Source organism: Bacillus sp. ISL-75 (assembly GCF_018613095.1).
Map to the genome: position 1 here is coordinate 103263 of NZ_JAGGQX010000019.1, position 57671 is coordinate 160933.

The 57671-nt window shown below is 39.9% G+C and carries 55 protein-coding genes and 2 other annotated features (1 of these 57 only partly in view); of the genes, 47 read left to right on the plus strand and 8 right to left on the minus strand.

The genetic code is table 11. The features are described 5' to 3' along the window. The first annotated feature begins 246 nt into the window (after window positions 1-246). The 3 genes from J7E63_RS08745 to clpX all read left to right on the plus strand — a co-directional run bounded on the left by J7E63_RS08745 (window position 247) and on the right by clpX (window position 4390). Window positions 247-1296, plus strand: coding sequence for a tetratricopeptide repeat protein (locus J7E63_RS08745; RefSeq protein WP_215011134.1), 1050 nt, complete (start codon window positions 247-249; stop codon window positions 1294-1296). Window positions 1297-1454: 158 nt separating this feature from the next. Further along, complete coding sequence (tig, locus tag J7E63_RS08750) at window positions 1455-2732, plus strand: trigger factor (RefSeq protein WP_215011136.1); 1278 nt, start codon at window positions 1455-1457, stop codon at window positions 2730-2732. Window positions 2733-3130: 398 nt separating this feature from the next. After that, complete coding sequence (clpX, locus tag J7E63_RS08755; RefSeq protein ID WP_088089168.1) at window positions 3131-4390, plus strand: ATP-dependent protease ATP-binding subunit ClpX; 1260 nt, start codon at window positions 3131-3133, stop codon at window positions 4388-4390. A 106-nt stretch (window positions 4391-4496) separates the two neighbouring features. Here the strand turns inward: clpX and J7E63_RS08760 are convergent, their stop codons facing one another. Then, window positions 4497-4643 (minus strand): hypothetical protein, encoded by a 147-nt coding sequence (locus tag J7E63_RS08760; RefSeq protein WP_215011138.1) that lies wholly within the window; start codon window positions 4641-4643, stop codon window positions 4497-4499. Window positions 4644-4810: 167 nt separating this feature from the next. Between J7E63_RS08760 and lonB the strand changes: the two genes are divergently transcribed. From lonB to yihA, 3 genes are all read left to right on the plus strand, one after another. Continuing rightward, a complete protein-coding gene (gene lonB, locus J7E63_RS08765; protein ID WP_215011140.1) occupies window positions 4811-6478 on the plus strand; it encodes an ATP-dependent protease LonB in 1668 nt (555 codons plus the stop codon). A gap of 227 nt (window positions 6479-6705) precedes the next feature. Then, complete coding sequence (gene lon, locus J7E63_RS08770) at window positions 6706-9051, plus strand: endopeptidase La (protein ID WP_374193716.1); 2346 nt, start codon at window positions 6706-6708, stop codon at window positions 9049-9051. Further along, window positions 9048-9629, plus strand: a complete 582-nt coding sequence (gene yihA / locus J7E63_RS08775) for a ribosome biogenesis GTP-binding protein YihA/YsxC (protein WP_214731804.1) — start codon at window positions 9048-9050, stop codon at window positions 9627-9629. Before lon ends, yihA begins: the two co-directional genes overlap by 4 nt. A 31-nt stretch (window positions 9630-9660) precedes the next feature. On the opposite strand, the gene J7E63_RS08780 is transcribed toward yihA, so the two are convergent. Further along, window positions 9661-10149 carry a LiaI-LiaF-like domain-containing protein gene (locus J7E63_RS08780; RefSeq protein ID WP_215011144.1) on the minus strand — a complete coding sequence of 163 codons (489 nt, stop codon included), beginning with the start codon at window positions 10147-10149 and terminating at the stop codon, window positions 9661-9663. Between the two features lie 277 nt (window positions 10150-10426). Between J7E63_RS08780 and hemA the strand changes: the two genes are divergently transcribed. From hemA to ysxE, 8 genes are all read left to right on the plus strand, one after another. Further along, on the plus strand, window positions 10427-11770 hold the full coding sequence (hemA, locus tag J7E63_RS08785; protein ID WP_215011146.1) for a glutamyl-tRNA reductase: 1344 nt from the start codon (window positions 10427-10429) through the stop codon (window positions 11768-11770). Window positions 11771-11782: 12 nt separating this feature from the next. Further along, window positions 11783-12616 carry a cytochrome C assembly family protein gene (locus J7E63_RS08790; protein WP_215011148.1) on the plus strand — a complete coding sequence of 278 codons (834 nt, stop codon included), beginning with the start codon at window positions 11783-11785 and terminating at the stop codon, window positions 12614-12616. Window positions 12617-12641: 25 nt separating this feature from the next. Continuing rightward, window positions 12642-13577: a hydroxymethylbilane synthase gene (hemC, locus tag J7E63_RS08795; protein ID WP_215011150.1), complete on the plus strand. Its 936-nt coding sequence runs from the start codon at window positions 12642-12644 to the stop codon at window positions 13575-13577. Then, window positions 13574-14356: a uroporphyrinogen-III synthase gene (locus J7E63_RS08800; RefSeq protein WP_215011152.1), complete on the plus strand. Its 783-nt coding sequence runs from the start codon at window positions 13574-13576 to the stop codon at window positions 14354-14356. The genes hemC and J7E63_RS08800 overlap by 4 nt, the downstream gene beginning before the upstream one ends. A gap of 3 nt (window positions 14357-14359) precedes the next feature. Beyond that, a complete protein-coding gene (gene hemB / locus J7E63_RS08805) occupies window positions 14360-15340 on the plus strand; it encodes a porphobilinogen synthase (protein ID WP_215011154.1) in 981 nt (326 codons plus the stop codon). Between the two features lie 19 nt (window positions 15341-15359). Further along, entirely contained in the window at window positions 15360-16646 is a 1287-nt protein-coding gene (gene hemL, locus J7E63_RS08810) for a glutamate-1-semialdehyde 2,1-aminomutase (RefSeq protein ID WP_215011155.1), read from the plus strand. Window positions 16647-17285: 639 nt separating this feature from the next. After that, window positions 17286-18512, plus strand: a complete 1227-nt coding sequence (spoVID, locus tag J7E63_RS08815; RefSeq protein WP_308161927.1) for a stage VI sporulation protein D — start codon at window positions 17286-17288, stop codon at window positions 18510-18512. A gap of 126 nt (window positions 18513-18638) precedes the next feature. Continuing rightward, the gene (gene ysxE, locus J7E63_RS08820) at window positions 18639-19685 is read left to right on the plus strand and encodes a spore coat protein YsxE (protein WP_215011160.1); all 1047 of its coding nucleotides are present in this window, start codon (window positions 18639-18641) and stop codon (window positions 19683-19685) included. A gap of 20 nt (window positions 19686-19705) precedes the next feature. Here ysxE and J7E63_RS08825 read toward each other — a convergent pair whose 3' ends face one another. Continuing rightward, window positions 19706-19897, minus strand: coding sequence for a hypothetical protein (locus tag J7E63_RS08825; protein WP_215011162.1), 192 nt, complete (start codon window positions 19895-19897; stop codon window positions 19706-19708). Window positions 19898-20063: 166 nt separating this feature from the next. Next, window positions 20064-20300 (plus strand) — a binding site (T-box leader). Between the two features lie 51 nt (window positions 20301-20351). On the opposite strand from J7E63_RS08825, the gene J7E63_RS08830 reads away from it, so the two are divergent. The 3 genes from J7E63_RS08830 to J7E63_RS08840 all read left to right on the plus strand — a co-directional run bounded on the left by J7E63_RS08830 (window position 20352) and on the right by J7E63_RS08840 (window position 26364). Then, entirely contained in the window at window positions 20352-22994 is a 2643-nt protein-coding gene (locus J7E63_RS08830) for a valine--tRNA ligase (RefSeq protein ID WP_215011164.1), read from the plus strand. A 272-nt stretch (window positions 22995-23266) separates the two neighbouring features. Further along, a complete protein-coding gene (locus tag J7E63_RS08835) occupies window positions 23267-24589 on the plus strand; it encodes a bifunctional folylpolyglutamate synthase/dihydrofolate synthase (protein WP_215011166.1) in 1323 nt (440 codons plus the stop codon). Window positions 24590-24648: 59 nt separating this feature from the next. Next, entirely contained in the window at window positions 24649-26364 is a 1716-nt protein-coding gene (locus J7E63_RS08840) for a sensor domain-containing diguanylate cyclase (RefSeq protein WP_215011168.1), read from the plus strand. Window positions 26365-26420: 56 nt separating this feature from the next. Here J7E63_RS08840 and J7E63_RS08845 read toward each other — a convergent pair whose 3' ends face one another. The 3 genes from J7E63_RS08845 to J7E63_RS08855 are packed head-to-tail and all read right to left on the minus strand — an operon-like array spanning window position 26421 to window position 28567. Beyond that, on the minus strand, window positions 26421-27635 hold the full coding sequence (locus tag J7E63_RS08845; protein ID WP_215011170.1) for a hypothetical protein: 1215 nt from the start codon (window positions 27633-27635) through the stop codon (window positions 26421-26423). Continuing rightward, on the minus strand, window positions 27632-28099 hold the full coding sequence (locus J7E63_RS08850) for a PulJ/GspJ family protein (protein WP_215011173.1): 468 nt from the start codon (window positions 28097-28099) through the stop codon (window positions 27632-27634). The genes J7E63_RS08845 and J7E63_RS08850 overlap by 4 nt, the downstream gene beginning before the upstream one ends. Window positions 28100-28111: 12 nt before the next feature. Next, window positions 28112-28567, minus strand: coding sequence for a type IV pilus modification PilV family protein (locus J7E63_RS08855; RefSeq protein WP_215011175.1), 456 nt, complete (start codon window positions 28565-28567; stop codon window positions 28112-28114). Between the two features lie 228 nt (window positions 28568-28795). Here J7E63_RS08855 and J7E63_RS08860 point away from each other — a divergent pair, with 228 nt between their 5' ends. From J7E63_RS08860 to pheA, 29 genes are all read left to right on the plus strand, one after another. Continuing rightward, on the plus strand, window positions 28796-29596 hold the full coding sequence (locus J7E63_RS08860; protein ID WP_215011177.1) for a hypothetical protein: 801 nt from the start codon (window positions 28796-28798) through the stop codon (window positions 29594-29596). A 73-nt stretch (window positions 29597-29669) separates the two neighbouring features. Then, window positions 29670-30998: a G5 domain-containing protein gene (locus tag J7E63_RS08865; protein WP_215011180.1), complete on the plus strand. Its 1329-nt coding sequence runs from the start codon at window positions 29670-29672 to the stop codon at window positions 30996-30998. A gap of 15 nt (window positions 30999-31013) precedes the next feature. Next, window positions 31014-32675 (plus strand): GspE/PulE family protein, encoded by a 1662-nt coding sequence (locus tag J7E63_RS08870; RefSeq protein ID WP_215011182.1) that lies wholly within the window; start codon window positions 31014-31016, stop codon window positions 32673-32675. Between the two features lie 12 nt (window positions 32676-32687). After that, window positions 32688-33737, plus strand: a complete 1050-nt coding sequence (locus J7E63_RS08875) for a type IV pilus twitching motility protein PilT (RefSeq protein ID WP_215011184.1) — start codon at window positions 32688-32690, stop codon at window positions 33735-33737. Next, window positions 33730-34947: a type II secretion system F family protein gene (locus J7E63_RS08880; protein ID WP_215011186.1), complete on the plus strand. Its 1218-nt coding sequence runs from the start codon at window positions 33730-33732 to the stop codon at window positions 34945-34947. The genes J7E63_RS08875 and J7E63_RS08880 overlap by 8 nt, the downstream gene beginning before the upstream one ends. A gap of 135 nt (window positions 34948-35082) precedes the next feature. Further along, on the plus strand, window positions 35083-35568 hold the full coding sequence (locus J7E63_RS08885; RefSeq protein ID WP_215011188.1) for a prepilin-type N-terminal cleavage/methylation domain-containing protein: 486 nt from the start codon (window positions 35083-35085) through the stop codon (window positions 35566-35568). 4 nt (window positions 35569-35572) lie between these two features. Next, a complete protein-coding gene (locus J7E63_RS08890) occupies window positions 35573-36337 on the plus strand; it encodes a prepilin peptidase (RefSeq protein ID WP_215011190.1) in 765 nt (254 codons plus the stop codon). Between the two features lie 16 nt (window positions 36338-36353). Next, window positions 36354-37349 (plus strand): type IV pilus biogenesis protein PilM, encoded by a 996-nt coding sequence (pilM, locus tag J7E63_RS08895; protein ID WP_215011192.1) that lies wholly within the window; start codon window positions 36354-36356, stop codon window positions 37347-37349. After that, window positions 37349-38221, plus strand: coding sequence for a PilN domain-containing protein (locus tag J7E63_RS08900; RefSeq protein WP_215011194.1), 873 nt, complete (start codon window positions 37349-37351; stop codon window positions 38219-38221). Before pilM ends, J7E63_RS08900 begins: the two co-directional genes overlap by 1 nt. After that, a complete protein-coding gene (locus J7E63_RS08905; RefSeq protein ID WP_215011196.1) occupies window positions 38218-39000 on the plus strand; it encodes a pilus assembly protein PilO in 783 nt (260 codons plus the stop codon). Before J7E63_RS08900 ends, J7E63_RS08905 begins: the two co-directional genes overlap by 4 nt. A gap of 133 nt (window positions 39001-39133) precedes the next feature. After that, entirely contained in the window at window positions 39134-40207 is a 1074-nt protein-coding gene (locus J7E63_RS30325) for an SPOR domain-containing protein (RefSeq protein WP_215011198.1), read from the plus strand. Between the two features lie 205 nt (window positions 40208-40412). Beyond that, a complete protein-coding gene (locus J7E63_RS08915; RefSeq protein ID WP_215011200.1) occupies window positions 40413-40985 on the plus strand; it encodes a Maf family protein in 573 nt (190 codons plus the stop codon). Between the two features lie 44 nt (window positions 40986-41029). Beyond that, on the plus strand, window positions 41030-41719 hold the full coding sequence (gene radC / locus J7E63_RS08920) for a RadC family protein (protein ID WP_088089148.1): 690 nt from the start codon (window positions 41030-41032) through the stop codon (window positions 41717-41719). Between the two features lie 160 nt (window positions 41720-41879). After that, window positions 41880-42902 carry a rod shape-determining protein gene (locus tag J7E63_RS08925; protein WP_214731769.1) on the plus strand — a complete coding sequence of 341 codons (1023 nt, stop codon included), beginning with the start codon at window positions 41880-41882 and terminating at the stop codon, window positions 42900-42902. A gap of 100 nt (window positions 42903-43002) precedes the next feature. Continuing rightward, window positions 43003-43884, plus strand: coding sequence for a rod shape-determining protein MreC (gene mreC, locus J7E63_RS08930; protein WP_215011202.1), 882 nt, complete (start codon window positions 43003-43005; stop codon window positions 43882-43884). Beyond that, window positions 43881-44399 (plus strand): rod shape-determining protein MreD, encoded by a 519-nt coding sequence (gene mreD, locus J7E63_RS08935; protein ID WP_215011204.1) that lies wholly within the window; start codon window positions 43881-43883, stop codon window positions 44397-44399. The genes mreC and mreD overlap by 4 nt, the downstream gene beginning before the upstream one ends. A gap of 162 nt (window positions 44400-44561) precedes the next feature. After that, window positions 44562-45242, plus strand: a complete 681-nt coding sequence (gene minC, locus J7E63_RS08940) for a septum site-determining protein MinC (protein WP_168245223.1) — start codon at window positions 44562-44564, stop codon at window positions 45240-45242. A gap of 1 nt (window position 45243) precedes the next feature. Continuing rightward, window positions 45244-46047 carry a septum site-determining protein MinD gene (minD, locus tag J7E63_RS08945; RefSeq protein WP_214731762.1) on the plus strand — a complete coding sequence of 268 codons (804 nt, stop codon included), beginning with the start codon at window positions 45244-45246 and terminating at the stop codon, window positions 46045-46047. Between the two features lie 584 nt (window positions 46048-46631). Beyond that, window positions 46632-46790 carry a hypothetical protein gene (locus tag J7E63_RS08950; RefSeq protein WP_215011206.1) on the plus strand — a complete coding sequence of 53 codons (159 nt, stop codon included), beginning with the start codon at window positions 46632-46634 and terminating at the stop codon, window positions 46788-46790. A 362-nt stretch (window positions 46791-47152) separates the two neighbouring features. Continuing rightward, a complete protein-coding gene (locus tag J7E63_RS08955; protein WP_215011208.1) occupies window positions 47153-47941 on the plus strand; it encodes a M23 family metallopeptidase in 789 nt (262 codons plus the stop codon). After that, entirely contained in the window at window positions 47934-48800 is an 867-nt protein-coding gene (locus tag J7E63_RS08960) for a M50 family metallopeptidase (RefSeq protein ID WP_285289920.1), read from the plus strand. Before J7E63_RS08955 ends, J7E63_RS08960 begins: the two co-directional genes overlap by 8 nt. Before the next feature lie 199 nt (window positions 48801-48999). Continuing rightward, complete coding sequence (locus tag J7E63_RS08965; RefSeq protein WP_215011210.1) at window positions 49000-50460, plus strand: Rne/Rng family ribonuclease; 1461 nt, start codon at window positions 49000-49002, stop codon at window positions 50458-50460. A gap of 70 nt (window positions 50461-50530) precedes the next feature. After that, window positions 50531-50614: a sequence feature (ribosomal protein L21 leader region), on the plus strand. Between the two features lie 13 nt (window positions 50615-50627). Then, entirely contained in the window at window positions 50628-50936 is a 309-nt protein-coding gene (gene rplU / locus J7E63_RS08970) for a 50S ribosomal protein L21 (protein ID WP_168245219.1), read from the plus strand. A gap of 15 nt (window positions 50937-50951) precedes the next feature. Further along, window positions 50952-51281, plus strand: a complete 330-nt coding sequence (locus J7E63_RS08975; RefSeq protein WP_168245218.1) for a ribosomal-processing cysteine protease Prp — start codon at window positions 50952-50954, stop codon at window positions 51279-51281. Between the two features lie 12 nt (window positions 51282-51293). Beyond that, window positions 51294-51587, plus strand: coding sequence for a 50S ribosomal protein L27 (rpmA, locus tag J7E63_RS08980; RefSeq protein ID WP_066257887.1), 294 nt, complete (start codon window positions 51294-51296; stop codon window positions 51585-51587). Between the two features lie 210 nt (window positions 51588-51797). Then, window positions 51798-52340: a sporulation initiation phosphotransferase B gene (locus tag J7E63_RS08985; protein WP_215011212.1), complete on the plus strand. Its 543-nt coding sequence runs from the start codon at window positions 51798-51800 to the stop codon at window positions 52338-52340. Between the two features lie 61 nt (window positions 52341-52401). Next, window positions 52402-53694 (plus strand): GTPase ObgE, encoded by a 1293-nt coding sequence (gene obgE / locus J7E63_RS08990; RefSeq protein WP_215011214.1) that lies wholly within the window; start codon window positions 52402-52404, stop codon window positions 53692-53694. Window positions 53695-53733: 39 nt separating this feature from the next. Beyond that, entirely contained in the window at window positions 53734-54183 is a 450-nt protein-coding gene (locus J7E63_RS08995) for an ACT domain-containing protein (protein ID WP_215011216.1), read from the plus strand. A 58-nt stretch (window positions 54184-54241) separates the two neighbouring features. Further along, on the plus strand, window positions 54242-55099 hold the full coding sequence (gene pheA, locus J7E63_RS09000; RefSeq protein WP_215011218.1) for a prephenate dehydratase: 858 nt from the start codon (window positions 54242-54244) through the stop codon (window positions 55097-55099). 54 nt (window positions 55100-55153) lie between these two features. Here the strand turns inward: pheA and J7E63_RS09005 are convergent, their stop codons facing one another. Together J7E63_RS09005 and J7E63_RS09010 are read right to left on the minus strand one after the other, a co-directional pair. After that, complete coding sequence (locus J7E63_RS09005) at window positions 55154-55690, minus strand: transcription repressor NadR (protein ID WP_215011220.1); 537 nt, start codon at window positions 55688-55690, stop codon at window positions 55154-55156. A 54-nt stretch (window positions 55691-55744) separates the two neighbouring features. Next, window positions 55745-56896: an IscS subfamily cysteine desulfurase gene (locus J7E63_RS09010; protein ID WP_308161928.1), complete on the minus strand. Its 1152-nt coding sequence runs from the start codon at window positions 56894-56896 to the stop codon at window positions 55745-55747. 204 nt (window positions 56897-57100) lie between these two features. On the opposite strand from J7E63_RS09010, the gene nadB reads away from it, so the two are divergent. Continuing rightward, a protein-coding gene (gene nadB / locus J7E63_RS09015) for an L-aspartate oxidase (protein ID WP_215011222.1) crosses the window boundary here: on the plus strand, window positions 57101-57671 show its 5' end (the start). Its footprint extends 1013 nt past the window's final position; only the first 571 of its 1584 coding nucleotides appear in the window; its start codon is at window positions 57101-57103; the stop codon falls past the right edge of the window.

Sequence of the window (57671 nt, forward strand, 5' to 3'; positions counted from 1 at the left end):
TGGCAATACGGTCACATAGAACCCCTCTAAGTGACCGATACCTTAGCTCCATGACGATTATGACCATATAGAACTGTTAATTAGTTTTATCAACTTAAACTGGGTCTATTTTTGAAAATGTGGAATTATTTGTTGAGATAAACTATTTTCCTTCCTATAACGGAACCTGTCACCATTGCTGGTGAGTTTTTTTTGCCGTCTATTTATGCTAAACTATGTTCCAAGACTATCATAAGGACGGATTTTATGAAAAAACGGGAACCTGTGAAAAGAATAGATAATGTGATCTTTTTTCCCGGACTTGAAAAAAGATTAACTGACAAAGGTTTGGAAAACCTTGAAAAGAAAAAATTCAACGAAGCCATAAACCTTTTGGAAGAAGCCAGAGAACATGATCCTGACAATGACGAAATATTGATTGGTTTGGTTCTGGCTTATTTTGAAGCATCTTCTTTTCAAAAAGCAAAAGCACTTGCCAAAGAAATGCTTCATAAAGGAATTGGGGACTATCTGCAAATGGTCGATCTCTATTTGACGGTCCTGATCCAGCTTCATGAATACCAGGAAATTGTAGCAACAATAGAAGTCTTATTAGAAGAAAAAGAGATTCCGCCTGAAAAACATGACCACTTTTTAACCATCCTGCAATTCAGCCGGAGAATGGCAGAAAACCGTCAACCAGACCCAGACCCAGACACAGAATCAAATACATATGACATCACCCCAGAGGAAACAAACGGTCATGAACTAAACCTTTTCTCGATTGATAATCTAAACGAACAAATGCTCCTCGTTTCGAGCTTGGCTGAGAAAAACATTCGCCCCTACCTCCCTGAGATTGCCGAATATTTAGCAGCGGAAGCAGGTCATCCATTCCTTAAAACAATCCTGTTATCTCTTTTAAAAGAACAGGAAATTGATAGAGAATTATCTGTCATGAAATTTGAGATGGAGAAAAAAGTTATTCCAACACATCTTCCAGAAGTTAGGGAAGAACCAAGATTGAAAGAGGTAAAGGCTTTATTAGAGGCTCGATTGGAAAGTGAAGACCCCGTTCTTTTTGAAAACAGCTTCAGAATGGCAGAGCGAAATTTTTTTATAAGCTATCCTTTCGAATTACAGCCGAAAAGCACTGCTGCTTGGGCTGCGGCCTTTCACCACTTGGCCGAATATTACCTAGGTATGGACATAAAGATACATCACTTGTCCGGAGAATATGAAGTTCCGGTGGAGGAAATAGAAGAAGCTATCGCTATGATTGAGGTAATTGAGAAAATTTCTTATCCTAATATATAGGCTTCGCTGTTGAAAGAAAACAAACCTATGTTATAATGTAGTGGTTGCATTGTGTAAAAAACACATTTAAAAAAAGGATAATAGCTTGATGGACAAGTTATTTCCAAACTCAAATTCGTTACGAATGATATGAGAATAGATTGTTGGAGGGAAAATGTATGTCAGCGAAATGGGAAAAATTAGAAGGTAACCGCGGCGTTCTTACGGTTGAAGTAAGTGCGGAAAAAGTGAATGAAGGACTAACTGCGGCTTTTAACAAAGTTGTTAAGCAAGTTAACGTTCCAGGCTTCCGTAAAGGAAAAATGCCACGTGGAATGTTCGAAAAACGCTTTGGTGTAGAATCACTATATCAAGATGCATTAGATATTCTTCTTCCAGAAGCATATGGAAGTGCAATTGACGAAGCTGGAATCGAGCCAGTTGATCGTCCGGACATCGACATCGAACAAATGGAAAAGGGCAAAGAACTTATCTTCAAGGCAACTGTTACAGTTAAGCCAGAAGTAACATTAGGCGAATACAAAGGCTTAGAAGTAGAAGCTTTTGATACAAACGTTACTGATGAAGACGTTGCTAACGAACTAAAAACTCTTCAAGAGCGTCAAGCTGAGCTTGTAGTCAAAGAAGAAGGCACAATTGAAAATGGTGATACAGTAGTTCTAGATTTCGAAGGATTCGTTGATGGCGAAGCGTTCGAAGGTGGAAAAGCTGAAAACCATTCACTTGAAATTGGTTCAGGATCTTTCATCCCTGGCTTTGAAGAGCAATTAGTAGGTTTAGCTACTGGCGAATCTAAAGACGTGGAAGTAACATTCCCTGAAGAATATCATGCAGCTGAGCTTGCTGGTAAACCTGCAGTATTTAAAGTAACGATTCATGAGATTAAAGGAAAAGAACTTCCTGCATTAGATGACGAGTTTGCTAAAGATGTGGATGATGAAGTTGAAACATTAGACGCACTCAAAGAAAAAATCAAAACTCGTTTAGAAAACAGCAAAAAGCACGAAGCAGAGCATCATTTACGTGATACAGTTGTTGAAAAAGCTGCTGCCAATGCAGAAGTAGAAATTCCAGATGTAATGGTCAACACCGAAGTAAACCGTATGCTTCAAGAATTCGAACAACGCTTACAAATGCAAGGTATGAACCTTGAACTTTACTTCCAATTCTCAGGTCAAGACGAAAATGCTTTACGTGAGCAAATGAAGGAAGAAGCTGTAATTCGCGTTCGTACGAACTTAACATTAGAAGCAATTGCTAAGGCTGAAAACCTTGAAGTAACTGACGAAGAAATAGATGCAGAACTTGAGAACATGGCTGGTATGTACAACATGACCGTTGATAGCATTAAACAAGCACTAGGCGGACTTGAAGGTATCAAATCAGACCTTAAACTTAAAAAAGCAGTAGACTTTCTTGTTGAAAACAAGAAGTAATGTTTAAAATATTGCAAGGCACGATTTGAATCGTGCCTTGTTTTATACATTTTTTCAATTACATATTATAATAAGAAGTGGGAACATTTTTAACAATGGGCAGGAAAACAAGTTAGACATAGCGAATAAACAATAAATAATTTCCAGACAGGTTTGAGATTTATTTTCCTCATAATGGTTAAGATTAATGAGTACATAAGTTTTTAAAATGAATCACACCAAACAAAATGAGAGTTCTGAAAAACATATTTACCCTAAGCTTTTTATTTCCAGTTCATTGGCTTTATGTGTTACAATGCAACATACATACTATTCAATTATTAGAAAAAGACTCGAATTTTGGTTGTGTGATTCGCAAGTTACAATAGGGTTTTAACACGTTTTAAGGGGTGAAAGGATTGTTTAAATTTAATGATGAAAAAGGACAATTAAAGTGTTCCTTCTGTGGTAAAACGCAGGACCAAGTTCGTAAACTGGTTGCCGGGCCAGGAGTTTACATATGTGACGAATGTATTGAACTTTGCACCGAAATCGTTGAGGAAGAACTTGGAACAGAAGAAGAAGTAGAATTTAAAGATGTACCAAAGCCAAAAGAAATTTGTGAAATTCTTGATGAATATGTTATTGGTCAAGATCAAGCAAAGAAGTCTCTTTCTGTTGCAGTTTACAATCACTATAAGCGCATCAATTCTAATAGCAAAATAGATGATGTTGAGCTTGCAAAGAGTAATATTTGTATGATTGGACCAACAGGAAGCGGTAAAACTTTACTAGCCCAAACACTGGCACGTATTCTGAATGTACCTTTTGCGATTGCAGATGCAACTTCCCTTACCGAAGCTGGATATGTTGGGGAAGATGTTGAGAACATTTTATTAAAATTAATTCAATCTGCTGATTATGATGTAGAAAAAGCAGAAAAAGGAATTATTTATATTGATGAAATTGATAAAATCGCACGTAAATCCGAAAATCCTTCGATTACAAGGGATGTTTCTGGTGAAGGTGTTCAACAAGCATTATTAAAAATTCTTGAAGGTACGGTTGCAAGTGTTCCACCACAAGGGGGAAGAAAACACCCGCATCAAGAATTTATCCAAATCGATACAACGAATATCCTATTTATCTGCGGCGGAGCATTTGACGGCATTGAACCGATTATTAAGCGTCGTTTAGGCCAAAAAGTTATTGGTTTTGGTTCAGATATTAAACAGCAGGAAGTGGGACAAAAAGAACTTCTTTCAAAAGTATTACCTGAAGACTTATTACGTTTTGGATTAATTCCTGAATTTATTGGACGTCTTCCTGTAATCGCAAGTCTTGAGCAATTGGACGAAGCAGCATTGATTGAAATTTTAACAAAGCCAAAAAATGCGCTTGTTAAACAATATCAAAAAATGCTTGAAATCGACGAGGTTGAACTTCAATTTGAAGAAGGCGCATTGACTGAAATTGCCAAAAAGGCAATTGAGCGCAAAACCGGCGCCCGTGGTTTACGTTCGATTATTGAAGGAATTATGCTCGATGTTATGTTTGACCTTCCTTCACGTGATGACATTACAAAATGTGTCATTACTAAAGAAACGGTCATTAACAATAGTGTTCCAAAACTTCTTTTGGAAGATGGAACCGTGGTCGCTGAAGAAAAATCTGCATAATAATTGACGAAGACTCGGCTTAGGCCGAGTTTTTTTGTTTCCAATAGGTGATTTTTCGTATATTTTATATGCTTTTTATGATCTATCAGCGAATTTCCATGTTCAATCAGCAGATTTCCCGATCCAATGGGCGAATTTCTCGTTCCAATGGGCGGATATCCCGATTCAATGGGCGGATTTCCCGATCCAATGGGCGAATTTCTCGTTTCAATGGGCGAATTTCTAGATTCAATGGGTGAATTTCCCGATTCAATGGGCGAATCCTCCGATCCAATGAGCGAATTTCCCGATTCAATCAGCGAATCTGATTTTCACCACCCTCCGAACAGTTTCTTACAATTTGTGGTTTATTCCACCCCACTGCAGGAAATACTTATTAATATATATTTAGTAATAAGTTGAAATGCAGGAGGGAAATGTATGAGTTGGACGGGGATTGCCTTATTTATACAGCTATTTTTCGGAATCATCATTGGGCTGTATTTTTGGAATTTGCTGAGGAATCAGCGGACACAAAAAGTATCCATTGATCGGGAATCCCGGAAGGAAATGGAACAGCTTCGCAAAATGAGATCCATTTCACTTACAGAACCATTAGCTGAAAAAGTTCGGCCTACAAGCTTTCAAGACATTGTCGGCCAAGAAGATGGAATCAAATCATTAAAAGCAGCACTATGTGGACCAAACCCGCAGCATGTGATCATTTATGGACCGCCAGGAATTGGAAAAACAGCAGCTGCACGGCTTGTGTTAGAAGAGGCGAAAAAAAACCGTAAATCACCATTTAAACCTGAATCCGTGTTTATTGAACTAGACGCAACAACGGCACGATTTGATGAAAGAGGTATTGCCGATCCCTTAATTGGTTCCGTTCATGACCCAATCTATCAAGGTGCCGGAGCGATGGGACAAGCAGGAATTCCACAGCCGAAACAAGGGGCAGTTACCAACGCCCATGGCGGTGTCTTGTTTATCGATGAAATCGGCGAATTACATCCGATTCAAATGAATAAGCTGTTAAAAGTATTAGAGGATCGTAAGGTCTTCCTTGAAAGTGCGTATTATCATGAGGAAAATAACCAAATCCCAACGCATATCCATGATATTTTTAAAAATGGACTTCCCGCTGATTTTCGTTTAATCGGAGCGACAACAAGAACGCCGAGTGAGATCCCGCCTGCGATTCGATCGCGCTGTATGGAGGTTTTCTTTAGGGACTTAAATCAGGAAGAAATTGTGGAAATTGCCAATAATGCCGCGAAAAAAGTTAATCTTCAAATAAGCGAACTTGGTGTGAATACCATCGCAAACTATGCAAGAAATGGCCGTGAAACAGTCAATTTGATTCAAATCGCGGCAGGACTAGCGATTACGGAAGATCGGAATTTTATCAAGGATGAAGATATTGAGTGGGTCATTCATGCTAGTCAAATGTCACCACGAATGGAAAGAAAGATTAATGATATTTCTCATGTCGGACTAATCAATGGACTGGCAGTCTATGGTCCGAATTCAGGTGCATTACTAGAAATAGAAGTGACTGTGATCCCAGCAAAAGATAAAGGATCGATCAATATTACTGGAATCGTAGATGAAGAAAGTATTGGCGGACAAGGGAAATCGATTCGTAGGAAGAGTATGGCGCGCGGTTCGATTGAAAATGTTATCACTGTTTTACGATCAATGGGTGTACCAGCCAATGACTATGATATCCATGTGAATTTCCCAGGTGGTGTTCCCATTGATGGACCATCCGCCGGAATCGCAATGGCGACGGGGATTTATTCCGCTATTTATAAAATTCCAATCGATAACACCGTGGCAATGACAGGAGAAATAAGCATCCATGGAAATGTAAAGCCGATTGGCGGTGTCTATCCAAAGGTGAAGGCAGCGAAAAAAGCAGGAGTAAAAACGGTGATTATCCCAGAAGAAAACATGCAAACGATCCTTAATGAAATTGATGGTATCAATATTGTTCCCGTTACCCATCTACACGAAGTATTTGAGATTGCCCTTGTAAATGACTATCAGAAAATGGATGCGATCCCTGCATCGATTGAACTATCAAAAAAAGAGAGTATCTAACGAAAAACTTCGGTTTGTGGTTAATAGGCAAACCGAAGTTTTTTATTGCATAATAATTAATGTGAGAAATTTGACAGGAACAGAGAAAGAATTCTTTATGTTTGGGGAAAATAAATTCATGCTGAAAATGAGGTTTCATACACCTTCTCTAAAAATAGACACTTAAAAATAAATAGGATAGAATTGTACAAAGACCATTCTGATTTTGCAGTAAAAAAATGATTTGCATGTGGAGGTGCAGTATTTTGACGAAAAAGAACGAATTGATCGTCCCCCTCCTGCCGCTTCGAGGATTGCTTGTCTATCCGACTATGGTCCTTCATTTAGATGTAGGACGTGAACGATCAGTACAAGCACTTGAAAAAGCAATGGTAGATGACCATTTAATATTCTTAACCACTCAAAGGGAAGTTTCGATTGATGACCCATCTGAGGAGGATTTATACACGATTGGAACGTTAACGAAAGTTAAACAAATGCTTAAACTGCCAAACGGGACGATAAGAGTATTGGTTGAAGGATTAAATCGCGGGGAAATCGTTTCATTTCATGATGAAGAAGACCACTATGCTGTTACGATTATTACCCACGAAGACCCGGATACGAAAGATGTCGAAGACCAAGCCTTAATGAGAACGATGCTTGATTATTTCGAGCAATACATAAAATTATCGAAAAAGATCTCTGCAGAAACCTATGCTTCCGTTGCAGATATTGAGGAACCTGGCAGAATGGCGGATATCATCTCATCCCATTTACCAATCAAATTGAAGGAAAAGCAAGAAATCCTTGAAATGACAGATATTAAAGAAAGAGTAAACAAAGTAATTGATACCATTCATAACGAAAAAGAAGTCCTGAATTTAGAAAAAAAGATTGGTCAGCGAGTTAAGCGTTCCATGGAAAGGACGCAAAAAGAGTATTATTTGCGTGAGCAAATGAAGGCGATCCAAAAGGAATTAGGCGATAAGGAAGGCAAGACTGGCGAAATTGCCGAACTGACCAAAAAAGTGGAGCAGGCAGGTATGCCCGAACATGTCCTTAAAGCCGCACAAAAGGAACTTGAACGTTATGAAAAGGTGCCGGCCAGTTCAGCAGAAAGTGCCGTTATTCGCAACTATATCGACTGGCTTATTTCCATCCCTTGGTCGAAAAAAACAGAGGATGACATTGATATTCTCCGGGCTGAAAAGATTTTAAATCTGGACCATTACGGACTTGAAAAAGTGAAGGAACGCGTTCTCGAATATTTAGCTGTTCAGAAGCTGACGAATTCGTTAAAAGGGCCAATCCTTTGTCTTGCAGGACCTCCTGGGGTTGGGAAAACAAGCCTTGCACGTTCGATTGCGACTTCTCTCAATCGAAATTTTGTCCGCGTTTCACTTGGCGGCGTCCGTGATGAATCAGAAATTCGTGGACATCGCAGAACCTATGTTGGGGCGATGCCAGGGCGAATCATCCAAGGAATGAAAAAAGCGGGTACCATTAACCCAGTCTTTTTGCTTGATGAAATCGATAAAATGTCTAGTGATTTCCGTGGCGATCCATCAAGCGCCATGCTGGAAGTACTCGATCCTGAACAAAATAGTAATTTTAGCGACCATTATATAGAAGAAACCTATGATCTTTCCAAGGTAATGTTTATTGCGACTGCCAATAACCTATCAACGATTCCTGGTCCGCTTTTGGACCGAATGGAAATTATCACGATTGCGGGCTACACGGAACTTGAAAAAGTCCATATTTGCCGCGATCATTTACTTCCAAAACAGATTAAAGAAAATGGTCTTACCAAAGGAATTCTTAAGGTCCGCGATGATGCGATTCTAAAAGTCGTTCGGTATTACACACGTGAAGCAGGCGTTCGAAGTTTAGAGCGTCAGATGGCAACACTTTGCCGAAAAACGGCAAAAATCATCGTTTCAGGTCAAAAGAAGCGTGTGATCATTACCGAAAAGAATATCGAAGAGTTTTTAGGAAAAACAAGATTCCACTATGGGATGGCCGAGGCCGAAGATCAGGTCGGAGTGGCAACTGGGTTAGCCTATACAACGGTGGGTGGAGACACTCTCCAGATTGAAGTTTCTTTAGCGCCAGGTAAAGGGAAACTTGTGTTAACAGGAAAGCTTGGCGACGTCATGAAGGAATCAGCACAAGCGGCGTTTAGTTATATCCGATCCAAAGCGAAGGAACTAGGGATTGATGAGGATTTCCATGAAAAATATGATATCCACATTCACGTTCCAGAAGGTGCAGTTCCTAAGGATGGACCATCGGCCGGTATTACCATGGCAACGGCGCTTGTATCAGCCTTGTCGGGCAGAGCGATTCGCCGTGAAGTAGGAATGACCGGAGAGATTACTTTAAGAGGCAGGGTTCTTCCAATTGGCGGCTTAAAAGAAAAAACACTTAGCGCTCATCGAGCGGGCTTAACAAAAATTATTCTTCCAAAGGATAATGAAAAAGATATTGATGATATTCCTGAAAGCGTTAGGAATGAACTGGATTTTGTCCTTGTTTCCCATGTGGACGAAGTCTTGAAGCATGCCCTGTTGGAAGGTGAAGTGAAATGAAGGTAGTCAGCTCAGAGATAGTCATCAGTGCCGTAAAGCCAGAGCAATACCCGGAAACAGACTTACCTGAATTTGCGCTTGCAGGTCGTTCCAATGTCGGTAAATCTTCTTTTATCAATAAAATGCTGAACCGAAAAGGTTTGGCGAGAATATCCTCCAAGCCAGGAAAAACACAAACGCTTAATTTCTATTTAATTAACGAAATGCTGCATTTTGTCGATGTTCCTGGTTATGGATACGCAAAGGTTTCAAAATCTGAACGGGCCGCATGGGGAAGAATGATTGAAACGTATTTTACATCGCGCGAACAATTAAAAGCGGCGGTTCAAATCGTTGATCTTAGACATCCACCATCAAAGGATGATGTCATGATGTATGATTTCTTAAAGCATCACGAAATTCCCTGTGTTATCATTGCTACCAAGGCAGATAAAATCCCTAAAGGGAAATGGCAGAAGCATTTAAAAATAGTAAGAGAAACCTTAGAACTTGATAAAAATGACCAAATGGTTCTTTTCTCCTCCGAAACTGGTTTAGGAAAAGACGAGGCATGGTCTGTTCTACAGAGTTTCATGTAAAAAATAAACGCCTGGGCATAAGCGCCAGGCGTTATTTTTTCTTCTTTAGGAGAAAATAAATACCAACCACAATAAGTAGAGCGGGCCAAAATTTCCACACAAAGCTCATCCCATTTTGAAGTAAATCAAAATAGGCAGTAATTTTATCATAAAATAACAGAAGGATTGCTAAAATAAGAAAGAGGAATGCTTGGAATAATCCAGTATTCGTCTTTTGAAATCGCAGAAAAAATCCAATTGAAATGATTAAAATTAACATACCAATATTGTTGCTAGGCCAAAAGGACACCTTACCGACAAGATGGAAGTGAAGTCCAAATCCAGCCATAATGACCCCAGGAAGTATTGCCTCAGACTCTTTAGCAGAATATCCTTGACCTAAAAAGGCAATTCCAACAATCATAAGTAAGGTCGGCCATGTGAAAAATTGTTGGAAAATAGTAATCCCAGTTTGCTGCAATAGGAAGTAAGCTCCAAAGCCTATAAGAATGATCCCAGGAAAAATTCGTTGATTCTTCATTAAAAACACCGCTTCCAGTAAGGTTCACTTGAATCTCGTCCATTTTTTTGGTACTGTACATAAGGAAGTATTTTAATAAAAAAAGTTATAGGTATTAAGAAAGTCTAAAGGAAACTTTGCTAATGTGTCCCTATTGGGATCAGCATTACTCGACTTTACTTAAATATATTACCATATAGTTTCGTTTTCTGTTCACATTTTTCGAGCAAAAGTCGAAATTGCTCATGATATAATCATACTAGTTAAGTTGTAATATCTATTGGGGGTGTCCTTTCAAATGCATACATTAGTGATCGGTATTAACTATAAAACTGCCCCTGTGGAAATTCGTGAGCGGTTGTCATTTAATGAAGCCGATCTTGCGGAGGCCATAAAAAAGTTAAATACAAAAAAAAGTATCCTAGAAAATATCATCTTGTCTACATGTAATCGTACGGAAATATATGCGGTTGTGGATCAATTACATACAGGCCGCTATTATATTAAAGAATTTCTGTCAGAATGGTTCGGTATAGAACAAAAAGAATTTTCTCCGTTTTTATTTGTATATGAAGACGATGGCGCAGTTGATCATTTATTTAACGTTACCTGTGGACTTAATTCCATGGTTTTAGGAGAAACACAAATCCTAGGCCAAGTTCGTACGAGCTTCATGTTAGCCCAGGAAGTAGGAACTACGGGTACCGTGTTCAACCAATTGTTTAAACAAGCAATTACCATTGCCAAACGCGCGCATTCAGAAACGGATATTGGTGCTAATGCTGTATCTGTCAGCTATGCCGCAGTGGAATTGGCGAAGAAGATTTTTGGTTCACTTGCCAATAAACATGTGTTAATTTTTGGCGCAGGAAAAATGGGTGAATTAGCTGCCCAAAACCTGCACGGTAATGGTGTGAAGAAAGTTACAGTTATAAATCGGACCTATGAAAAAGCACAAGACTTAGCTCATCGTTTCAGCGGCAAAGCAAGAACCTTAGCTGAATTAGAGAAATCATTGGCGGAAGCTGATATTCTGATCAGTTCAACAGGTGCAAAAGACTTTGTTATTTCAAAAGAAATGATGGTCAAGGTCGAGAAAAAACGCAAGGGTAAGCCGCTATTTATGGTGGACATTGCTGTACCGCGCGACTTGGATCCAAGAATAGCTGAACTTGAAAATGTCTTTTTATACGATATCGACGATTTAGAGGGGATTGTTGAGGCCAACCTGCAAGAACGTAAGAAGGCGGCTGAAAGAATCATGCTCATGATTGAAAAAGAAATCGTTGAGTTCAAGCACTGGCTAGGAATGCTAGGTGTGGTCCCGGTTATCTCGGCGCTTAGAGAAAAAGCACATGTAATCCAATCGGAAACCATGGTTAGTTTGGAGAGAAAGCTGCCAAATTTATCAGAGCGTGATCTAAAAGTGTTAAATAAACATACAAAAAGTATCATCAACCAGCTTTTAAAAGACCCTATATTACAAGCGAAAGAATTGGCTGCGCGACCTGATGCAAATCAAGCAATGGATCTTTTCATGAAGATCTTTAATATTGAAGAGCTTGTTGAGGAACAACATTCGAAAGCAGCCGAAACCAATCAAATACCGGTTACAACACCGCAGGCTTCCTTTCAGTCATAAGGGGTACGTTCTATGTTTAATGTCTTTATGACAAGGCTTCATGAATTAACTGTTGTTCTATATGCCTTCAGTGTGTTGTTATATTTTTTCGATTTTCTACATCATAACCGGAAGGCAAACCGTATTGCTTTCTGGTTACTTGCATTTGTATGGGTTTTGCAAACCGTCTTTCTCGGAATCTATATGTATAAAACAGGTAGATTCCCTGTGTTAACTATTTTCGAGGGACTCTATTTTTATGCCTGGATATTAGTCACATTGTCAATTGGTATAAATCATTTATTACGAGTCGATTTTATCGTCTTTTTCACGAATATACTTGGCTTTACGGTCATGGCGATTCATACATTTGCCCCGATGCAATATGGTTCGCATCTCATGGCGAAGCAGCTAGTTTCTGAACTGCTTTTGATTCATATTACGATGGCGATCCTCTCATACGGGGCCTTTTCATTATCATTCGTTTTTTCGACATTATATCTGCTTCAATATGATTTATTAAAAAGGAAAAAATGGGGAACTAGGCTCTTACGACTGGCCGACTTAGATAAGCTTGAAAAATCATCCTACATATTGGCCGTAATTGGTGTTCCGATGCTTCTGCTCAGTCTCATCTTAGGATTGCAGTGGGCCTTTCTTAAGGTGCCAGGGATGCCTTGGTACGATATGAAAATCATCGGCTCATTTCTGTTATTAACTGTCTATAGTATTCTTTTATATCTTCGCATTGTGAAAAATCTATCGGGAAGAAAATTAGCGATTTGGAATACAGCTGCCTTTTTAATTGTTTTAATTAACTTTTTCTTATTTGGTCAATTATCATCTTTTCATTTATGGTATGCGTAGCGCATAACCTTAGGAGGTCGCAATCATGAGAAAAATAATTGTAGGTTCTAGACGAAGCAAATTGGCATTAACACAAACCAATTGGGTGATGGATCAGCTAAAAAAGTTGGACCCTCGCTTTGATTTTGAAGTAAAAGAAATCGTCACAAAAGGGGATCAAATCCTTGACGTTACCCTCTCGAAAGTTGGCGGCAAAGGACTTTTTGTAAAAGAAATTGAGCAAGCAATGCTTGATAAAGAGATTGATATGGCCGTTCATAGTATGAAAGATATGCCAGCTGTCTTACCAGAAGGACTTACAATTGGATGCATTCCTTTTCGTGAGGACCAACGTGATGCGCTAATTTCAAGAGGTCATGTGAAGTTAAAAGATTTAAAACCAGGTGCAATTATCGGGACAAGCAGTCTTCGCCGCAGTGCGCAGCTTTTAGCAGCCCGTCCAGATTTAGAGATTAAATGGATCCGAGGGAATGTGGATACAAGATTAGCAAAATTAGAAACAGAAGAATACGATGCGATTATTTTAGCCGCAGCTGGCCTTTACCGTCTTGGCTGGGCTTCTGACGTAGTCACCGAATTCCTCGATGCCGATCTATGCATTCCTGCTGTCGGTCAAGGAGCATTGTCGATCGAATGCCGTGAAGATGATAAAGAACTTCTTGAACTTTTTGAAAAATTCACTTGCAAGAAAACGGAAAGAGCGGTTCGTGCAGAACGTGCCTTCCTTCAAAAAATGGAAGGCGGGTGTCAGGTACCAATTGCCGGCTTCGCCTATGTAGCTGAAAATGATGAAATTGTCCTAAATGTTTTAGTGGCTTCACCAGAAGGACATGAAATCATTAAAGAAGAAGTTAGAGGACAAAATCCAGAAGAGCTTGGTGTTCAGGCGGCTGATTTATTAATTCAAAAAGGCGGGAAAGACCTAATTGATAAGGTAAAGCGGGAGCTCGAAGGTCAATGATCCAATCGTTACCTTTGCTTGATAAAACCGTTCTTATTCCAAGAGGAGAAAATCAAGCAAAATCCTTTTCACAACTTGTAGAAAGATATGGAGGGATTCCAATCGAAATCCCTCTTATTGCCTTTCGTCCGATAGAAAAAAATCAGCGCCTTCACGAGGCTTTGCTGGTTCTTGATACATATGACTGGATTATTTTTACGAGTAACGTAACCGTTGAGACCTTCTTTACTTTTTTAAAAGAGGAAGGGGTTAGCGAACCGTTTCCGAAAATCGCTGTTATTGGCAAAAAGACAGCAGAGGTTTTGATGGAAAGAGGGCTATCTCCAGCGTTCGTCCCGTCAGCTTATGTTGCGGAAACGTTTGTAGAGGAATTTATCCCATTGATTGATAAGGATTCACGGGTGCTCGTTCCAAAAGGAAACCTTGCCCGAGAATATATCCCCAGATCCTTAACAGGGGCCGGTGCCGTGGTCGATGAGGTTGTGATCTACGAAACCTATATGCCCGATGAAAGCCGCCTGAAGCTGGCTAATATGCTAGCAGATAACCAACTGGATATCCTCACGTTTACTAGCCCTTCAACGGTTGACCATCTAATGGATGTCGTGAAGGAGTATCGATTGGATGAGCAGCTGAAAAATTGCATCATTGGCTGTATCGGTCCGGTTACCGAGAAAAAATTACGTGCTTATGGATTAATGGTCCATGCCTCACCAAAAGAGTACACCGTAAAAGAAATGATTAACAGTACAATTGCCTATTTAGATATGGAGGAATAATAAATGGAACTTCAATTTAAACGTCATCGCCGCTTACGCTCAAGTGCGAGCATGCGCTCACTTGTTAGAGAAAATCACTTAAAAGCGGAGGACTTCATTTATCCGTTGTTTATTTATGAAGGTGAGAATATTCGCAATGAAGTCTCATCCATGCCTGGAGTATTCCAAGTATCGATGGATCATTTGGAAGCTGAAATGGAAGATATTGTTGCCCATGGGATTAAATCCGTTCTCCTATTTGGGATTCCAAAAACGAAAGATGCATGCGGTGAGCAAGCCTTTCATGACCATGGGATTGTCCAGGTTGCGACCCGTTTTATCAAAGAAAAATACCCAGAGATCATTGTCGTTGCGGATACATGTCTTTGTGAGTATACAAGCCATGGGCACTGTGGAGTAGTTGAAGGGGAGAAGGTCCTAAACGATCAATCACTTGAATTGCTTGTAAAAACTGCAGTGGCTCAAGCAAAAGCAGGTGCCGACATTATTGCGCCATCTAACATGATGGACGGATTTGTGGCAGCGATTCGTGCGGGATTGGACGAAGCAGGATTTCCAGAGATCCCGATCATGTCTTACGCCGTAAAATATGCATCGGCATTCTACGGACCTTTCCGTGAAGCTGCGGAAGGTGCGCCGCAATTTGGCGATCGCAAGACCTATCAAATGGACCCTGCTAACCGGATGGAGGCCTTTAGAGAAGCAGAATCCGATGTGGAGGAAGGTGCCGACTTCTTAATCGTGAAGCCAGGTATGCCATACCTTGACATTGTTCGTGATATGAAAAATACCTTTAATTTACCGATTGTTATTTACAACGTAAGCGGAGAATATGCAATGGTTAAAGCCGCTGCCCAAAACGGCTGGATTGATGAGAAAAACACGGTTCTTGAAATGTTAATGGGTATGAAACGTGCAGGTGCTGACCTTATTATTACTTATGCTGCCAAAGATGCAGTTCGCTGGTTAAAAGAAGACCAATAATTTGAAAAGAGGGAACAGAATGCGTTCTTATACGAAGTCGATTGAAGCATTTAAAGAAGCCCAAACCATCATGCCTGGCGGAGTGAATAGCCCGGTTCGTGCTTTTAAATCCGTGAATATGGACCCGATTTTTATGGAAAGAGGAAAGGGTTCTAAAATCTATGATATAGATGGCAATGAGTACATTGACTACGTTCTTTCATGGGGGCCGCTCATCCTCGGCCATACGAATGACCGTGTAGTAGAAGGCTTAAAAAAGGTTGCTGAACTGGGGACAAGTTTCGGTGCACCTACTTTAATGGAAAATAAACTAGCTAATCTTGTCATTGAACGGGTACCATCGATCGAAGTCATTCGGATGGTATCTTCAGGAACAGAAGCAACGATGAGTGCGCTTCGTTTAGCCAGAGGATATACGGGCCGGAACAAGATTTTGAAATTTGAAGGCTGTTACCATGGTCATGGGGACTCCCTTTTGATTAAGGCGGGCTCAGGCGTGGCAACACTTGGTTTACCTGACAGCCCTGGTGTTCCAGAAGGTGTAGCGAAAAATACGATCACAGTGCCTTACAATGACCTTGAGAGCGTGAAGTTTGCGTTCGAACAATTTGGCGACGATATCGCTTGTATTATCGTTGAACCCGTGGCCGGTAATATGGGACTAGTTCCACCACTGCCAGGATTCTTAGAAGGTCTGCGTGAAATTACTTCCGATCACGGCGCATTGCTTATTTTTGATGAAGTAATGACTGGTTTCCGTGTAGGCTACAATTGTGCACAAGGCTATTTCAATATCACTCCTGATATTACATGTCTTGGAAAAGTAATCGGCGGCGGTCTTCCTGTTGGTGCTTACGGCGGTAAAGCGGAAATCATGCAGCAAATTGCTCCAAGCGGTCCGATTTATCAAGCAGGTACCCTGTCTGGTAACCCACTTGCAATGACAGCTGGCTATGAAACGTTAAGCCAATTAACACCAGCACATTATGAGGAGTTTATCCGTAAGGGTGACTTACTGGAAAAAGGCTTTAAGGCTGCTGCTGAAAAATATGATATTCCAATAACATTTAACCGTGCAGGTTCGATGATTGGCTTCTTCTTTACCAATGAAGCTGTCATTAATTATGAAGTAGCAAGATCATCCAATTTGGAATTCTTCGCAGCGTATTATCGTGAGATGGCCGAGCAAGGTATCTTCTTGCCGCCTTCCCAGTTTGAAGGATTGTTCTTATCTACGGAGCATTCCGATGAGGATATTGAAAAGACAATCCGTGCAGCAGAGATTGCATTCTCGAAGCTTAAATAACAATGTTCTCGGCACCCACCTTTTTTGGTGGGTGTTTTTTTGTGTGGTTAGAAACTTAATTAGTCGAGCCAGTCCGGGGACTGGCTTTTATAGCATTCGAGAGTAGCTCAAAAATGGGGTTTGGCGGAATAAGTCTGTGTTTGGCGGAATAAATGTAAGGGTTCGCGGAATTAGTCCAAGTTTGGCTGAATAAATTAGAAATTCGGCGGAAATCCCAGTCAACTTAGCGGAATCCGTACCCACAATAAGCGGAGCATTCTCCTGGAAGTCAAAGAAATCAAGGCCTGAGCAATCTTAAAAAAGGTAACTAAAAAGCAGTTTGGCGGAATCCATCCGGGTTTTCGCGGAATAAATATTAAAGTTGGCGGAAAAAAGTCCAAGTTTGGCGGAAAAGTTCAGAAATTCAGCGGAATCCGAACGCAACTTGGCGGAATCCACCCTATCCATACCACCCTATCCATACCACCATCTCCAAACCCAAACCCAAACCCCCAACTCCCCAAACCAGCTCCCACCCCTAAAAAAACTCCAATCCACCCTCCATTCCTAAATACTTCGATTCTTTTCCAGACGAAACTCTCTTTTTTATCATAAATAAAAGCCTTGGTTCATAGAGTGTAAGTGACATAGTGATTTTGAGTGAAGGAAACGAAAGGAGGAGTCGCTTTGTCTCAGGAGAATCAATCGTGCCTACGATTTTCTTTGGAGGAGTCATTGTGGTTTAGAAAAGGACAGGAAGTCGAAGAGCTTGTTTCCATTTCTCTAGATCCAGACATTACCATCCAAGAAAACGATCAGTACGTAACCATAAGAGGTTCGCTAGAACTCACAGGCGAATATAAAAGTTACGAACCTACCAATGAAAACAAAAATGAAGATGTAACATCGCAAAAGTTTGTAGAGAGGGTCGATGCACGAGAGGGAGGAAACTGTGAATTTTCACATCGATTCCCTGTCGATATCACGATCCCCAATAATCGAATTCAAAGTATCTATGATATCGATGTCCTCGTCGAATCCTTTGATTATTCGATTCCTGAGCGCAGCTGCCTCAAGCTAGCAGCTGAACTGACTATTAGCGGCTTATACGGAACTGAGCAACAACAGAAGCAACAGCAACAACCGCAGGAAGAAGTAGTTGAACTTGAGCTTATCCCTCGCTCTGAAATTGAGTTCTTTGAGGAAGATGCCGAAGAAATTGAAATCGAACTTGAATCAGTTCAGAGCAGTTACCAAGATAACTTCTTGTTTGAAGCTGAGGCAAGAAAACTACAAGAAGAAGAAGAGAGTGTGGAAATTTTACCGAAGTTTCCGACCTTCAATTATCAACCACAGGAAGACGTTGAGGAAGAAGCTAACCAACCATCCCGGGATTTCGTAGAGGCAAGGAGTGAAGCCAGCCAACCAGCCTGGGAATTCGAAGAAACAAGAAGTGAATCCAGCCAACCTACATGGAATTTCCAAGAAGCAAGAAGTGAAGCTAGCCAGCCAGCTGAGACCATCCAGCCAGAAGTGGTTGAAGTAGAGCCAGCGCCACCTCCAACTGTCCAGTTTGAAGAGGAAGTTCATCCAGCAGAGGAAAGCTCTTCCGCACATGAAGAAGCACCACCAAAGAATATTAAAAAGAAAAAAGCACCAAAAAAGAAAAGCATGACATTAACTGAATTTTTTGCAAGGAAGGATGAAAGTTCTGCCCAGGCGAAAGTAAAAGTTTGTATCGTCCAAAAGGGTGATACCGTTAACAGCGTGGCAGATCGATATGATGTTTCGGTACAAAACCTCATGCGCATTAACAATCTGGAACTCAGCCAAGATATATTTGAAGGTCAAGTATTATATATTCCTGGCAGCCTTACAAAAAAATAATTATTAAAAGATGAGCGGGTTACTTTGACCTGCTCACCTTCTTTTCATACAAAGTCAAAGCACTCCAGTCCATACGCCGCTTAACGGGCGCTTACGCTTTTATATTTGAAAGTGAGTTGAGTACGCTTGAGTAACCCGAATCAACTAAACACATATGCTCACATCTTAAAAAACTACCTTGTTGAGCCTCATTTTGTAGAGGATTTCGGCAGCGTTCAGAAGATTTATTCAAATAAAGGGACGTTTGCCTTAAAAAAAATCGACCCTGCGACCGGGACCGACTTCATTCGCCATGTTCATCTCCTCTACCAAAAAGGGTATAATCGCATCGTTCCCATTTACCCTACGATGGACGGCAGGTATGCGGTCTTACACGAGAACAATCTTTATTACTTAATGCCGTGGATGTCGAATGAACACAAGGAAGACCGGCAGCAAAAAGATCAACAGCTTTTTCGTGAACTCGCTCGTCTTCATACCCTTTCCGCCAAAGAAATTACCTTGAACAAAGAAGAGCGGACTGAGCACTATGAAAAGACGATTCAACAGCATGAAAAACAACAGGCATTTCTCGATGGCTTCATCGACGAATGTGAAAAAAAGACCTATATGTCGCCGTTTGAATTGTTATATTGCCTTTATTACAATGAAATCAGCCAGGCGCTCCGATTTTCGAAAACGAAATTTGAAGAATGGTATGAAAAAACGAAGGACAATGAAAAGGCCCGCATGGTTATTACACACGGAAAATTGTCACCCGAGCATTTCTTGTATGATGATAAAGGGTACGGTTATTTTATTAATTTTGAGAATGCTCACTACGGCTCACCGATTCACGATCTACTTCCCTATTTATCACGTGCCTTAAATACCAACCCGAAGCGCAGCGATACAGCCATTGACTGGGTATACCACTACTTTAAATACTTTCCATTTAAAGCAGATGAAAAACTATTATTCTACAGCTATTTAGCGCTTCCGATTCCAATCATCCAAGTGGCAGAAAGCTACTATCGAAAGTCTCGTCCAAAGAATGAATTAAAATATGTCCGTCAGCTGCAGCACCGCTACTGGCATTTGAAAAATTCTGAATATGTCGTCATGAGAATGACCGAAATGGATGCGCAGGCAGCCGCCGCCGCAGCAGCAAAAGAAGGAGCCCAGCCGCAGTAATCATCTGCAAAATGGGCTCCTTAAACGATTTCAAAATATAGTGACACGGCGATGGCAACAAAAACAGTTAACAACAGTATATCAATAAACGTAGGAATGATGAGTGTTCGTAAAAATTGAAAGATCACAAACGGAATAATTAATTGACCACAAACTCTCCGACAGGTTCTAAACCAGGGTTGGTATTTAAATTTATGGAAATTTCTTTTCACCGACAACCCCCCCTTTACAAATCTGGCATATATTTTTCTTTATGTATATTCCACAAGTGCGGAGAACTCTCCAAAAAAACGGCATATAGTATAAAAAATAAAAAAAGTGGTTATCATTATTGACGTCAAACCCTTTTTTTCGGTAGTATTACTATATAATTTAATTACATAAGCAACGACAGGGAAGAGTACGATACAAACCTGCTTAAAGAGAGGGAAATCACTAGCTGGAAGTTTTCCTAAGCAGAAAGTCGGAAGGTCGCCCACGAGCTTCTTCTGCGAACGGATTTTTAAAATCTTATTAGTTGAAGACGGACTAAATCCGTTATCTACATAAGTGCCAATCCATTTTTGGGATTGGAAAAAAGGTGGTACCGCGAAGCAAACTCCATTCGTCCTTTTATGACGAATGGGGTTTTTTGTATGGAACAGGAATCAAAGGAGGAATTTTACAATGGAAACAAAGGAACTAACAATGCCTACCAAATACGACCCACAAACGATTGAAAAAGGCCGTTATGATTGGTGGTTACAAGGTAAGTTTTTCGAAGCAAAAAATGATGAGGGCAAAGAGCCGTACACGGTTGTTATCCCGCCGCCAAACGTTACAGGGAAACTTCATTTAGGCCATGCATGGGATACTACCCTTCAAGACATCGTAACCCGGATGAAACGGATGCAGGGTTATGACGTTCTCTGGTTACCTGGTATGGACCATGCGGGGATTGCAACACAAGCAAAAGTAGAAGAAAAACTTCGTAATGAAGGCAAAAGCCGCTACGATCTAGGAAGAGAAAAATTCGTTGAGGAAACATGGAAGTGGAAGGAAGAGTATGCTTCTCATATCCGTCAGCAGTGGTCAAAACTTGGTTTAGGCTTAGATTACAGCCGCGAGCGTTTCACGTTGGATGCAGGCTTATCTGATGCTGTTAAAGAGGTTTTTGTTACCCTTTATAAAAAAGGTCTCATTTACCGCGGTGAATATATTATTAACTGGGATCCGTCCACAAAAACAGCTCTATCCGACATCGAAGTCATTTATAAAGATGTTCAAGGTGCTTTTTATCATATGAGTTATCCGCTTGCCGATGGTTCCGGACAGATTGAAGTGGCTACGACTCGTCCAGAAACGATGCTGGGTGATACCGCGGTTGCTGTACATCCAGAAGACGACCGCTACAAGCACCTGATTGGCAAAACTGTTATCCTCCCAATCGTTGGCCGTGAAATTCCAATCGTTGGTGATGACTATGTGGATATGGAATTCGGTTCTGGTGCGGTAAAAATTACGCCTGCCCATGACCCGAACGATTTTGAACTAGGTAACCGTCATAACTTAGAGCGTATTCTTGTGATGAACGAAGACGGCTCGATGAATGATAGAGCTGGCAAGTATAAGGGACTAGATCGTTTTGAATGCCGTAAGCAAATCGTTAAGGACTTGCAGGAACAAGGCGTTCTTTTCAAAATTGAAGAGCATCCGCATTCCGTAGGTCATTCTGAACGAAGCGGTGCCGTTGTTGAACCGTATCTTTCCACCCAGTGGTTTGTTAAAATGCAGCCGCTCGCAGATGAAGCGATTGCCCTGCAAAACAAAGAAGAAAAAGTAAACTTTGTCCCTGACCGGTTTGAAAAAACCTACCTACGTTGGATGGAAAATATCCGTGACTGGTGTATTTCAAGACAGCTTTGGTGGGGTCACCGCATTCCTGCTTGGTATCACAAGCAAACAGGTGAAGTATATGTTGGTACAGAAGCACCGGAAGACGCTGAGAACTGGGAGCAGGATAAAGACGTACTCGATACATGGTTTAGCTCCGCGCTATGGCCGTTTTCAACCATGGGCTGGCCTGATACTGAAGCGTCTGATTTCAAGCGTTACTTCCCAACCGACGTGTTAGTAACAGGCTATGATATTATTTTCTTCTGGGTATCCAGAATGATTTTTCAAAGCATCGAATTTACAGGTGAACGTCCATTTAAGGATGTACTGATCCACGGCCTCGTTCGTGACGAACAGGGACGCAAAATGAGTAAGTCACTTGGAAACGGCGTCGATCCAATGGATGTCATCGAAAAATACGGTGCCGATGCCCTAAGATACTTCCTGTCAACAGGAAGCTCTCCAGGTCAAGATTTACGTTTTAGCTTTGAAAAAGTAGAGTCAACATGGAACTTTGCCAATAAAATTTGGAATGCCTCCCGTTTCGCGTTAATGAATATGGATGGTATGACCTACGAAGAAATTGATTTTAGCGGAGAAAAATCAGTTGCAGACAAGTGGATTTTAACACGTTTAAATGAAACGATTGAACATGTGACAAGACTTTCTGACCGTTATGAATTTGGTGAAGTGGGCCGTGCGCTTTACAACTTTATCTGGGATGACTTCTGTGATTGGTATATTGAAATGGCGAAATTGCCGTTATATGGTGAAGATGAAGCAGCCAAGAAAACAACTCGTTCGATCCTGGCACATGTTTTAGATCAAACGATGCGTTTATTGCATCCATTCATGCCTTTTATCACCGAGGAAATTTGGCAGAACCTTCCACACCAAGGCGAATCAATTACAACAGCAGCTTGGCCTGAAGTAAATCCAGCTCATTCTGATGACCAAGCAGCACAAGAAATGAAACTGCTCGTCGAGATGATTCGCGCGGTTCGGAATATTCGTGCCGAAGTAAACACTCCAATGAGTAAGAAAATCAAAATGCTTGTTAAAGCGAAAGATGAAACGGTTCTCAAAGCAATCGAGAATAACCGCGGCTATATTGAACGCTTCTGTAATCCAGAAGAATTACAAATGGGTGTTGACCTTGAAACGCCTGAAAAAGCAATGACAGCCGTGATCACTGGTTTAGAAATCATTCTGCCGCTTGAAGGCTTGATTAACATTGACGAAGAAATTGCTCGTCTCGAAAAAGAATTTGACCGCTTAAATAAAGAAGTCGACAGAGTCCAGAAGAAATTAAGCAATGAAGGCTTCATGAAAAAAGCACCTGAGAGTGTGGTTGCCGAAGAACGTGCCAAAGAAGATGATTATCGCGAAAAGAGAGCGATTGTTGAAGCACGCATTAAAGAATTAAGAGGGTAATAATTAGTTTGGCGAGGCGAATTCTCTGAGGATTCGTCTCGCCTTATTACTTACACTAAAAAAAACGATCAAAATCAACACGATTGATGCAAATATGCCAGAGATTTCAATTTATCAGCGGTTTTCGGTAATATATCGGCGAAACCGACTAATATATCAGCGGAAATTGGATTTTATCAGCGTATCTCCAATTTTATCAGCGAATCAAAAAATAGATTGCACTTTAGAAGTAAATATTAATTAAACATTAAAATATAGATGGGGTGTCACGAATGTTTGCTACATATAAAGAAGCCCTAGAATGGATTCATGCGCGGTTAAGGCTGGGAATCAAGCCAGGGTTAAAGCGGATGGAATGGATGATGGACAAGCTAGGCAATCCAGAAACGAAAATGAAGACGGTTCATATTGGCGGTACAAATGGCAAAGGCTCTACCGTTACATTTCTCCGTTCGATTCTTGAAGCAGGAGGGTATTCAGTTGGTACCTTCACTTCACCCTATATTGAACAGTTTAACGAACGGATTAGTGTTAACGGGAAAGCGATAGCCGATGAGGAACTGCTCCACCTAGCAAATATCATTCGCCCATTGGCGGATGAATTAGAAGAAACAGAGCTTGGCGGGCCAACTGAGTTTGAGGTCATCACCGCGATGGCGTTCCATTATTTCGCAACCATGAACAAGGTTGACGTTGTTATTTTTGAAGTCGGTTTAGGCGGTCGATTTGATTCAACAAATATCATCCAGCCATTAGCCTCGATCATTACCAATATCGGTCTTGATCACACAAACATCCTCGGAAACACCTATGAGGAAATCGCGTTTGAAAAAGCAGGGATTATCAAAGAAAACACCGCCATTTTTACGGCTGTCAAACATCCAGGGGCGATCAAGGTAATTGAGGAACAAGCAGATAAGAAAGGGGCACCTCTTTACCGCTTGAATCAGGAATTTTCGATTAGTGCTCATAAATCCCTAGCTAATGGTGAAGTGTTTGATGTAATCACTCAACTTCAAACCATCGACCAATTAGAAATCAGGATGATCGGTCAGCATCAAACGGAAAATGCCGCACTTGCTGTCATGGCAGCCCAATTTTTAAATCAAAAAGGTTCATTCCTTATTACAGAGCAAGCTATTCGTACCGGCTTAAAAAAGGCTTACTGGCCGGGGAGATTTGAAATCCTTTCTGAAAGTCCACTTGTGATTATTGATGGGGCCCATAATGAAGAAGGAATTTCAGCATTAACCCATGAATTACGTACTAGATATCAGAATCGCAAGATCCAGATTGTTTTTGCCGCGTTGTCAGATAAAAAACTTGATCAAATGATTGCCAAACTGGACAAGCTAGCCACACAAATCACTTTTGTTAGCTTTGATTTTCCACGTGCCGCTAAAGCGGAAGAATTACTCAAAATGAGCCAATCACCAACCAAATTGGCAGTCGATGACTGGGGTCCTTTTCTCTTAGAGGAGATCCAACACATAGAAAACAACAGTATGCTGGTAATAACGGGGTCCCTTTATTTTATTTCAGAGGTCAAACCATTTTTGGTAAACTATTTGAAAAATAAGATAATTTCTTTATGACAAGTTATTTTTATCATGGTAAAATAATTTTACTCATATAAGGAAAGGGGAGGATAAGCATGAAAGTAAAACCTCACGTCAAGAGTTCTGTTTTCCTTGCCTGGATTTTGTTGGTCCCTGCAGGAACATGGTTCACCTATAAGGCTTATCCTCCCAATATCGCTGGGCATTGGTTAGATATTTTTGCATTTTTGCTGTTAACCTGTGTGGTTGCAACCATGCCAATTGTCATTAATGAGATGTTTATTTTTTTAATCCAATGGGTAGCGCTTGCAACCTTTTTACGATTTGGTTTATTTGTTGAGATCATTTTTGCCCAAATAGCTGTGATTGTTTTACTGCTAAAATTAAGGATCCTCCGAAAAGGTGAATTATACCGGCTGCCAGTGAACCTAAATATGTTTTTTCTAGTTTCCTGTACGAGCGGAATTGTCTACTACATACTTGGTGGACAGACAGGCCCTGATTTTACATTTGACTCTAAGTCGTTATGGCTTGCCATCTTATACGCAGTGGTAAGTTATTCGATGAACCAAATCATAGTATCATTCAATCTTTATTTTATCTATAAAAGCAAGGAATCCTATTTTGGAAAGGATTTCATTGTTGAGACCATTACAACTTTCATCACCTTCCCAATTGGTATAGTGATATATATTCTCTATGATCAGGTCGGAATCTTAGCCCTCCTGTTTGTAGGCGTTCCGTTTGTTGGTTTATCAATGATTTTCAGACTCTATTATTCAAGTGAAAAAATAAATGAATATTTGCAAAAATCCGCAGAGATTGGACATCAGATGGCCGAGCGCTTGAAAGTGGATGATGTCGTTGATCTGTTAATTCAGAAACTGAGTGAAATGCTGCCAGTTGATTATGCTTATATCCTTGAGGTAACAGGGGATGAGCTAATATTAGTTCGTGGGATTGAAGGGGGCGTACCCAATGAATTACCACCCGTGAAAAAAAACCAAGGAATTAGCGGGATGGTATGGGGCGAGCAAAAGACCTTAATCTATTCAGCGAGGAAAGAGTGGCGGAAAAATGCAAACGGTCACATTCCTGAGGATGCGGAAAGTATCCTCGGCGTTCCAATCGTAAGAAGCAAAAAAGTAATTGGAGTGCTATTACTAGCTTCTAAGCGAAAACGTGCTTTTGAAAAATTCCAGCTGATGATTACCGATATCCTTTGTTCCCATTTCGCCGTTGCAATTGAAAATGCCAAACATTATGAACTAACCAAAATGCAAAGCGAACACTGTTCATTAACCAAACTTTATAATTACCGCTATTTTGAAAATATGTTGACCGAGGAATTTGAAAACCTGATGCGGTTCGAGCGCCGAACGCTCTCGTTAATCCTTCTCGATATTGACCACTTTAAAATAGTAAACGACACCTACGGTCATCAGAGTGGAAATGAAATCCTGTTTGAGCTTGCTAGTAGGCTAAAAAAGTTGGTAGGTGGTCGTGGCACGGTCGCACGTTACGGCGGGGAAGAATTTGTCGTTCTTTTACCAGATTCAGCAAAAGAAGAGGCCTACCAAATGGCTGAACAAATTAGGCAAATGATTTCCAATTGGCCATTTACACTAAAACAGTCTTTGGATATTGATAATACTCACCAAAAGGTAATGATTACTGCATCGATTGGGGTGGCAACAGCACCTGAGGATGCGGAAGATGCCTTGGCTTTGATTCGACATGCGGATAGGGCACTTTATGTTGGGGCGAAGAGGGCTGGAAGGAATCGGGTTGCGGAGTATTCGTCGTGTTAAAAAAAGGTGCGGCCGAGTTGATTATAACAACTTGGTCACACCTTTTTTTCTGGGATTTAATTATAATCAACTGAATTTATTATTGTATTAACATTGTCCCCCCATTTAATTTTGAATTCTGGCGGTATTAGTGTTCCACACTCTCTAGTAAATGTGTCAGTATCAACTGTATAATTAGTGTTTAATGTACCGTCTTCCCACACTTTTCCTAATACATATAACTTACTTGGCGGATTACTTGATGACGCAACATCAATCTTTTTAACTGATAAATTTCCTTTTACACACATCTTTGAGGAAGAGAGAATATTTAAGTTATTATCAATGGTTGCAATCTTATAATTAGGATCAGTTGTCGGAGCATCTGTTCCTCCAACATACACAAAAGAATTATTCGCTAGCTCTAAATTTTGGTCAACATCCAATGTTTTATTTACTAGTATTTTTGAAGTACCACTTATTTTTACATTTTGCATGAACTTCGCGTCACCTTTTGTTTCTATAATAACATTCGCGGCGCTATTCATGTTTTTGTTATTAGTAAATGCACCATCAGAATGGATTTTAACATTCGTTATATTATTTTCGTTTCCATTTCCATCAAAAGTTAGTGAACCTGTAGTGAAAATTGTTTGGTTATCTTTTATATTATTATTACCAGAAAAGCTTCCATTCCCGTTTATATAAACATTATCACAATCTAAAGTGGTACAACCTGACGTAAGTTTAACCGTCTCGAATGTTGGTAGAACGTAATTTTTATTTTGATCAAGTGTTGCTTGATCAATTATGGAGGTAAAGTCTATTGACATTTTAGTAAAAAGGGTGGTTTTTTTATTGTTATCGCTACCTACTACATTAAAACTAATATTTACTTTATTCGAGCTTGGATTAGGATCCGCAGTAACAATATAATTGTTCATATAATATGAAGCATTAGAAGGAGTTGCTATGGGTGTACCTTGAAGTACTTCAGCCATTTTTTTAGCTGCTTCCTTTTTAAAGTTCTGGATTAGCAAAGGTTGATCTCTGATATAATCACTTACCAATTGCTGTTTGGATTCAAAAGTTTTTTGAAGCTCAACCTGATAATATGAAATCCCCATTTCAGATGCAGCAACGGACCGAGATTTCTTCTCTACAACCTGATTTTGTTTCACACTGCTAAATGCTTGCCCCATGAAGGAGAGGAACACAACCATAAAAACTGTTAGGATTAATAAAACCGTTACAAGTGCATATCCTTGTTCATTCTTTATTAAATTCTTCATTGATAATCAACACCCTTCATTCGATAAAGAAATGAATCCACAGTTATACTATTTTGTGGATTGTTCTTATCACTTGCACTAATTTTTAAAGAAACATCATTTGCGGTTTTATTTGGTTCTACTGTTTTTGGTCCCTGACCTAGCACTGCATTAATTTCAAGTATTTTAAAACATATATTTGAATGATTAAATATTTGAGTTTGTTGAGGAGTAGAATTTAGATTTGTAACTTTGATTTCACAATTTTCACTTTTAAGTTCGTACTTAATCATCGTTTGGTGTATCTTATTTAAGTTGGTGATTAAGAGATTGGTTTCTTGAATCATTGAGTTTTTTGAGATTGCTTTTTGCGAAAAATTATAGCCTTGAGAAAAAACACTCCAAGTAATAACACTTAAAAAGGAAAGAATTGTTAGAGTAACTAGTACTTCAATTAGTGTTAAACCACTTTGCGCTCGGTTCACAAATATCATTTCCTATCTTTTAACATATCCGAATGTTTCACTAACGACATGTCTATTATTTTTATCTAACAGTTGAATAATAATAGAATTTATGCTGGATAATCTTGAACTCGTTTCAGGAAATTTATTAATCCTAATATGCACGTCATATTTATCTTTAGTTGTTTCGAAATAATAATAGTTAACATCAAAGGAGAACCTTGTATATGCCACTTTCGGTTCTGTTGGTGTAAAACCAGTGACTTGATCCGTTTTAACCAGAAACCATTTCACATCACTCGATTCTTGCCAATTAACAAGAACTTCTTTAGCAATATTAATGGCTTTCGCTTTATCTTGATTTTGATTATTCATTAGGCCCATTTGTGGGAAAAAACTCATAACAGATAAAAAGATTATTGAGAGAAGAACAATGGATACAAGAACCTCTATAAGAGTAACGCCTTTTTCATTTTGAATAAATTTCATTTCGATCAGTTCCTTAATGATAGCAAATTTGTACAAATAGAATTAAAAATATTTAGTAATTTCTACCCATAAATATTTTCCAGCTTCTATTAAACGACTTAAAAATATTATACAATATTTAGTAGGCGAATTTTGTCTGATTTTTACGGATATCAATAAAAAAATTACAATCTTGATGAATAATGTAGTTTAATAGTATAAATAGACTATATAAAGGGGAATGCATAAGTGCAAACGATTATATGGGCCATTAGTTCTATGGTTATTTTGATGTTAATAATATTCTTTTTACCTTTAGGTTACACCTTAAAGGGGAAGTTCCTTTTAGTCTTAACTAGTTTTATTTTGTCACTTGGTGGACTTGCTGCTATTTCAATCGTTCCATTATGGGAGACTACATTAATGCTTTTTGCTCTCATCTTTTTTGTAGCATATTTTATTAATAACCGCTTGGGAGCTCTAATATCCAAAGAAAGTTCTGTCTTTGGCGAAGATTTAGATGACGAATTTGAGCATCACGAACCTGTTTACAAAAAAGAAAGTCTAAAAGATGTGAATTTAGTGAAAATTGACGAAGAGTTAACGTTACCTATTTCATCAAATATTGATCTAGGAAAAGATACAGTGAGTGAATTAAGTCCTTCTCCAGTAATGACTAATATTAAAGAAACAACAGCTAATGAATCGGAAACAATAGATGACGATATTTCATTTTTCTTAGAAAGAAATACAGAAGTAGATGTACCTGAACAAATGGAAAATAAAAACATGGAAAATGACTATGTATTAGATATCGAGAGTTTACTAGAGATTGAGGAAAAAACGGTTCAAGAGAATTTGGATGAAGAAATTCATGAACTTTCACCAATCAAGGTAGATAAGAGCTTCCCTATACAGCTTAATGAGGAAGAAGAGCCTTTAGATGACTCTCTTTTCGATTTTCTTCTCGCGCAAAAAGAAGTAGCTTCAGAACGAGATGATATCCTAGATGAAATTGTACCAAAGGAAAAGGTAAGCTTACAAAAGTAACTAAAAATTATTATTATATATAATAGTTTACTTATTGAAGTATAATGTGAGTGTTTGAAGGGAGGCAGATATTTTGGGCAAAAATCAGCAAATGATCAAATTGTTTGTTGTTTTACTTTTTTGTACGGCATTTATATTTAGTTTCTCCCATTATGGCGCTAAAGCATTTGAAAAAATAACAAATGCAGATGGGAAATTCTCTGATGTTACTACGATCGGTGCTTTAGATGTTTCAGGTAAGTCAGAAGATGAAGCAAAAAGTCTGTTAGAGGAAAAGTATGTCGCATGGCTAAAAGATACATCAATTGAACTGCAATATGGAGAAAAAACAGCTCCCTTTGATTTAAAACAATTCTATCTAGATTCCGAGAAATCAGTCGATTCAATCAAGGATGGAGAAAAAAATGCTGCTTTTATTACTGTAGATAAATTACAAGTGAAAGAACAACTAGAGATTTTATTTCCTCAATTAAATACAAGTGATGTTGATATAGACAAGCTTACGACTAGATTAAATTCAACAGCTGCACTATTCCAATCCGGTTCACAAAACTTAGACCTTTATAATGATTTCTTACTTGCAGATCATATCAAAAAGGATGCTGTCTTAAATACGGCAGTAATCACAATGAATGAAGTTCCGTTTGCATTGCAAACTGTAATTGATAAAAACCCAAAAATTGAAATTTCAGAAGGATCCACTTTTTCACTGCTACAATTTGCTGAAAAACAAAAAATTGAAGACCCAGATTCACTAAATGTGATTGCAACTGGAATTTATCAAGCGATATTACCTTCTAACTTCTCGATTGTTGAAAGAAACATTGGCAGTTCTTTACCGAATTATTCGAGTTTGGGATTCGAAGCTAAAGTTAATTCAAGTAAAAAGGCTGATTTAATAATAGCAAATCCAAATAAGGCCAAGTATATTCTTAAACTTACCTTAGAAAACAAGCAATTGAAGGTCACTTTGACGGGTGAAAAGTTAGTTTATAAATATCAAATAACCACAAAAGACGAACAAAAGTTAGCACCTAAAACAATCGTTCAATATAGTCCTTTGCTACTACCAGGAAAAACAAAGGTACAAACAAAAGGTGAGCAGGGTCAAATTGTTAAGGTTTATAGGGAAGTTTATCAAGGTGACCAATTCCTTAAAAGTGAACTAATTTCCGAGGATTATTATCCCCCTTCCTATCGGATTGAAATTCATGGGCTTGCAGGAAGCGCACAAGCAACCACTACAACAACTGATACATCTGGTAATCCGGTGGATAACAGTAACCAGACGGTCGATACAACTAGTCCTAATGGAAATCAATCGACGGCAACTTCTGGTAACCCCCAGCAGGAATCCACTGATAATGAATTATGGGGAAAGCCAAATGAACAACCAAAATAAAAGCAGGGATGTAATATGAGGCAAACACGAAAACGACTTGGTGATTTGTTAATTGAAGAAGGATTAATTACACCTGAACAACTTCAATCGACGTTAGATGAAAAAGATTCTGGCCAAAAAATTGGTGATGCCCTTATCCAAAGGGGTTATTTAACAGAGCAGCAACTTGTTGAAGTACTTGAATATCAACTGGGTATCCCTCAAGTTAGCCTATTTCAGTACCCATTTGATACCAATCTTTTTTCGCTTTTATCTAAAGAAACAGCGAAAAGGAATCTAATTATCCCATTAAAAAGAGAAGGAAATAAGCTTTTCGTAGCAATGGCGAATCCGATGGACTTTATTGTGATCGACGATTTACGTTTGTCGACTGGATTTCATATAGAGCCAGCCATTGCAACAAAGGACGATATTCTTCGAACGATAAATAAATATTATGATATCGACGATGGGCTCGATGAATTACTTGACGAGCTCCCACAAAATGATCGGGGCAGAAATGATGATGTTACCGATCAAAATTCACCGATTGTTCGTTTGGTGAATCAAATTTTATCGAATGCTGTGATTCAAAGAGCTAGTGATATTCATATCGATCCACAGGAAACAAAGGTGGTTGTTCGTTACCGAGTGGATGGTGTATTACGGAATGAACGAATACTCCCACGTAATATGCAAAGTGTCTTAACCGCTAGAATTAAAATCATGTCTAATCTTGATATAACTGAACATCGGGTCCCACAGGATGGCAGGATAAAGTTAAATCTCGACTTTCATCCTGTCGATCTTCGTGTCTCAACGCTTCCAACAGTTTACGGTGAGAAGATCGTTATGCGTCTCCTTGACATGGGATCAACCTTAAATGATTTAAACAAACTTGGATTTAATGCCTTAAATATGAAGAGATTCACTGAGATGATTGAAAAGCCAACAGGCATTGTCCTAATTACTGGGCCAACAGGGTCGGGAAAATCTTCGACCCTCTATGCGGCCCTAAATAAGCTTAACAGTGAGGCCGTCAATATCATTACAGTTGAGGACCCCGTTGAATATCAATTGGAAGGGATTAACCAAATCCAGGTGAACACGAATGTTGGAATGACTTTCGCTGCAGGTCTTAGATCAATCCTTCGTCAAGACCCGAATATTATCATGGTCGGAGAAATTCGTGATAAAGAAACAGCAGAAGTGGCCATCCGTGCCTCGTTAACGGGCCACTTAGTTTTAAGTACCCTCCATACAAATGATTCAATCGGAACTGTTACCAGGCTGATTGATATGGGGGTAGAGCCGTTTTTACTAGCATCTTCTTTAAGCGGAATTGTTGCTCAGCGCCTTGTCCGAAAGGTGTGTCGTGATTGTGCGGAAATTCAAGAACCATCAAAGCGTGAAATAGAGATTTTTGCAAAGCGCGGTATGAGGATTGAAAAAATTACTCGCGGAAAAGGCTGTTCATCCTGCAGCATGACAGGCTATAAAGGCAGGCTTGCCCTTCATGAGGTGCTGGTCATAAATGACGAGATGAGTAGGGCAATGATGAACGGCGAATCTTTTCAAAAGTTGAAGGAATTGGCTAATAAAAATAAAACGATCTTTTTACTAGATGATGGTTTATTAAAAATAAAGCAAGGGTTAACAACAACCGAAGAAGTATTAAAAGTAGCAATTCTGGAGTAGGAGAACGTTACAATGAAAGAAAAAATTGACGCAATATTACGAGCTGCGATTGAATATAAAGCCTCAGATGTTCATTTAACTGTCGGTGTTCCCCCAGTCATGCGAATTAATGGTGACCTAAGAAGATACGGAACAGATAAAATTATGCCAGATGACACCGAGGGAATGGCCAAAGCGATCATACCTGAAGGATTGTGGGATTTATTTAAGGAAAAAGGGGAACTTGATTTCTCTTATGGTGTTCCTGGTATATCGCGATTTCGTGTCAATGCCTATCATCAGCGTAAAAGTGTTTCGATTGCCCTAAGAACTGTAGCATCGAAAACACCAACAATAGAAGAGTTAGACTTACCTGATATTGTTTCCAAGCTGGTTGAGAAGCCGCAGGGGCTCATTCTCGTAACGGGACCTACAGGAAGCGGGAAATCAACGACGCTAGCTTCGATGATTGATTATATGAACCGAACGATGCGGAAGCATATCATTACCTTGGAAGATCCTATCGAATATCTTCATCGCCATGGAAGTTCAATTATTGACCAGCGGGAAGTTGGTTTCGATACAAATAACTATGCCAGTGGCTTAAAAGCTGCCCTCCGTCAAGATCCTGACGTTATTCTGGTTGGTGAAATGCGGGACATAGAGACGATGTCAATCGCGATAACCGCCGCAGAAACTGGTCACCTTGTTTTAGGCACGCTTCATACATCAAGTGCACCGACAACCATTAACCGAATCATTGATGTATTCCCATCGGGACAACAGCCACAAATACGTGTCCAGTTAGCTTCGGTACTAGTTGGCGTTATTTCTCAACGTTTATTTCCGACAGCCGATAAAAAAGGCCGTAAAGCAGCAACTGAAATTTTGGTGAATAATGCGGCAATTGCGAACCTAATTAGAAATGAAAAAATCCATCAAATTCAAAGTACGATGCAAACTTCCCGCGCCCAAGGAATGCATACACTTGAAATGAGTATTAGAGACCTCCTTGATCGCAATCTGATCCAAAAGGAAGCCGCATCACAATACTTACATGAAAGAATGATGATGAATGGCTAGATATAAATATGCTGGACGGGATCGGAAAGGAAAACGGCAGGGTACCGTTAATGCAGGTTCTAAGCGAGAAGCGATGGAAAAATTAAAAGAAGAAGGCATTAGGGTGATTGAAATAACCCAAGTACCTGAGACCCTAATGACAAAAGATATAACACTCGGGGCTCCGGTAAAACTGCAGAATTTTGTTATTTACTTAAGACAATTCTCCACTTTAATTAAAGCGGGGGTAACTGTTGTCGATGCAACAGCCATCTTAGCTTTGCAGACCGAGAGTAAAGCCTTAAAGAAGGCTTTACTAGATGTAGAACAGGAAATGCGGGAAGGTAATCCACTTTCAGAAGCTGCTGCTAAGCACAAAAAAATATTTAATCAGATGTTTATTAACCTGGTTAAAGCAGGGGAAATAAGTGGTAATTTGGACGAGACCCTTGATCGTTTGGCTGAGCATTTTGAAAAACAACACTATACACGGCAAAAAATCGTTTCCGCCCTTTCCTATCCGATTGCAGTTGGATTTATTGCTATTATTGTTGTTATCTTTTTACTTGTTGCCGTTGTCCCAACATTTGTTTCGATGTTTGCTGATATGGGTGGGGAACTGCCCGCCATTACAAAATTTGTCCTATCAGCAAGTGACTTTATGCAGTCGTTTTGGTGGCTTGTTATATTAATGATTTTTGCCATCGTGTTTTTAATTACGTATTTTAAAAAAAATAACCAAACTAAATACTATTTTGATTATTTTTTGTTGAAGATGCCGATATTTGGTAATTTACTACAAAAAGCAGCGCTTGCACGGATGATGAGAACACTCAGTTCGTTGTTCTCGAGTTCAGTTCCAATTCTCCAAGCAATGTCCATTGTAGAGAAAGTCGTAGAAAATGAGGTTCTAGCAAAGGTAATTCGAGAGTCACGGGATTCACTAGAGAAAGGTCGTTCCATGACGGATCCAATGCAAAGACACTGGGCTTTTCCGCCCTTAGTTACTCAAATGATTGCAATTGGTGAGGAAACTGGTGCTTTGGATGCGATGCTATCCAAAATTGCTGAATTCTATGAAAAAGAAGTAGAGAATGGAACAGATAGGTTAAAATCGTTAATTGAACCAATTATGATTGTCTTTTTGGCTGGTTTAGTTGGGACTATAGTCACATCTATTATGGTTCCAATGTTTAGCATGTTCGACCAATTTCAACAGATGAATCAATAATAGACATGAAAACAAAAATATTGAGGATATAAGACAAAATACCATAGAATTCTCTTTTCTTTTCTTTGTCAATTAATGTATACTACAAGAGACAATATTACTAGGTTTATAGAACCATAATGGGAGATGAAGTTTATGTTACAAAAGTTGAAAAAGAAAATTAAAGATCAACGTGGAATGACCCTAATTGAATTATTAGCTGTAATAGTCATTTTAGGAATTATTTCTGCAATTGCTATACCAAGTATTTTGGGATTGATAGAAAACAGTAAAAAAGATGCTCATGTGGCCAATGCGCAACAAATAATTAACTCTGCAAAATTAGCAGTTGCTGGTGATGAGACACTTAGACCAACCCCTCCTGTTGCCCCTGCAACAGCAAGTACTCCTAAAATAATACTTGTTTCTGATTTAGTTGCTAAAGGTTATCTAGAAACGATAGAAGATCCTGATGGTGGTGGATCCTATGATGCAGCGTCTGCGGTAATTGTTTCAGAATCTGGGAATAAATATTCCTATTCCATTTTCTTAGATGGAAGCAAGAGAAAAATTGGAACTGCTGCTACTGTTGCTGGATCAATTACAGAAAGTGGATTGAAAAGAAGTATAGTAACTCCATAAGAATATGATAACTATTTTACTAATCTTGTTTTTTCTTTATGGTATTACCCTTGGCTCCTTCTTTAATGTAGTTGGACTTCGATTACCATTAAAGAAATCAATTGTCGCGCCACGTTCGGCTTGCCCTACATGTGGGCATCAATTAGAACCATATGAACTGATTCCTATAATTTCTTATTTGCTTCAAGGAGGAAAATGCCGCGGATGTCAGTCGCGGATTTCTCCTATCTATCCAATATTTGAACTACTTACTGGAATACTATTTATGACAGCACCATTAGTTATTGGCTGGTCTGGAGAATTAGTGGTTGCACTAACACTAATCTCACTGTTTATGATTATCATTGTATCAGATATTCACTATATGCTTATCCCTGATAAAATTCTGATCTGGTTTGCAGGGATTTTTTTATTGGAACGGATTATTTGGCCGCTAAACCCATGGTGGGGCAGCCTCCTTGGTGCTGTGTCTGGTTTCATTCTCCTTTTACTCATTGCTGTCGTTAGCAAAGGTGGAATGGGTGGCGGCGATGTTAAACTGTATGCCTTACTTGGATTGGTCCTAGGATTTAAACTAGTACTTTTGTCCTTCTTTCTTTCTACATTGTTCGGAGCCGTCATTGGCGGGTTAGCGTTACTGTTTAGAATTGTCAAAAGACGACAGCCCATTCCATTTGGACCATTTATTGCTGCCGGAACATTAACAGCATATTATTGGGGATCGGATTTAATTAATTTGTATATACATTTCCTTAATCAAGGATTTTAACTAAGGGGTTTTTTATATGGCTTTTTCCCTGTTTACATCTAAAAACCGAATAATTAATCTCGTTTTGAATGATCATTCGATTCGTTTGCTTGAATTAAAACAGGAGAATCCACCTGTTGCCCAAAGATGGTGCGAACGTTTCCTCCCGCCTGGAATTATTAGTGATGGGAAAATTATCGATGTCGATTCTTTGGCAAACATTTTGGAAGAGTGTATCGGTGAATGGAGGATTCAAAGACGTCAAGTTCGTTTTCTAGTCCCGGATCCGTTGGTCATCATTCGGAAAGTTTCCGTTCCTGCTGAAATACAGGAGGATGAAATTCAGGGATACCTCTATTTAGAGCTTGGTTCTAGTATCCATTTACCGTTTGAGGAACCAGTCTTTGATTTTTATTCATTAAAAAGTGATGGAAAAACAAGGGATTTACTTCTATTTGTAGCACCTGAGCAGCAGGTGATGGAGTATTCGGGCTTATTGTCTAAGCTCAAGCTTGATCCGATTGCTGCAGATATTTCACCGCTTGCACTGTACCGCTTGTATTATCAACTGGAACAACCAAGTGCAAATGAAGTAATCTTTTCGGTTCAATTTGACTTGACGAGCGTTAACTTATCTATCTTTGAACAAAATGTGCCGCTTGTTATGCGCCAATTTGCAATACCATTTAATGTAGATCTATGGGATGTAAAGGTGGACATGGCTGGTCTATTGGCATTCAAGTATACAGGTGAGACAGAAGAGTTAGTGATTCAATTTGAGGATATATTCAGAGAGATTAATAAATTAAGTGACTTTTACCGCTATTCACTAAGTAATGATAGAAGTGATATCACCAAGTTTTTACTGAACGGTGATCATCCAATGCTTCAAGCAATCTTTGATGAAATGAAAGAGAGATTCGATGTCCCAGTTGATATGATTTCTCTTGAATCCAATTCAAAAGGAAAAATAGAAAGAGTACCTCCTAGTTTATTACTACCTTTAGGTCTCGCATTAAAAGGGGTGCAATAATGTTAGTAGAAATTAACCTGCTTCCCCAAAAGGAACCGAAGAAAATCGGCTTTATCATTACTTTGTCATGTTTAGTTGGCCTATTGGTCCTTACGGGTGCATATTACCTCTGGCAGACGAATTCCACTAAAAGCGTGATCGCCTCATTAGATAGACAAATCACGATGACAAAGAAGATTGCTGAAAAAGAAAATAAAAGTACAGAAACAGTTGAAGCTACTAGCTCTGTTAGTCAGTTAAAGACTGCAATAGAATGGGCAAATGATTATCCGATTCAGACGATACCCGTCATGCGCCATCTGACCTCATTACTTCCTGAGCGTGGCTTTATCCAAAGCTTTGCCTATACAGAAGCGGGGACAATCTCGTTAACAGTTCAATTTGATAGTGCTAGAGAAGCTGCCTACTTTTTAGAAAACCTAAATGAATCAAAATGGATCGAGGAAGCAAGTTTAAGCTCATTAGCAGCAGCCTCAACCTCAGAATCGACGGTTGATAATGCTAGTGCTACAATTTCGACTAACCAAACAAATGCAACCAATTCAACGACTCAAACAACGAACCAAACCAACACAACCAATTCGGACCAAGCGGTTACTAACCAAAGTTCATCTTCAAATACTAATAGTCAAACGAATTCAGCTGCAGGAATAACGGGAACTGGTGTTCAAACCAATACCGCGAACACGACAGCAACTACAAGTACTGTTAACAATACAACAACAACTTCAAGTGGTACCGAAAGTAAGTCAGTGAGCGATAATATCCTTCCTCGCTACACAGGTCAATTTGAAATAAAACTCGATAAAGAAGTGGTTAAAAAGAATATTAAAAAGAGCAACAAAGATGAGGAAGGAGTGACTGGTTCATGAAGCTCCGTTTCTCCAAAAAACAAAGCCTAATAATTGGGATTGTTACTCTGATAGTGGTATTAGTCCTTGTTTATGCTCAGTTCTTTAAACTCTCACCTTTAAAATCAGATTTAGCTACCAAGCAGCAGTCACTTGAGTCCGAACAAAAGCTGTTGGAAATCTTCAGTCAAAAAAAGGCCGAAGATACGAAAAAAACGACTGAAGATACGCGGGAATTACAGAAGAAATTACCTGTAAAGCCGTTACAGGAACAATTGATATTAGATCTAGAAAAGGCAGAGAACATTTCAAAAAGTAAAATTAGTTCGATGAGCTTTTCAAAAGATGCGGATGTAACTACTAGCGCTGACCAAGCTAATGCCGAAAATGCTACTGGTCAACAAACCACAACGAACCAAACTGATACGAATCAAGCCACAGCCAATCAGGACACAGCGGCACAACAAACCGCTTCGGCCCAAATCGCTGGCTTGAAGAAGCTGACAGTTTCGTTGAGTGTGGAATCACCAAGCTATGAAGATTTAGAGAAGTTTATTGATACATTAGAATCTTTAAACCGCATTGTCGTGGTTGAATCGATAAGTTATTCAGGCGGGCAAGAGATCACCAGTTTAGACCAAGAAGACGAGCCTTTAACTTACAGTCTGACAATTTCTGCATTCTACATGCCGAGTTTAACAGACCTTGCCGCAGAGCTTCCGAAAATCGATGCACCTGCACCAGCTGGTAAAGACAATCCGCTCAGTCAGTTCTCTGCCACTACAGGGACGCAGCCATAATTAACACCATCGCAAACTGTAAAAAAATTGGCGAAAGTCTACGATAACAAGACGACAAAAGTCTTGTTATTTTTTTTTGCCTTTATGATAGGATGGAACAAATTACCCGTGGTAGAGAGAGGAGTACGTTTTAGTGGACAAGCCTACTAAAGGCAATACAATCAAGATCAAATTAAATGGAGAAAACCCGCCCCATCTGGATGTTCCTCCAAAAGAAGTCGAAGCCAGCATCGACCCCATTCCTAAAGTGATAAAAATAAATTCGAATCTCTCAGAATCGGATAACTTCATGGAGACAGCGGCAGCACAAGAGTCTGTCGACGAAAGTTTTGATTGGATTATTCCTGAATCCTCCGAAAATGACATAGAGGAGTTTAAAATTGTACCAAGTCAAAGTGGCAAAAAATCTGCCCTTCCCAAAATTACAACCTTTTCATCTAATACCAAAAAGAAAAATGGCCGGCCGTTAGGAACCATTTTAATTTCTGCCGTCTTCGCCATCCTTATCGGAACAACGATCGGGGTTGTGATGCTTAAGTTAGTGATAACTACACCAACTGATAAGACTGTTGTAACCGAACCAACAGTAGTTACTGAAAAGCCTGCTAGCACCGAAACCAAAACTACGGAGGGCAAGAACTCGTCTGCAGCTATATCCCAAGTAACTGCTTACGTCATTCAGGGCGGAGTTTTTTCATCGGAAGCTGGTGCCAAAGAGACATCTTCAAGTTTAGACTCGAAAGGCATACCATCTCAAACCGTTGAAATGGATGGCAAGTACTTTTTATTCTTTGGTGTTGCGGATTCCATCGAAGCGGCTAAAGCACTTGGGGCTCAATATAAAGAAAATGGAATTGAAGATGTGTTTGCCAAGCCGCTGTTATTAGATGAAAAGAAGTTTACCGGTGTTACTGAAAAAGAAAAAACCTTTTTAAAAGCTGTACCGACCATGTATCAAACGTTATCTCTTACATCTTCGACTGCTCTCCTGACCAAGTCGCTTTCTGAGGATTCTAGCAAAGCCATCTTAGAGATTGAAGAACAATTAAAGAGTAGTGTTAAAAACAAAAAATTAAAAGATCTAAAAGCAGAATTAGTTAGTGCAAACGAGAAACTAAAGGCATTTCAAGAATCAAAATCCGAAAAGAATCTTAGTGATGCCCAACAGCACTTGCTAAACTTCATGTCATTATATTTTTCAAAGTAATCAATATCTGACAAAGCTCGATATTTTCCGGGAAATAAGGCCTATCGAATCTGGATAGGCTTTTTAAATTGATCATAAAAAGAAATATTCCGCATAATTTTACAAATTCCATCAAAATTTAATGATATAAAAATTGTTTGCTACTACAATTTCTGATACGATTGAATTGTATCTCCCTAATACGTACCAAAGGTAAGGTGATCGAATGCAGAACCTCATTTTAGCCTCTTCTTCTCCACGGCGAAAAGAACTTCTAGAAACTCTCCGTTTAACATTCGCGATTTCAAGTAGTGAAGTTGATGAAAGTTTTGACCCATCTCTCTCTCCTAAAGAAGTAGTGATGGAGTTAGCCGACCGAAAGGCCCAGGCGGTTTTTAAAGAAAACCAGAACGCCTTTGTGATTGGCTCGGACACAATAGTTGTGGCGGATAATCAAATTTTAGGAAAGCCTGTAGATGAAGCAGAAGCATTTACAATGTTAAAAAGCTTGTCAGGAAAGCAGCATGATGTCTTTACTGGAGTTTCGATTGTGTCTCCAACAGGTACAACAACGTTTTATGAAAGAACAGAAGTTTGGTTTTGGGAGTTAACTGACGACTCAATACGGGCGTATGTAAAAAGTGGTGAACCGCTTGATAAAGCAGGTGCATATGGCATTCAGCAGCTCGGAAGTATGCTTGTCAAAAAAATAAATGGAGACTATTTTGCGGTTGTCGGTCTGCCTGTTTCAAGAACAATAAGAGAATTGAAAAAGGCTGGCTACCAGTTGCCGTATTAAACTTTTTTAGTTCATTAACTCCCTTAAAAAAGGGAGGAAAAAAAGTGTCCACCAATACATTAATGATCCGTGATTTCCCTCAAGATGAAAGGCCTAGAGAACGATTTATTCAGCATGGACCACAAAGCTTATCCAATCATGAATTGATTGCCATCTTACTTCGAACCGGAACAAAGGACGAATCGGTTCTGCAACTATCGAATCGACTGCTGACCCATTTTGAAGGGTTACGACTTTTAAAAGCAGCTACTTTAGAAGAAATGACTGAGATAAAAGGGATTGGTTCGGCGAAGGCCATTCAAATCCTTGCTGCTGTCGAAATTGGCAGAAGGATTACCAACCTCGACTATAAGGACCGATATGTTATCCGCTCGCCGGAAGACGGTGCAAAGTACCTGATGAATGATATGCGCTTTTTATCACAAGAGCATTTTGTTTGCATGTATTTAAACACTAAGAATCAAGTAATCCATAAACAAACGATTTTTATTGGCAGCTTAAACGCCTCGATTGTTCATCCAAGGGAGGTGTTCCGCGAGGCGTTAAAGCGGTCAGCTGCTTCCGTTATTGCGGCACACAATCATCCCAGCGGTGACCCGGCGCCAAGCCGCGAGGACATTGAGGTGACCAAGCGACTAGTCGAATGCGGAAAAATAATTGGCATCGATTTACTCGATCATTTAATCATCGGGGAGAACAAGTTTGTGAGTCTCAAGGAAAAAGGGTATTTATAACTATGATTTTATTTGACGTTAAGTTATAATAATGGTTATGATTTTTTAGGACTACTTAAGACTTAACTAGATAAATATTGAGAAAAAAGACATGATATTAAAGTGATTACCAACCTATTGGAGTTTTTGTATTACGTATCAGAAAGGGAGCTACAAAATTATGTTTGGAATAAGAGCTAGAGATCTTGGGATTGACTTGGGGACTGCAAATACCCTTGTATATGTAAAAGGAAAAGGAATTGTCTTACGCGAGCCATCCGTTGTGGCGATGCAGACAGATACGAAGAATATTGTCGCAGTTGGTAACGACGCGAAAAATATGATTGGACGGACGCCGGGGAATATCGTCGCTTTAAGACCGATGAAGGATGGAGTCATCGCTGATTTTGAAACCACAGCGGCAATGATGAAGTACCATATTCGTCAAGCACAGAAAGGGAAGAACGTATTTACGGGTAATCCATACGTCATGGTTTGTGTTCCTTCTGGGATTACAGCGGTCGAGGAAAGAGCGGTGATCGATGCGACTAGACAAGCAGGGGCAAAGGATGCCTATACCATTGAGGAGCCATTTGCTGCGGCGATTGGCGCTAATTTGCCTGTTTGGGAACCTACTGGCAGCATGGTCGTCGATATTGGCGGGGGAACGACCGAAGTGGCGATTATTTCGTTAGGTGGAATTGTTACAAGCATTTCAATCCGTGTTGCTGGCGATGAAATGGACGAGTCGATTGTTTCTTATATTCGAAAAAATTATAACTTGATGATCGGGGACAGGACTTCTGAAGCGATTAAAATGGAAATTGGCTCAGCAGGGGATCCTGAAGGGGTCGACAATATGGAGATTCGCGGCCGGGATTTATTAACGGGTCTGCCAAAGACAATCGAAATCTCCGCAAAAGAAATTGCTGGAGCATTACGCGATACGGTTTCTGCGATTGTAGAAGCGGTCAAGAATACGTTAGAAAAAACACCGCCGGAACTCGCTGCCGATATTATGGATCGTGGGATTGTCCTAACAGGTGGGGGAGCTCTGCTCCGTAATTTAGACAAAGTGATTAGTGAAGAAACGAAAATGCCTGTTCTAATTGCCGAGAATCCACTCGATTGCGTTGCGATTGGAACAGGAAAAGCTCTCGATCATATTCATTTATTTAAAAACAAAACGAGAGATTCACGCTAAAAATAGCGGCAGCGCCCGTTAGCCGTTGGCCGCTGGAACAAGACAACTATCAAAGCTTAAAAACTATACTTTTTATCTAGGAAAATAGAGGTGTATAATCATGCCACAGTTCTTTCTGAATAAACGTCTGATTATTTTGCTTGTCAGCATCATTGTTCTCGTGGCATTGATTGGGTTTTCTTTAAGGGAGAGAAGTAAACTATCCTGGCCGGAGCAATTTGTCAAAGATACAACCGGCTGGGTTCAATCCCTGGTTTCAAAGCCTACCCATTTTGTTGCAGGCTTTTTTGAAAATCTCCAGGATTTGCAAAATACATACGATGAGAATAAAGAATTAAAATCGCGGATTGAAAATCTTGTCAATCTTGAAGCACAAGTCCAAGAGTTGAAAAATGACAATGAAGAATTGCGTGACATTCTCGGTGAAAAAAAGACCCTGAGAGACTTCAAACCATTACCAGCTACCGTCATTGGCAGAAACCCTGATCGTTGGCATGAAATGATTATTATCGACAAAGGCAATTTAAACGGCATCGAAAAAAATATGGCTGTCGTAACAGCGACCGGCCTGATTGGAAAAGTAAAAAATGTGACACAATTCAGTTCGACTGTACAATTATTAAGTGCAATGGATCCTAAAAATCGAATTTCTGCCGTCGTACAAGGGAAAAAAGATGTTTATGGATTTGTACAAGGGTTTGATGACAAACAAAAATTACTATTAATTAAGGCGATTCCATCTGGCTCAAAAATTGAAAAAGGCCAAACCGTGATTACTTCCGGTTTAGGCGGAGTTTTTCCAAAAGGGCTGATGATTGGAAAAGTGGTAGATGTTAAGCCCGATCAGTACGGCTTAAATCAAACGGCTCTAGTGAAACCAGGGGCAGACTTTTATGATATAGAGAATGTCATTGTCATTAAAAGATTAATAACACAGCCAGTTAAAAGTGAACTATCTAATGAAAAGGGGGGGGAGTTGTGAGGAAATTCCTTCTTCCTCTTTTATTTCTTTTCCTTTTTATCGTAGAAAGTCTTTTTGTCGAGTTTTTACCGGCAAAGGTTTTTGGTTTTGAGCGAATATTTGTCCCGCACTTTCTGTTTACAGCCCTTTTGTTTTTAACGATTTTTGTCGGAAGAAAACACGGAATTATTTATGCGGCCATTTTTGGACTTTTATTTGACATAGTTTATGTCGAAATTATCGGTATTTACTTTTTTCTATATCCATTTATCTCCTATCTCATTTATAAATTATTGCAGGTTTTTCAATCAAATATTATCACTGCTTTTCTTGCTGCCCTTCTCGGTATCTCGTTATTAGAGATGGGTGTTTATGAAATGAATTATTTAATCCATGTAACAGACCTTGATTTTATCGGCTTTATTAACTTGCGTTTTTACCCTACCCTTTTATTAAATGCAGCTATTACTCTAATTATCGCCTATCCATTAAAGTGGCTATTTGAAAAACATTCGGAAGCATTAAGGGATGAATGATTTTTTTATAAAAAGAGGAGAATGGACGCATCGTGTCGAATTTTTATTAAGATAGTATGTACTTTTGATTCGGAATAAGCATGAGGGCTTGCAAATCCCATTGAAACAACGAATTTTGCTTGTTTCGAAATTGCTTTCTTATTATGAGGTGAAAATTTCTCCATGAAAAAACGGCAAAATGTTACAATAAAAGGAACGAAGGAAGGTCTCGTCCTTCATCTTGATGATACCTGTTCCTATGAAGAACTAAAAAGGGAACTCGATCATAAGCTTTCGGCGAACTCCAGGACACAGGAAGAGCGTCATTTAACCTCTGTCAAAGTGGCAATCGGCAACCGCTATATTACTGAATCGCAGCGGGAAGAGCTAAAAAACTTAATTCTCAAAAAGAAGAATTTTGTGGTTGATGAGATTGTATCAAACGTAATCACGAAGGAAGAAGCTGAGCGTCTAATAGCCGAAACAGAGGTCATGACGGTTTCTAGAATCATTCGTTCTGGACAAGTCCTCGAAGTGCCTGGGGACCTGCTATTAATTGGCGATGTCAATCCAGGTGGAACGGTGATGGCCGGCGGTAACATTTTTATCATGGGGACATTAAAAGGCATGGCCCACGCCGGCTGCTATGGCAATGAGCAAGCAGTCATTGCTGCGTCAAATATGAAACCATCCCAGCTTAGAATTAGTGATTGTTTAAATAGAGCACCAGACAGTGTCCAAAGCAATGAAAAACGGGAAATGGAATGTGCATATATAGATGACGAGCGTCAAATCATTGTTGATAGATTGCAAGTTTTAATCCAATTAAGACCTAATTTAACAAGATTAGAAGGGGGACATTAAAGTGGGAGAAGCAATAGTAATTACATCCGGTAAGGGTGGAGTAGGAAAAACAACAACTTCTGCTAATATCGGCACATCATTAGCCCTTCAAGGAAAAAAAGTATGTTTAGTAGATACAGACATCGGTCTTCGGAACTTGGACGTCGTAATGGGACTTGAAAACAGAATCATTTATGATCTGGTCGATGTCGTTGAAAAAAGATGCAAAATCCATCAAGCCCTTGTGAAGGACAAACGATTTGATGGGTTATTATACTTACTGCCAGCTGCGCAAACGGTGGATAAATCCGCTGTGAAGCCAGAACAGATGAAAGATTTGATTTTAGAATTAAAGCAAGACTACGATTATATCATTATTGATTGTCCTGCTGGAATTGAGCAGGGTTTTCATAACGCCATTGCTGGAGCAGATAAAGCGATTGTTGTTACAACGCCAGAGGCATCTGCTGTACGTGATGCCGACCGAATTATTGGCTTGCTCGAAAAACAACCCGATATGGAGGCGCCCAAATTAGTGATCAACCGGATTCGAAATCATATGGTGAAGACTGGTGATATGCTTGAGATTGATGAAGTTACCCAGCATCTTTCCATCGAGCTCATTGGAATTGTAGCGGATGATGACGAGGTAATTAAAGCTTCTAACCACGGTGAACCGATTGCCCTGAATCCGAATAACAAAGCATCGATTGCTTATCGAAATATTGCCAGACGGATTCTCGGTGAATCCATCCCGCTCCAGTCACTCGAAGATGCAGACAAAGGTGTTTTCAAAAAGATAAAAAAATTCTTTGGCGTTCGTTAATTAGAAAAGCGGAAGCGCCTACTTTTTTCAAACAGCCTGCCCACTAACTTGTGGACAGGCTGTTTTTATGCCGTTTTCGTAAACTTTGTTGTTTTTACAGACATGAAAGACAAATCTCTTGAACCTGAGGAGAGATTTGTCCATCGTCCCGCTTATGAAAGACAAATCTCTTGAACCTGAGGAGAGATTTGTCCTTCATCCCACTTATGAAGGACAAATCTCTTGAACCTGAGGAGAGATTTGTCCATCATCCGCTTATAAAGGACAAAACTCTTGAACCTGAAGCGACATTTGTCCATCATCCCGCTTATGAAGGACAAAACTCTTGAACCCGAGGAGAGATTTGTCCTTCATCCTGCTTATGAAGGACAAAACTCTTGAACCTGAGGAGAGATTTGTCCATCATCCTGCTTATGAAGGACAAAACTCTTGAACCTGAGGAGAGATTTGTCCATCATACTGCTTATGAAAGACAAAACTCTTGAACCTGAGGAGAGATTTGTCCATCATCCGCTTATAAAGGACAAAACTCTTGAACCTGAAGCGACATTTGTCCATCATCCCGCTTATGAAGGACAAAACTCTTGAACCCGAGGAGAGATTTGTCCATCATCCTGCTTATGAAGGACAAAACTCTTGAACCTGAGGAGAGATTTGTCCATCATCCGCTTATAAAGGACAAAACTCTTGAACCTGAAGCGACATTTGTCCATCATCCCGCTTATGAAGGACAAAACTCTTGAACCCGAGGAGAGATTTGTCCTTCATCCCACTTATGAAGGACAAAACTCTTGAACCTGAAGCGACATTTGTCCATCGTCCCGCTTATGAAGGACAAAACTCTTGAACCTGAAGCGACATTTGTCCATCATCCCGCTTATGAAGGACAAAACTCTTGAACCTGAAGCGATTTTTGTCCATCATCCCGCTTATGAAGGACAAAACTCTTGAACCCGAGGAGAGATATGTCCATTAACCTAAATTCAAAGTAATTTTCTAACAGCCTGCCCACTAACTTGTGGACAGGCTGTTTATATTTTTAAGACATACTCTTCCCTTTTCCCTCATAGACTTGTACAAATTAGTGGGAAAAGGGGTGATGGGGATGGCGCGGTCTACACCGGAAGAAATTCGGCGGCGAATTGCAAAGAGAAAAAATGATACTGGAGCAACATCTGTAAAAAGTCCCGACCGCCAAATTGCTTGGCCTAGTGACGATGAAAAATATGGATTCAATCAGTTTACTTCTTCAGGAAGCAGTAATGGCGATGATGGGCATCCATTGTTTAAGAAGGAAGTATTTTTTTTCAAAATATTGTCCTCTGTCCTCCTGTTTTTATTGATAGCGATACTATTTCGGAACCATTCCGCTACTTTTGAACCAGCAAGAGACGTGGTCATGAAAACAATGGACAAGGATTTTAAATTTGCGACCGTTTCAAACTGGTACGAAAGCAAGTTTGGGAAACCATTGGCCCTACTGCCATTTTCTGAAAAAGATCAAACTGGGAAAAAGGAAGTAGTTGAAAAGGAATTTTCCGTACCAGCAATGGGAAAAATTCTTGAAAACTTTGAAAAAAATGGCCAAGGTATCATGATTGAAACAGGAAAAGGGGCGTCCGTACAAACCATTAATGATGGCATCGTTACCTTCGCAGGTGTGAAGGAAGGGTTGGGGAAAACTGTTATTATTCAGCATTCCGATGCGACCGAAACCTGGTACGGTAATTTGGATCAAATCAAGGTTAACTTATATGAATATATCGATAAAAGAAAAGTAGTTGGCACGGTCTCAGTGTCGGCAGGAGAAGATAAAACCAAAGGAAAATATTACTTTGCCATAAAAAAAGGCGATGATTTCATCGACCCAATTCAGGTGATACGCTTTGAATAGAGCCATGAATTTATTCCAACTTATCTCTATCCATCCCTTATTGTGGGTTGTGATTGGACTTTCAATTGTGACCGCTCATTTCCTTGAGGTTTGCTTGTTGCTTGGGATCATTTTTATTCATGAAATGGGGCATGCTGCTGCAGCTTCTTTTTTTTCATGGAGAATCAAGAAAATTACCCTCCTGCCGTTTGGCGGGGTTGCTGAAATGGATGAGCATGGCAATCGGCCGTTAAGGGAAGAGTCGATCGTCGTCCTTGCAGGGCCGCTGCAGCATGTGTGGATGGTAGCCCTAGCCTATGGGTTGGTTACCGTCAACTTAATGCCTGAAGACCTATTTCAGCTATTCTTAAGCTATAATCTCATGATTTTTGTTTTTAACTTTTTTCCGGTTTGGCCGCTGGATGGCGGGAAACTGGTATTCTTACTGCTCTCATTAAAAAGTTCCTTCCCGATCGCCCATCGCCTAACGCTCATCCTTTCGTTGGTCAGCCTATCCATCTTTTCACTGGTGATCGTGATCGCTGCCCCGACACATATCAATGTCTGGGTCATCATTGCCTTCCTTTATTTCTCGCTTTACCATGAATGGAAGCAGCGGCGCTATATTTTCATGAGATTCTTGCTGGAGCGTTATTATGGGAAAAAATCCAGTCTTCGGACCTTAAAACCAATTGAGGCCAATGAACAGGAGTTACTTATTCACGTCTTAGAAAAATTCCAACGTGGCTGTAAACATCCAATCATCGTCGAAGCAGACGGCAAAGAAAAAGGGATGTTAGATGAAAATGAACTATTGCACGCCTACTTTACCGAAAAACGTCTAACCGATAAAATCAGCGACCTTCTTTTTTCTTATTAAACACTATGTTGATTGGAGCGGAAGGCGCGAGACTCCTGCGGGAGGACGGGGCAGGGGAGACCCCGCAGGCGCGTAGAGCGCCGAGGAGGCTCCCCGGACCGCCCGCAGAAAGCGAAGTGCCTGGAGCGGAAATCAACAGACAAGTTTAACAAGCCTATTAAAAAAGGTATAATGAAAAGAAAAAAGTGAGGTCGCTTGATTGGAAACACTAATTATTAATTACAATTCACGCGAAAAGCGATTTGCTTATCTGAAAGATAACCGCGTTGAAAATATCGTTTTTGACCGACCAGAACATCGATCACTGGTCGGTAATATTTATTTGGGGACTGTGACAAAAGTATTGCCGGGGATGAATGCCGTATTCATTGATATTGGTGAAGAGAAAAATGCGTATTTACACCGTGACGTACTTCCTTCCTATCTCTTATCTGCCGAAAAACAAAAGTCTGTCACCTCGTTTGCCCACCAAGGTGAAAAAATGCTGGTTCAGGTCGATAAGGATGCAACGGGGACGAAAGGTGCTCGTGTGACGGGAATTATTGAAATACAAGGGCCCAATCTCATCTACATGCCAAAAGGCCGCTATGTGGCGGTTTCTAAAAAAATCGCTGACGAAGGTCAAAAAGCAAAACTACGCCGGATCGGCAGTCGTTTGAAAACAGAGGAAGAGGGGATCATTTTCCGGACCTCATCGATAACGAGTACAGAAGATGAAATCATTGCAGAACTAATGAACCTGCGCGAGAACCATCAAGAACTGTTACAAAAAGTGGCCACGATGAAAAAACCAGGGATCATTTTTCAAAAAGATACCTTTATCGAAATGATTATGGACCAAGTAGCTAGAATGACTAACGGGGAAGTAATCGTCGATGATTTAGCGCTAAAAAAGCAAGCTGAGGAAAAAAATGATCAACTCAAATCCATTTACTACAATGGAAAAGAGAATATTTTTTCTGTACATAAAGTGGAACATGAAATTGATAAAGCCCTCAAGCGTATTGTCTGGCTTGATAATGGCGCCTACCTTATTTTTGACGAAACCGAAGCGTTAACGATTATTGATGTGAATACCGGGAAATTTTCCGGAAAGACCAATTATCAAGACACGGTATTAAAAACAAACCAGTTGGCCGCAAAGGAAGTGGTAAGGCAACTGCGTCTGCGCGATATTGGCGGAATTGTTCTCATTGATTTCATTGACATGAAACAAGCTGAGGACAAGCAATCGATTCTCACGCTGATTGAAACGGAATTAACCAAGGATCAAAAAAGAACAAAAATGATTGGTTTTACACCGCTAGGCATTCTACAACTGACGAGGAAAAAGACCAAGGTCACACTTTCTGAGGCACTTGAGGTGAAGTGTCCTGTTTGTGATGGGGCGGGCCGAATCCTTAGTCCTGAAACGGTTGGCTTTAGGCTTGAACGGGAGCTGCTAGAACACCGAAATTCTGAATTTGAGGCAGTCTTAGTGGAAACAACTCAAGCGGTGAAAGAGGTGCTGTTAGGACCGAATGAAGCCCACCGGGAAGCATTAGAGGAGCTAATGCATATCAAACTATATTTTTCAGTTCAGCCTTCAGCCCGCCATTATTATATATTAAAGCAGTTCGGCAATGTGAGTGAGATCTCACAAAAAGCATTTGATTCCTAATCATGTTCCTAAATTTCTATTGACACTTTTGCCTATTTTATGTTAGGATTTTAATGTTATGTTTGTAGCACCCGTGCTACAACCGCACAGAACAGGTAGTAAGTCTTTAGTATTTTGCTATAAGCGCCTGTGTATGGCGAGTCTGAGTTTATAAGGAGGTGCAGTTCATGTACGCAATTATTGAAACTGGTGGTAAACAAGTGAAAGTCGAAGAAGGCCAAGCTATCTACATTGAAAAACTTAATGCAGAAGCTGGTGAAACAGTTACTTTTGACAAAGTTCTTTTCGTTGGCGGTGAAAACGTAAAAGTAGGAAGCCCTGTTGTTGCAGGCGCTACGGTTACAGCTAAAATTGAAAAGCAAGGTCGTCAAAAGAAAATTACTGTTTTCAAGTACAAAGCGAAGAAAAACTACCACAAGAAGCAAGGTCATCGTCAACCTTACACTAAAGTAGTCATCGAAAAAATCAACGCGTAAGGTGTTGAATCATAGATGATTCAAATTACGATTAATCGTACAGAGTCCGGATTTATTCAATCATTCGAAATAAGTGGTCATGCATTTTTCGCCAATCGAGGCAAGGATATCGTCTGTGCAGGCGTATCTGCAGTATCCATTGGAGCAATCAACGCTGTGCACGCCCTAACAGGTGTCACGCCCGAGATTGAGCATGAGGGCGGCTTTCTCCGCTGTGTTGTACCGGAACATCTTTCGGAAGACATTTATGAGAAAGTACAACTTCTTCTAGAAGGTATGACTGTTTCATTGCGTACGATTGAAGAAGAATACGGAAAGCACATAAAGATTACCTTCAAAAAGTAGGAGGTGGAATGAATGTTATTAAAATTAGATCTTCAGTTGTTTGCATCTAAAAAAGGTGTAGGTTCTACAAGGAACGGTCGTGACTCACACGCTAAGCGTCTTGGTGCTAAGCGTGCAGACGGACAATTTGTATCTGGTGGTTCAATCCTATACCGTCAACGCGGTACAAAGATTTACCCAGGTGAAAACGTTGGCCGTGGAGGAGACGATACTCTTTTTGCAAAAGTTGACGGCGTTGTGAAATTTGAACGTTTCGGTCGTGATCGCAAAAAAGTGAGCGTTTATCCAGTAGCTCAAGAAGCTTAAGGGAACTAGCGAAAACTCTAACCTGTTTGGTTAGAGTTTTCTTTTTGCTAACGAATTTTTCCTTCCATATATTCTTCAGGAAAACTACTTCGTAGATGCTTCTTTTTGCCTCTAATGATCTTTCATCACATAAAATTGCTTACTCAGGGTTATTTTTTTGATATACTATCAGCAAAATAGTGTTGTGACACTTAATGTGGGAGTGTACGTATGGAGAAAGAATGGGATATTGTTGAGGTGCTCCGGCACTCTCGACATGATTGGTTAAATAGGCTTCAGTTAATTAAGGGGAACTTGGATTTAAATCGAATCGACCGGGCAAAAGCGGTTATTGACGAAATTATTATTGAAGCACAGCATGAGTCACGGCTAACGAATTTAAAAATGCCTTTATTTGCCTCACTGCTGTTAAAAGCTAATTGGGAGAATCCTTCTTTTAAGCTTGAATATGAAGTTCTTCAAGATTCGGAATCCTTTCAAATTAATGAAGAACAGATCACAAAGTGGACTTGCCTTTTTTTTGAGTGTTTAAATGAGGCAATTGAAGCTTTCCAAGAAAATCATTTATCAATATCAATTGATCCGCAATCAGAGGGAGTTCGTTTCTTTTTTGATTTTAGCGGGATAATAATAAAAAGTGAATTACTTGAAGCATTCCTTGCAGACCCTAAAATTCTACTTGATGTAGTGGTCAAGGAATTCTCAGAAAGCGAACTCACAGTAGAAGTTTTTATCCCTATTCAAAAAAAATAGGCTAAAGCTGAGATATTTTTCGTGACAAAAGTTAATTCGATATGCAGACTGGAGGAATAAGATGTTTGTTGATCAAACGAAGATTTATGTAAAAGCCGGAGATGGCGGAAATGGTATGGTTGCGTTTCGTAAGGAAAAATATATACCAAAAGGCGGTCCAGCTGGCGGAGATGGCGGTAAAGGTGCCAATGTTGTTTTTGAAGTAAATGAAGGCTTGCGGACATTAATGGATTTCCGTTATCAGCGTCACTTTAAAGCACCGCGCGGCGAGCATGGCATGTCCAAAAACCAGCACGGTGCAGGTGCAAAGGATATGATTGTTAAGGTACCGCCTGGAACAGTGGTCATTGATGAAAAAACGAAGGAAGTCATTGCTGATTTAGTCGAGAATGGACAGCAGGCAATTATTGCAAGAGGCGGCCGTGGCGGACGTGGAAATTCTCGATTTGCAACTCCGGCCAATCCAGCACCAGAGCTATCTGAAAATGGAGAACCAGGCCAAGAACGTGAAGTCATTCTTGAATTGAAGCTGCTTGCTGATGTCGGATTAGTTGGCTTTCCAAGTGTTGGTAAATCGACGCTATTATCGGTTGTATCATCGGCAAGACCGAAAATCGCCGAGTACCATTTTACTACCATTGTTCCGAATCTTGGTATGGTAGAAACGGAAGACGGCAGAAGCTTTGTTATGGCAGACCTTCCAGGTTTGATTGAAGGGGCAAGTGAAGGGGTTGGCCTCGGCCATCAATTCTTACGTCATATTGAACGGACAAGGGTTATTGTCCATGTCATTGATATGGCGGCGATGGAAGGCAGAGACCCTTATGAGGACTACCTTACAATCAACAAGGAATTAAAAGAGTATAACCTGCGCTTGACAGAACGGCCACAAGTTATCGTTGCTAATAAGATGGATATGCCTGAAGCTGAGGAAAACTTGAAAAAGTTTAAGGAGCAGCTGCAGGAGGATTATCCAATCTTCCCTATTTCAGCCGTAACTAGAAAAGGACTGCGTGAGCTATTGTTTGCTGTAGCTGATAAGATCGAGGAAACACCAGAATTTCCACTTGAACATGAAGAAGAGGAAACAACGGGTGTCCATCGTGTTCTTTATAAGCACGAAGCAGAGCCGGAAGCATTTAGAATTACGAGAGAACCTGATGGGTCATTTGTCGTCTCTGGTGAAAAAACAGATAAACTCTTTAAGATGACAGACTTCTCAAGAGAAGAATCCGTCCGCCGTTTTGCACGTCAACTTCGTGGTCTTGGTGTTGATGAAGCGTTAAGGGAAAGAGGAGCAAAAGACGGGGATATTGTGAAATTAATGGAGTTTGAATTCGAGTTTATTGAGTAGAAGGATAGACCCTGAAGAGATCAAGGTAGGGTGATAAAAATGGAAAACGCTGATAAAAAATTTTACTTAGTGCGTGAAGATGTGTTGCCAGAAGCGATGAAAAAAACGCTTGATGTCAAGGAAATGCTTGAGAGAGGTAAGGCAGAATCAATTGCAGATGCAGTTAATAAAGCGGATTTAAGCAGAAGTGCCTTTTATAAATATAGAGATACTGTTTTTCCTTTCTCGTCCATTAAAAAGGAAAAGATTATCTCGCTTTTCTTTCACCTAGAAGATCGTTCAGGCACGCTATCAAAATTGCTCAGTGTTGTGGCCAATTCAGGCTGCAATATTGTTACCCTTCACCAAACGATTCCGTTGCAAAGCAGGGCGAATGTGACTCTCTCATTAAACACTTCCAACATTACGATGGAAATAGATGAGTTACTTAAAGAACTAAGGAAACTCGAATTTGTAGAGAAGGTAGAAGTGCTGGGAACAGGTGTGTAGGAAAAATCTACAACCGGCTCTCAGCTTTCTTTTTAAAAAAATAAGGAGTGGGGAAATAGTGAAGGTTGGATATTTAGGACCAAAGGCTACATTCACAGAGTTAGCAGTGAAAAAGGTTTTTCAAGGATTTGAACTTGTGCCCTATCAGACGATTCCTGCAAGTGTCGATGCCATTGATGATAAAGAAGTGGATCTTGCAGTCGTTCCAATTGAGAACGCTTTGGAAGGATCAGTCAATATTACTCTTGATTATTTAACACATGTTGTTCAGATTCCGATTATTGGTGAAATTACGTTACCTATTAAGCAGCATTTGATGGTTCATCCTGATAATATGGACAATTGGCGTGAAGTGAGTAAGGTATACAGCCACTCCCATGCGATTGCCCAGTGCCATAAATTTTTACATAATCAATTAAAAGGAGTGCCGTTTGAGAGTGTGTCTTCCACTGCAGCAGCGGCGCAAATGGTAATGGAACAGCCTGCCTTAAAAGCGGCCGCGATTGCGAATGAATTAGCGGCAAAAGAATATGGGTTGGCGATTGTCCAAAGGAACATCCATGATTTTGACTATAATCACACGCGGTTTGTAGTCCTAACAAAAGAGAATTTTGATTTCCAGGCCATGAGTGGTTCATCCCATTACAAAACGACACTGATGGTTACATTGCCTGAGGACGACCAAGCGGGAGCCCTTCATCAGGTGTTATCAGCGTTCGCCTGGAGAAAGTTAAACTTATCAAAAATTGAATCTCGGCCGATGAAAACTGGAATTGGCAATTACTTTTTCATTATTGATATCGAAATGGAATTTGATAAGGTATTGATACCAGGAGCAATGGCTGAGTTAGAGGCATTAGGCTGTAGTGTTAAATTATTAGGAAGCTATCCATCCGTTATGGTGAAATTGGATTAACAACTAAAGGACCCGAGAATTTCGGGTCCTTTTATTGTTCTGTCTATCAAGGCGCTATTCAATCATAAAACCTTCTGCCTTAAGGGCTGCTTCGGCTTTATCTAAGACTTGGGTGCTTGAGGCTGAAATGGTATGAAGGTGGATTCCTTCCGTTAACTCAGATAATAAGGAAGCTTTGGTTTTTTGCATGTTTTCCAAGAATTGTTTAACTTCTTGGCGATTTGAAACCATAATCGATGCGGTCAAATCTCCGTAAACCGTGTGTTCAATTCTTACATCTTTCACTAACACACCATGGTCAACTAGCAGATTTAGCTCCCTTTCTGTGTCTTCCGGTAAATGTCTGCATGCGATTGTTCTTTCAAAGGAATAAGTGCTGGAGGTTTGCTTTAAATAAATATAACCTTGGCTGGTTGCAATAATGGGTTCATTTTTAGCCTTAAGAAGAGTGATATCCCCAACGATCACCTGTCTGCTTACATTGGTTCGATTGGCAAGTTCACTTCCTGTCAGCGGGACAGGGCTATCTTTTAACTGTTGAAGAATTAAAGACCTCCTTTCCTCTCCCAATATTTTTTTTTGCTCGACCATATAATTCCTCCTATTTCTATTGCTGTTTACCTATTTTAGCATAGTTTAAATTTTTTATATAACGGAAACTGCCTTGAATGCATTCACGATTTTAACGATACTTTCCCCAAGTTGAATAACATCCTCCAAGCTAGTGGAATGGCCAAAAGAGATGCGGATAAACTCTTTTGCTTCTTCCGTCGATAATCCTAGTGCCTGCGTTACTTTGGCCGGGGACTGCATGCCAATCTGACAGGCGCTGCCCGTTGAAATCGCAAACCCTAATCGATTGCATTCCAGCATCATCCATTGGCCCTCAATTCCGGAAATCCGAAGCCCGATAATACTAGCGAGCTGCGAACCTTCGTCACCTTGATAAATCTTTACATGTTCCTTAATGGGCTCAAGCGTATCCATAAAAGCCTTCCGCAACAATCGATATTTATTATGATCCGCTTGCAAGCTTCCGGTTATTTTCTGTGCGGCAACTGTCATTGCGGCAATTGCAGGGACATTGACCGTGCCTGGACGGAATCCTTTTTCATGAGAGGTTCCTGGAAAAAACGACTGCCATTTAATACGGGGATCAACATAGACGCACCCAATCCCTTTGGGTCCATATATTTTATGCCCGGAAAAAGAAAAACTGCTGACATGCGGAGCAATTGATTTTAGATCCATTTTTCCAAAAGATTGAACAAAATCGCTGTGCAGATGAATATTGTGGTCCTTGCAAATTTTAGCGATTTCAGCGATTGGCTGGATCGTCCCAATCTCAGAATTAACATGCTGCAGGGTCATTAGTATGGTTTCTGGTGTAATCGACTTTACAAGTTGTTCAAGATTAATCAAACCATTTGAATTTAACGGAAGCAATGTAATGTCATAGCCAGCTTCCTTTAGTCTGTTAAGGGCTCCATGGACGGATGAATGTTCCGCCATACCCGCGATAATATGGTTTCCTTTCTTTTTTGGGGAGGACAACAAGGCTTCTATTGCTAAAAAATTTCCCTCCGATCCTCCACTAGTGAAGAATATCCCATTTTTATCAACCCCAACTAGATTAGCCAGTTCTTCGCGGCAATTTTCAAGTAAGGCACCTGATTGTCCTCCGATATCATGGAGGCTGCTGGAATTGCCAAAGAATTCAGTGGCAACTTTCAAATACACTTCTGCTGCTTCAGGGTTTAATGGAGTTGTCGCTGCAAAATCAAAATATTTCATCATACATCTCCAATACTCGAATTTTTTTGGTTGTGGTAAAGGTCATTGTTTATCTTAAAGCCTACGTTGATCGAAGCGCCCTTCGCTGCAATCAACAGCCATGTTTAACACTGTGCATTTCTACTTTTCTATAAAAATACTTGTTTTTAGTTTAAATCTATGTAAATATATATGTCAAGACACCTGTTAGGTCAGGAGGATTATTAAATGACAAATGACGATGTATTAATTATTGGAAGTGGAATAGCCGCTTTACAGCTGGCTGTACAATTAAATAATGAATTGAATGTGAGAATTCTCACAAAGGGGAAATTACGAACGGCAAATTCGTATCTGGCCCAAGGTGGGATTGCTGCAGCGTTGGGTGCAAATGACCATCCTTCTAAACATATTGTCGATACGCTGGAAGCGGGAAGATTTCACAACAATCAAGATATTGTTCAGCAAGTCATTAATGCTGCACCGGATCTGATCAAGAACATTGCTCGCCAAGGGGATATATTTGATAAAGATCAAACGGGGGAATTGTTTCTTGGGATGGAAGGGGCACACAGCGAAAAGAGAATTGTACATGGCGGTGGCGATGCCACTGGCAAAAACGTCATGGAGTTTCTGATCAGTCAGCTCAAGCTTAAGAAAAATATCTCGGTCGAAGAGAATGTCTTCGCCTATGAATTACTGCTAAATTCCGAACAGAAACGTTGTGTAGGTGTTAAAGCCAAAACATCAACAGGTGCGATTCAAAGGTTTTACGGCAATCATGTCATTATCGCGACAG

Coding starts and splice junctions, on each gene's coding strand:
- J7E63_RS08900 (WP_215011194.1), top strand. CDS start 37,349: ATGTTAGTAGAAATTAACCTGCTTCCCCAAAAGGAACCGAAGAAAATC.
- J7E63_RS08800 (WP_215011152.1), top strand. CDS start 13,574: ATGATCCAATCGTTACCTTTGCTTGATAAAACCGTTCTTATTCCAAGA.
- hemC (WP_215011150.1), top strand. CDS start 12,642: ATGAGAAAAATAATTGTAGGTTCTAGACGAAGCAAATTGGCATTAACA.
- J7E63_RS09005 (WP_215011220.1), bottom strand. CDS start 55,690: ATGGTCGAGCAAAAAAAAATATTGGGAGAGGAAAGGAGGTCTTTAATT.
- pilM (WP_215011192.1), top strand. CDS start 36,354: ATGGCTTTTTCCCTGTTTACATCTAAAAACCGAATAATTAATCTCGTT.
- mreC (WP_215011202.1), top strand. CDS start 43,003: ATGCCACAGTTCTTTCTGAATAAACGTCTGATTATTTTGCTTGTCAGC.
- hemA (WP_215011146.1), top strand. CDS start 10,427: ATGCATACATTAGTGATCGGTATTAACTATAAAACTGCCCCTGTGGAA.
- J7E63_RS08875 (WP_215011184.1), top strand. CDS start 32,688: ATGAAAGAAAAAATTGACGCAATATTACGAGCTGCGATTGAATATAAA.
- J7E63_RS08830 (WP_215011164.1), top strand. CDS start 20,352: ATGGAAACAAAGGAACTAACAATGCCTACCAAATACGACCCACAAACG.
- J7E63_RS08925 (WP_214731769.1), top strand. CDS start 41,880: ATGTTTGGAATAAGAGCTAGAGATCTTGGGATTGACTTGGGGACTGCA.
- obgE (WP_215011214.1), top strand. CDS start 52,402: ATGTTTGTTGATCAAACGAAGATTTATGTAAAAGCCGGAGATGGCGGA.
- J7E63_RS08840 (WP_215011168.1), top strand. CDS start 24,649: ATGAAAGTAAAACCTCACGTCAAGAGTTCTGTTTTCCTTGCCTGGATT.
- rpmA (WP_066257887.1), top strand. CDS start 51,294: ATGTTATTAAAATTAGATCTTCAGTTGTTTGCATCTAAAAAAGGTGTA.
- tig (WP_215011136.1), top strand. CDS start 1,455: ATGTCAGCGAAATGGGAAAAATTAGAAGGTAACCGCGGCGTTCTTACG.
- lonB (WP_215011140.1), top strand. CDS start 4,811: ATGAGTTGGACGGGGATTGCCTTATTTATACAGCTATTTTTCGGAATC.
- J7E63_RS08975 (WP_168245218.1), top strand. CDS start 50,952: ATGATTCAAATTACGATTAATCGTACAGAGTCCGGATTTATTCAATCA.
- J7E63_RS08845 (WP_215011170.1), bottom strand. CDS start 27,635: ATGAAGAATTTAATAAAGAATGAACAAGGATATGCACTTGTAACGGTT.
- J7E63_RS09010 (WP_308161928.1), bottom strand. CDS start 56,896: ATGATGAAATATTTTGATTTTGCAGCGACAACTCCATTAAACCCTGAA.
- J7E63_RS08885 (WP_215011188.1), top strand. CDS start 35,083: ATGTTACAAAAGTTGAAAAAGAAAATTAAAGATCAACGTGGAATGACC.
- J7E63_RS08870 (WP_215011182.1), top strand. CDS start 31,014: ATGAGGCAAACACGAAAACGACTTGGTGATTTGTTAATTGAAGAAGGA.
- hemL (WP_215011155.1), top strand. CDS start 15,360: ATGCGTTCTTATACGAAGTCGATTGAAGCATTTAAAGAAGCCCAAACC.
- J7E63_RS08835 (WP_215011166.1), top strand. CDS start 23,267: ATGTTTGCTACATATAAAGAAGCCCTAGAATGGATTCATGCGCGGTTA.
- J7E63_RS08955 (WP_215011208.1), top strand. CDS start 47,153: ATGGCGCGGTCTACACCGGAAGAAATTCGGCGGCGAATTGCAAAGAGA.
- J7E63_RS08915 (WP_215011200.1), top strand. CDS start 40,413: ATGCAGAACCTCATTTTAGCCTCTTCTTCTCCACGGCGAAAAGAACTT.
- J7E63_RS08790 (WP_215011148.1), top strand. CDS start 11,783: ATGTTTAATGTCTTTATGACAAGGCTTCATGAATTAACTGTTGTTCTA.
- minC (WP_168245223.1), top strand. CDS start 44,562: ATGAAAAAACGGCAAAATGTTACAATAAAAGGAACGAAGGAAGGTCTC.
- J7E63_RS08985 (WP_215011212.1), top strand. CDS start 51,798: ATGGAGAAAGAATGGGATATTGTTGAGGTGCTCCGGCACTCTCGACAT.
- J7E63_RS08880 (WP_215011186.1), top strand. CDS start 33,730: ATGGCTAGATATAAATATGCTGGACGGGATCGGAAAGGAAAACGGCAG.
- lon (WP_374193716.1), top strand. CDS start 6,706: ATGTGGAGGTGCAGTATTTTGACGAAAAAGAACGAATTGATCGTCCCC.
- J7E63_RS08995 (WP_215011216.1), top strand. CDS start 53,734: ATGGAAAACGCTGATAAAAAATTTTACTTAGTGCGTGAAGATGTGTTG.
- J7E63_RS08780 (WP_215011144.1), bottom strand. CDS start 10,149: ATGAAGAATCAACGAATTTTTCCTGGGATCATTCTTATAGGCTTTGGA.
- rplU (WP_168245219.1), top strand. CDS start 50,628: ATGTACGCAATTATTGAAACTGGTGGTAAACAAGTGAAAGTCGAAGAA.
- hemB (WP_215011154.1), top strand. CDS start 14,360: ATGGAACTTCAATTTAAACGTCATCGCCGCTTACGCTCAAGTGCGAGC.
- J7E63_RS08905 (WP_215011196.1), top strand. CDS start 38,218: ATGAAGCTCCGTTTCTCCAAAAAACAAAGCCTAATAATTGGGATTGTT.
- J7E63_RS08855 (WP_215011175.1), bottom strand. CDS start 28,567: ATGAAATTTATTCAAAATGAAAAAGGCGTTACTCTTATAGAGGTTCTT.
- J7E63_RS08890 (WP_215011190.1), top strand. CDS start 35,573: ATGATAACTATTTTACTAATCTTGTTTTTTCTTTATGGTATTACCCTT.
- yihA (WP_214731804.1), top strand. CDS start 9,048: ATGAAGGTAGTCAGCTCAGAGATAGTCATCAGTGCCGTAAAGCCAGAG.
- J7E63_RS08745 (WP_215011134.1), top strand. CDS start 247: ATGAAAAAACGGGAACCTGTGAAAAGAATAGATAATGTGATCTTTTTT.